Raw genomic sequence first — 56,705 nt, 5'->3', positions numbered from 1 at the left:
CGCTGGATCTGCCGGCCGTGGCCGTGCACCACATGGAAGGCCACCTGCTGGCCCCGCTGATGGAAGACGACCCGCTGGGCCGGCCCGAACCGCCGTTCGTTGCGCTGCTGGTCTCCGGCGGCCACACCCAGCTGATCCACGTGGAGGCCATCGGCCGCTACCGCCTGCTGGGCGAGACGCTGGACGACGCGGCCGGCGAGGCCTTCGACAAGACCGCCAAGCTGATGGGCCTGCCGTACCCGGGCGGGCCGCAACTGGCGGCGCTGGCCGAACAGGGCCGGCCGGGCGCGTTCAAGTTCGCGCGGCCGATGACCGACCGGCCGGGCCTGGATTTCAGCTTCAGCGGACTCAAGACCCAGGTGCTGCTGGCGTGGCAGGGCAGCGACCAGTTCGACTCCACCCGCGCCGACATCGCCCGCGGTTTCGAGGATGCGGTGGTGGACACGCTGGCGATCAAGTGCCAGCGCGCGCTGGACGAAGCGGGTTGCGACACGCTGGTGGTGGCCGGCGGCGTTGGCGCAAACAAGCGGCTGCGCGCCAGGCTGCAGGAAATGGCGGCACGCCGCGGTGGCCGCGTGAGCTTCCCGCGGCCGGCGTTCTGCACCGACAACGGCGCGATGATCGCCTACGCCGGTGCGCTGCGGCTGCAGGCCGGCCAGCACGTGGACGAGTCGGTGCGCGTCACCCCGCGCTGGGACATGGCGACGCTGGAAGCGGTCTGAGCGAGAATGGGCGCCAACGCGCGCACGGCGCGGCCGCACAGGAACACGACGTGGACAAGGTCTTCATCGAGGCGCTCGAGGTCGATGCGCTGATCGGCATCTACGACTGGGAGCGGCGGATCCGGCAGACGCTGGTGTTCGACATCGAGATGGCCTTCGACAACCGCGTGCCGGCGGCCAGCGACGCGATCGAGGACACGCTGAACTACAAGGACGTCAGCCGGCGCGTGGTGGACTACGTGTCGCAGTCGGGGTTCGGCCTGGTGGAGACACTGGCCGAGCGCGTGGCAGAGATCATCCTTGACGAATTCGGCGTCAGCCAGGTGCGGCTCAAGCTGAGCAAGCCGGGCGCGGTGCGCGGCGCGCGCGCGGTGGGCGTGATCATCGAGCGCAGCGCCGGCCGCGCGCCCGAAGGCATCAGCGGGCTGCTGTGATGCACAAGGCCTACCTCAGCCTGGGCAGCAACCGCGACGCCGAGGCCAACCTGCGCAGCGGCTTGGCCGCATTGCAGGCGCGCTTCGGCGCGGTGCTGCATTCGCCGGTGTACCGCACGGCGGCGGTGGGTTTCGAGGGCGATGACTTCCTCAACTCGGCGGCGATGATCGAGACCGACCTGGAGCCGCAGGCGCTCAACGACTGGCTGCACGCGCTGGAAGACGCCCACGGCCGCGACCGCAGCGGGCCGCGTTTTGGCGACCGCACGCTGGACATCGACATCGTGCTGTTCGACGACCGGGTGTGCGAGGGCGCAGGCAACCTGCGAATCCCGCGCCCGGAGCTGAAGCACGCCTTCGTGCTCAAGCCACTGGCCGACATCGCGCCCGACGTGCGCGTGCCCGGCGATGGCCGCACCTTGACCGAACTGTGGGCCGTGCATGCGGATCGCGAGCGCGCCTTCGACACCGTGGTGCTGTGAGATGTCGCCGCTGCTCGCCCAACTGCTGACCACGCCGATGGGCTGGCTGGCGATCGCGGTGACGGCGCTGTCGGTCGCACTCACCGTGGCGATCCATGTCTTCCTGAGGCGCAGGATTCGCGAGAGCGAGGCGATGGCGCGCAAGGATGAACCGCGCGATTCCTGAGGTGTCGCCGCACGCCGGCAAGCCGGCGGGTCTTCAATAAGGGCTACATCTACCGCGCCCACCTTTCAGGACGAACCGTGGTCACGCATCGCGCAAGCCTTGCCGGCGACGCGGTCCGCTTGCGTGAGTTGTGATGGAGGTCGCGGCATCCGGGTTTGCTGGGCGGCACCCGCGCACATTCCGCCGGGCGACCGCACGCCGATAATCGGTGGATCGCTGGACCCGGGAGGGCCTCATGAAGGAACGGTTGCTGCGCAGTTGGGAACTGGCCAAGGCCAGTGCGTCGGTGCTGCGCTCGGATCGCGAGCTGATGTTGTTTCCGTTGGTGTCGATGGCGGCCACGCTGCTGGTGATGCTGACGTTCGCGGTGCCGGTGTTCGGCTGGCGCGTGTTCGAGAACGGCTTCGGCTTCGCTGGGCTTGTGTGGATGTTCCTGTTCTATTTCTGCCAGTACACGGTGATCGTGTTCTGCAATTGCGCGCTTGTGGCTGCGGCCATGATCCGGCTGGAAGGCGGCGACCCCACGCTGAAGGACGGCTTCCGCGCCGCGCTGGAGCGCATCGGCGCAATCCTTGGTTACGCCGCGATCGCGGCCACCGTGGGCATGCTGCTGCGCGCGATGCGCGACAACGACCGCAACCCGCTGGTGCAACTGCTGGGCGGCGGGTTGGGCGTGGCCTGGACGATGGCGACGTTCCTGGTCGCACCGGTGCTGGTCAGCGAGCAGATCGGCCCGTTCGAGGCGCTGCGCAAGAGCGGGCGCATGCTGCAGCGCACGTGGGGCGAGACTGCGGCTGGCGCGATCGGTATCGGCTTGGCCTTCGGCGTGCTGATGTTCGGCGTGGGCCTGGCCGGACTGGTGCTGGCGTGGACCGCGGCCAAGCTGTCGATGGGGCTGGCGTTGGCAATCGTGGTACTGGTCGCGCTGGTCCTGGTGCTGCTGGGCCTGGTGCAGTCGGCGCTGAATGGCGTGTATGCCGCGGCGCTGTTCCGCTACATCAGCCACGGCGAGACGCCGCCGGCGTTCCAGGGCCTGCCGATGGCGCAGGCGCCGGGCACGGAGCCCGTCACGACGTAGCCGGCGCGCGCGGTGCCGGCATCAGCCGGCCAGCATCCGGCCGCCGTCCAGGTACAGCACTTGGCCGGTGCTGTAGCGCGCGTCCTGCAGCAGCCAGCGCACCGCTTCGGCGACTTCATGCGGGGTGCCGGTGCGGCCCAGCGGGGTGCGCGCCAGCATCGCCTCCTGTGCGGCGGTGTTGCTGCTGTCCTCCGGCCACAGCACGGCACCGGGCGAGACGGCGTTGACCCGCACGTCCGGCCCCAGTTCGACGGCCAGCGAGCGCGTCATCATCAGCAGCGCCGCCTTCGCCATGCAGTACACGGTGTGCTGGCGCAGCGGCCGTTCGCCGTAGATGTCGGTGAGGTTGACGATGGCACCGCCGCTGGCGCGCAGGTGCGGCGCGGCGGCCTGCGCCAGGAAGAACGGTGCGCGCGCGTTGCTGGTCATCAGCGCATCCCAGTCGTCGGGCGTGGTGAGGCCGATGGGCGTCGGATGGAACGACGACGCGTTGTTGACCAGCGCGTCCAGCCGGCCGAAGCGGCCGATGGCGTGTGCCACCAGCTCGGGAATACGGTCGAACTCGGCCAGGTCGGCCTGCAGGGTGTGGGCGCTGCCGGGGCGGGCATGGTCCAGCTCGGCGGCGAGGGCCTCGATGGCCTCGCGCGAGCTGCGGTAATGCATTGCAACGTCGTAACCGGCGGCATGCAGTTGGCGCGCGATTTCGGCACCGATGCGCTTGGCGCAGCCGGTGATCAGGGCGACGGGACGGGCGGCGGCGGTCATCGGTCAGGCTCCGGTTGCACGCTACAGGCTATCCTGCGCGCACGTGAACCCGGAAGCCATTGTGAACGCCCAGCTCCCCGAACCCGAAGCCGATGCGCTGGTGCACAGCGCCAAGCTGACCGCCGCCATCCACGGCGAGATCGCCGCCAGCGAAACCGGCACCATACCGTTCTCGCGCTTCATGGAGCTGGCGTTGTACGCGCCGGGACTGGGCTATTACAGCGCCGGCGCGACCAAGTTCGGCGACGCAGGCGATTTCGTCACCGCGCCCGAGCTGGGCCCGGTGTTTGCCGCGTGCGTGGCCGATGCGGTGTCGCCGGTGCTGCAACAGCTGGGCCCGGAGGCGCTGTTCCTGGAGCTGGGCGGCGGTACCGGCGCCTTCGCCGAGGTCGCGCTGAAGCGCCTGATGGAACTGGACGCGCTGCCCAGCCGCTACCTGATCCTCGAGCCCAGCGCGCAGCTGCGCGTGCGCCAGCGCGAACGCCTGCGCGAGCGGTTGGTGCCGCCGTTGTTCGAGCTGGTGGAATGGGTCGACGGGCCGGTGCCGGATGACTGGGTTGGCGTGTTGTTCGCCAACGAGGTGATCGACGCCTTGCCGACGCCGCGCTTCGCCATCGAGGCCGGCGAGGTGTACGAAGAACACGTGACGCTGGAAGGCGGGCGCCTGGTGCGCGTGCTGCGCCCGGCCGACAGTTTCCTCAGTGGCGCGGTGCGCCACCTGGAACGCCGCCTGCCGACGCCGCTGCCGGAGGGTTACCGCTCCGAGCTGCTGCCCCAACTGCCGTACTGGATCCAGGCGGTGTCGGGCGGGATGAAGGCGGGCGCGATGCTGTTCGTGGATTACGGTTACGTGCGCGGCGAGTACTACCTGCCGGAGCGCAGTGACGGCACCCTGCGCGCGTTCTACCGCCACCGCATGCACGGGGAGCCGCTGCTGTGGCCCGGGCTGCAGGACCTCACTGCGTCAGTGGACTTCACCGCGCTGGCCGAGGCCGGCGTGGCGGCGGGCTTCGACCTGGCGGGCTACTGCTCGCAGTCCAGTTTCCTGTTGGGCAACGGGCTGGCGGGCGTGCTGGAGCGCATCGAGGCGATCGACGACGAAGTCGAGCGCTTGCGCCGCAATCAGGAGGTCAAGCGCCTGACTCTGCCCACCGAGATGGGCGAGCGCTTCCAGGTGATGGGCTTTGAAAAGGACGTGGAGTTCGGCACCGCGTTCATGGCGGGCGACCTGAGTTTCCGGCTGTGAGCGCGGGCGGGGTCCTGCGGCCCTGGCGGCGGCCACGGTGGCTGCTGGCGGGCTGGTTCCTGCTGATCGCGGGCGTGGTGGTCGGCTCGCTGCTGCCGTCCTCGGCGCTGCCCGTGCCCTCGTTCACCGGTATCGACAAGGTCGAGCACCTGGGCGCCTATGCGCTGCTGTCCGCGTATGCGGTGCTGTTGTTCGCGCCGGCGCGCGTCCATGCCCTGGCCGCGTTTGGCCTGGTGGCCCTGGGGATCTCACTGGAAGGCGCACAGTCCGCCCTGACCGCCTCCCGGCTTGCCGATCCCGCGGACATGGTCGCAAACACGCTGGGCGTGGCAGTCGGGTGGGGGGCGGGGCGCGTGCTCGCCGCGCGCTGGCAGCCATGGCGCGCAGCCCGTTCGGCAGGAATGTGACCGGTTTCCCGCCAACCAGGGCAAACGTCTGGAACCGATTGCGCAAAGGTTAAAACTTGGTGAAAGTCGGCGGCAGGGCCCATCGGGGAGCCCTGTCCAACCACCAAGGAACCCATCATGTTTGCTGCAAAAAGGAATTCGCTGACATTGGCGATCGCCGCCACGTTGCTGGTCGGCGTTGCCGCGCCGGTCGCCGCACAGGAAACGGCGCCCACCGCCGATGCATCACAGGCCACCACGCTGGACCGCGTGCAGGTCACCGGCTCGCGCGTGCGCGGGCGCACCGCCGAGGACACCGCGGCACCGGTGGATGTGATCGGTCGCGAGGAGCTCAACGCCACCGGCGCGATGGAAGTAGGCCAGATCCTGCAGATGCTGGAGCCGTCGTTCAACTTCTCCCGCACCTTCGTTTCGGATGGCACCGACATCCTGCGACCGGCCACGCTGCGCTCGCTGGGCCCGGACCAGGTGCTGGTGCTGGTCAACGGCAAGCGCCGCCACCAGCAGGCGCTGGTCAACGTACAGCAGACCATCGGCCGTGGTTCGGCCGGTACCGACATCAACGCCATCCCGGTCAGTGCGATCGAACGCATCGAGGTGCTCCGCGACGGCGCCGCCGCGCAGTACGGTTCGGATGCGATCGCCGGCGTGATCAACATCATCCTCAAGCAGCAGACCGACCACACCGAGCTGTCGGTGGAGGGCTCGCAGTACTACGCCGGTGACGGCGAGATGCTGCACGGCTCGGTCAACACCGGCTTCAAGCTGGGCGAGGAAGGCTTCCTCAACCTGTCGGCCGAGGCGCGCAACCGCAACGAGACCAACCGCGCTGGTCCGGACAGCCTGCGCGTGGATCCGCCGCGGGTGACCCAGCGCCTGGGCGACGCCGATGCCAAGGACTATTACCTGTGGCTCAACGGCGGCCTGCCCGCAGGCGCCGGCGAGCTGTACTGGTTCGGCGGCGTGTCCCGCCGCGAGGGCAATTCCTCGGGCTTCTTCCGCAGCGCGGGCGACGGCCGCACCGTGCCGGAGCTGTATCCCGACGGCTTCCTGCCCAACATCCTGACCACGGTGGACGACGCCTCGCTGGCGGTTGGCTTCCGCGCCCCGCTGGGTGACAACTGGGACTGGGATCTGTCGATCAACCACGGCCGCAGCAAGTTCGGCTTCGAGGAAAGCAACTCGGTCAACGTCAGCTGGTGGTACGAGCCGATCGACCCGAACAACCCGGCCGCGGGCATCCATGCCGAGTCGCCGACCGAGGCCGACACCGGTACGCTGGAATTCCAGCAGACCACGGTCAACCTCGACTTCCGCGGCACCGTGGACGGGTTCAACGGCAACGCGCTGCACCTCGGCACGGGCGCGGAGTGGCGTCGCGACAGCTACGCCATCACCGCCGGCGATCCGGTCTCGTACACCTACGGCCGCACCAACGATCCGTCGATCCCGATCTACAACCAGAACGGCGGGTTTGCCGCGCCGGGCATCCAGGGCTTCCCGGGGTTCACTCCCGGTACCGAGGTGGACGAGGGCCGGCGCAGCGTCGCGGCGTACTTCGACGCCGAAACCAACCTTACCGAGCGCTTCCTGCTGGGCGCGGCGGTGCGCTTCGAGGACTACTCGGACTTCGGCAACACCACCATCGGCAAGTTGTCGGCGCGCTTTGACGTTACCGACAGCTTCGCGGTGCGCGGCACGGTGTCCACCGGCTTCCGCGCGCCGGGCGTGCAGCAGCAGTTCTACAGCCAGGTCTCGACCAACCTCAGCCCGTCCACCGGCGAGCTGACCGATACCCTGACTGCGCGCCAGGACAGTCCGGTCACGCGCGCCCTCGGCGTGCCGGCCTTGCAGGAAGAGACCTCGAACAGCGCCTCGCTGGGCATGGTGTTCAAGCCCAATGACCGCTTCTCGCTCACCGCCGACGTGTTCCGCATCGACATCGACGACCGCATCATCTTCTCCGGCAATATCGCGCCTGAGACGGTGGGCACCGACGGCCTGCCGTGTGATGCGACCAACAGCAATTGCCCGATCGCCGCGGCGCTCGCGCCCTTCAGCGTTGGCCAGGCGCAGTTCTTCACCAACGCGATCGACACGCGCACCACCGGCCTGGACATCGTTGCCCACCATCACACCGCGTTCGACAGTGGCGCGCGACTGAACCTTACCGCGCTGCTGCATTTCAACAAGACCGAAGTGCTGGATCGCCGTTCGCAGTCGCCGATCCTGTCGCCGGAGATGCTGTTCGACGACACCCAGGTGGTGCTGGTCGAGGAAGGCCAGCCGCGTCGCCACCACGTGTTGCAGTCGGTGTACGAGCAGGGCGCGTGGCAGTTGACCGCACGGGCCAACTACTACGGTCCGGTCAGCAGCGAAGGCTTCACCCCGGGCTTCAAGCAGACCTGGGGCGGCAAGACGCTGTTCGACCTGGGCGTGCGTTATGCATTCAACGACAACACCCACCTGAGCGTGGGCGGCAACAATATCTTCGACACCTACCCCGACAAGTGGGATGCCGACAATGCGGCCCCGTTCCCGCAGCTGGGCTTCAAGTACGGCTGGGAGACGCTGCCGTTCGGCATGAATGGTGGCAGCTACTACGTGCGACTCGACTACCGGTTCTGATGCGGCCGGGTTGAGTGACCAAGGCGCGGGGTCCGTTGGGCCCCGCGCTTTTCCTTGATTGGCGGCGAGATGGTGCTACCGACCTCGAGCGCGCGATGGGAGGGATGCCCTGCGGATCAGCGTTTTCCGGTGGCGTCGGCGATGGCGCGGATGCGCGCACGCTGCATCGCCTCGCCGATGGCGGGGCCGGTGAGCCCCGGCGCCAGGTCTGCCGCGCGCACCGCCAGGCCGGCGTCCAGCGCGCGGCACAGCGCGGCGGCCTGCGGGTAGGCGTCCTCCGCATGTCCGGTGCGGCCGCGCTTGTCGGCCTCGCACACCTGCGCCAGCTGGCGGATGCGCGCGGGATTGCGCCAGCCATCGCAGCGCGCGATCAGCTTGTACACGGTTTCCGCACGCAGCTCGTCGAAGCGGTGCACGTTGAGGTGCTCGCGGCAGGCGGCTTCGGCCAGCAGGCGGTGTTCGGTGGGGATGCGCAGGCGCTCGCACAGCGCACGCAATGGCGCCACGCCCGCGCCTTCGTGGCCGAGATGGCGCGGCAGCACGTGGGCAGGCGTCAGCGCCTTGCCCAGGTCGTGGGTCAGGGCGGCGAAACCGATCAGGTCATCGCCCGGTGCGATGCGCGCCGCCATGTCGCACACCAGTTCGATGTGCACCCCGGTGTCGACCTCCGGATGGAACTCCGCGCGTTGCGGCACGCCGTACAACGCGTCGACCTCGGGCAGTACCACGTCCAGCGCACCGCTGGCCCGCAGCGTGGCCAGAAAGGCCGAAGGGCGTGGGCTGGCAAGGCCGCGGCGCAGCTCCTGCCATACCCGCTCGGGCACCAGGTGCTCCAGCTCACCCGCGGCGACCATTTCGCGCATCAGCGCCAACGTCTCCGGCGCCAACTGGAAGCCCAACGGCGCGAACCGCGCCATGAACCGCGCCGCGCGCAGCACGCGCAGCGGGTCCTCGGCGAAGGCGGGGCCGACGTGGCGCAGCACCCCGGCCTCGATATCGCGCGCGCCGCCATGCGGATCCACCAGCGAGTCGTCATCCAGCGACCGGGCGATGGCGTTGATGGTGAAGTCGCGCCGGGCCAGGTCCTGTTCGAGCGTCACCGACGGGTCGGCATCGACCACGAAGCCGCGGTAGCCGCGCCCGGACTTGCGCTCGGTGCGCGCCAGTGCGTATTCCTCGCCGGTGTCCGGATGCAGGAATACCGGGAAGTCGCGGCCCACCGCGCGGAACCCCGCCGCTTCCATGGCGGCCTGGGTGCTGCCCACCACGACGTGGTCGCGGTCGCCCGCCGGCAAGCCGAGCAGGCGGTCGCGCACCGCGCCACCCACCAGGTAGACCCGCCCGGGCACGGGGCGGCTCATGCCGCGGGGGCGGACTCCAGCCCCAGGATTTCGGGCAGGCGATCGGTCACCCGCGTCGGTGTGATACCGAGCTTGGGCAGGCCGTTGTCGCGACTGGTCGAGTCCAGCGCCAGCGAACGCCAGTTGTCGCGGCTGATCGGCTTGCCCGGCAGCAGTTCGCCGATGTTGGCTTGCCAGCGCCCCAGCCCCTCGGACAATGAGACGACCATGCGCGAGCGCCCGCGGGCCTGCGCGGTCAGGCGCACGATCTGGGCCAGCGACAGCTCGTCGGGGCCGACCAGTTCGTACACCTGGCCGATGCTCGCGGGGTCGTTGAGGGCGCGCGCATAGGCTTCGGCCACGTCGCCCACCCATACCGGCTGGAAACGCGCATGGCCGCGCGCGATTGGCAGCACGGGCGCCATCCCCAGCAGCTGGTCGAAGCGGCAGAACAAACCGTCGCCCGGCCCGGCGATCACCGAGGGCCGGAAGATCGTCCACTGCAACCCGGAGCCACGCACCTTGGCCTCCGCGCGTCCGCGCGATTGCAGGTAGTGGCTCTCGCCGTGGCCAGCGTTGAGCGCGCTCATCTGCAACAGGCGCGGCGTGCCGCTCGCCTTCATCGCCGCGATCACCGATTCGGTGATGCCGACGAACACGCGCTCGAAGCCATCGCCGCGGTCACCCTTCTCGTTGAGGATGCCGGTGAGGTTGACCACCGCATCCGCGTCGGCGAACACGTTGGCGAGGAACGCACCGTCATGCACGTCGCCCTCGCGCACGCTGGCCTGGCGCGACAGCGCGGCGCGCGTGTCGGCCGTCAGCCCGCGGCTGACCACGGTGACGCGGTGGCCATCGCGCAGCACGCGCGGCACCAGGTGGCGCCCTACGAATCCGGTGCCGCCCAGGACCACGACGTGCTGTCTGCTCATCTTCGCGCTCTCGTTCTCTTTCCGGGTTGGGCGGCGGGCGTCGGCGCAGTGACCGGGTCGGGACAGGCGAAGCGCTTGCGCTTGCCATCGGTGATGCCCCGCAGGCGGTCGCTGACGGTGGCCGCGTCGCCATTTAGTCGCCAGTCGTAGATTACGCTGAATGCGAGCACGCGGGCCACGTACTCCCGCGTCTCTTTGTAGCTGATCGTCTCAATCCAGAAATCCGGATCCATGCCCGGGCGCTGCGTCTGCCAGCGCGCGAGCGGCGCGGGACCCGCGTTGTAGCCAGCGATGGTGAAGTAGGGCTGGCCACCGTACTGGTCCATGAGCTGGCGCAGGTACGCGGTGCCGATGGCGATGTTGGTGTCCGGGTCGTAGAGCATCTCGGGCCCCGTCCACGGCAGGCCGATGCGGCTGGCGACGGCGGCGCCCGTGGCCGGGATCACCTGCATCAGTCCCATCGCATTCGCCGACGAGCGCGCGGTCGGATTGAAGATGCTCTCGGCGCGGATCTCCGCGGCCACCCACGCCGGATCGATGTTCTGGCGCGTCGCCTCGCGGCGGATGGTCGCGTCATGGTGCAGCGGGAAGCGCAGGTGATACATGCGCAGTTCGTCACGCTGTTTACCGAGGTTGAAAACCGCGCGGTCGAACCAGCCGCTGGCCTGCGCCTCGGCGACCGCGATGCGCCGCTGGGTGTCGTTGAAGCGCGTGAGCGCATCGTCCCACTCGCGCTGTGCCCAGCCGGGGCGGTTCAACCGGTACAGCGCCAGCGCGCGGGTCAATGCGGGGTCGCGCGCCACCGTGGCCCGCACCGCGGGATCGTCGTCCGGCATCAGCGGGCACAGGGCGTACGGCTTCTTGATGCGGTCGGCGGCGAGGAAGCCATGGAACTCGGGCTTGCGTGCCGCCTCGGCGTACAGGCGGCGCGCGGTCTTGCGGTCGCCGGTCAGTTCGCTCAGACGCGCTTCGAAGTACTGCCAGCGCGAATCGCCACGCTGCGCCGGCGGCATCAGCCGCAGCGCCGCCAGCGCCGCCGGCCAGTCAGAGCGCGCCATCGCTTCGCGCACCCGCCATTCGTGCAGGCGGTCGTCGTAGGCCTCGACCGGCACGGCGGCGAGGCGGCGCGCCGAGTCCGGTGCGTACGATGCGACCGACCACAGTGCGATGGCATGCAGCACGCGCGCGCGATCGGCCGCATCGAACTCCAGCGCAGGCGCGAAGGCGGCCAACTGCGTCTCCGCGGCGGTCGGGTTGTCCTTGGCCAACCGCGCCAGGCCGTGCGACGCGACCAGGCGGCTGCGCGCGGTCTTCGGCCACGCCAGCGCGCGCTCGTGCGGGGCCTCCAGGAACGCGGCGTAGTCTTCGGCCAGGGCCTGCTCTTCCGTGGGCAGGCCGCGTGCGGCCGCGCGCACCACCGTGGGCTCGCCCTCGGCAATGGCGCGTTCGATGCGTTCCCAGCGCAATGCGGGCGACAGGCCGCCCTGCGCGGCGAGCACCGCCATCGGCGCATCGCAGGCTGCGGGCAGCGCGCTGCCAGCCTGGCGCCACAATGCCTGGCTGTCGGCGGTCCAAGTGGCGTCGGCGCGGCCCAAGGCCTGGCGTGCCTTGAGGTCGGCGCAGCGCAGTGACTCGGCCTTGAGCCCAGGCACCCACGCCGAAGTGAAGGCAAGCCAATCCTCGCGCCGCGCGGTGGCCGCCAGCCAGATCTCGCGGAAGGCGGCGGCGACGGGTTGGCCACCGTAGCGCTCCAGGAAGGCTTGCGCGCGCAAGGGGTCCACGGTGTCGATGTCGCGACGCAGAGCGGCGTACTCGATCCAGCCCCACAACGGGTCGCCGGCCAGGTCGGCAAAGGCGCTCGCGTCGAACCCGCCGCGCTCGGCGGCCTCCAGCGCGCTGCGCACGCGGGCCAGGCGCGTTTCCGCCGGCGAAATCGCCATGCCGGTGGCCGCGGGTGCTCCGGTCACGGGCACGCCCCCGCCACTGGAAGGGGTCGTTCCAGCCTGGGGCGCGGGGCCGGGACTGCCGGCCGGCGCGACGACCACCGGCGAGGGTTGTGCGCAACCGGTGGCAGTGAACGCCGCAAGCAGCGACGCGATTACGATGGGGGTCGTTTTTTGTCGCATGGCCCGGACTATAGCCGAGCCAGAATGAACGACTTGATGGCGCCGCAACCGATGTCGATTGCGCGTGTCACGCAGGATCCGGCAGGAGAAAACAGCGTGTCGATGGCGTGGTTGGCGTTTCTGGGCTTGGGTGCGGTAGCGGGCGTGCTGGCGGGCTTGTTGGGCGTGGGTGGCGGGCTGGTGTTGGTGGCTGCACTGGTCTGGTTGCTGCCGCTGCTGGGCGTGCCGCACGAGGCCGCGATGCATGCGGCGCTGGCCAGTTCGCTGGCCAGCATCGTGCTGACCGCGGCGGCGTCCGCCCGCGCGCATGCAAAGCGTGGCAGCGTGATGTGGCCCACCGTGCGTTGGATGGTGCCCGGGCTACTGATGGGGGGTTGGGTCGGGAGCGCGCTGGCAGTGCGTCTGCCTGGCGACTGGTTGCGATGGCTTGTTGCCGGTTACTGCTTCCTGGCGGCGGCACAATTGCTGCTGGGACGGCGCACGCCCGCGGATGGCCACACGCGTCCGGCGCCGCGTGGGCCGGGAATGAGTGCAGCCGGTGTCGGCATCGGTGCCGTGTCGGCGGTCGTGGGCATCGGCGGGGGCAGCATGACCGTGCCGCTGCTGGTGTGGCGCGGCGTGGCGCCGGTACGCGCCGTGGGGACTTCGTCGGCCTGCGGTGTCGCGATTGGCCTGGCCAGCGCGGCCGGCTACGCGCTGCAGGCGCCGGTGGGCGCCCTGCCGGCGCACGCCATCGGCTACGTGTACTTGCCGGCGGCCATTGGTGTGGCCATCGCCTCGGTATTCGCGGCCCCGTACGGGACACACCTTGCGCATCGGCTGTCGGGTGAGGCGCTGAAGCGCGTTTTCGCCGCCTTCCTGGTCCTTGTGGGAAGCAGCCTGCTGTTCGGCGGCTGAGGGTCGCCGCCACGACGGCGTCGCCCAAATCGATTCCCCCGCCCGCGTCGCGCTCCGCGGGCCTTCACGCGCCTGTTCAGGCACTGTGCGCGACCGGCGCATGCCGTTTGCCGCTTGTGGCGGGTTCACAAATTGTTTACAACCCGGTTACGCCACGGAACAGGGGCCGGGCGGCTTTGTGCTGTTACATCACTTATAGGGAGAGAGGTTGATGCAAGCGTTGCGCCGCAAGACATTGGCGAAAGCCATCCAGTTGTCCATGCTGATTGCCCTGCCCGGCGTTGTCGCCGCGCAGGAAGCCGAGTCGTCGCAGGCGACCACGCTCGATTCGGTCCGCGTGACCGGTACCCGCATCAAGAAGGCCGAGATCGAGAGCCAGGTGCCGGTGCAGACCCTGTCCCGCGAAGACATCGATCGCTCCGGCCTCACCTCGCTGGGCGACATCGTCCAGAGCCTGACGGGTGCCGGTTCGGCGCTGAACACCAAGTTCAACTCGTCCGGCAACTTCGGCTTCTCGCCCAACGGCGACGGCGTCGGTGCCGGTTCGGCACAGGTCGACCTGCGTCACCTCGGTCCCAAGCGCGTGCTGGTGCTGGTGGACGGCGTGCGTTGGATCAACGAGTCCTCCGCTTCCGGCGTGGGCGCAGCGACCGACCTCAACACCATCCCGTTGGCCCTGGTCGAGCGCATCGAGGTGCTGGAAGACGGTGCATCCTCGCTGTACGGCTCCGACGCGATTGCCGGCGTGGTCAACATCATCACCCGTCGCAACTTCGAAGGCGGCCAGGTCACCCTCAACGCCGGCCAGTACGGCGAGGGCGATGGCGACCTGGGCAGCATCGACCTGGCCTGGGGCACCAGCACCGAGCGCGCCAACTTCTTCGTCGGCGCCAGCTACGTCAACCAGGACCCGATCTTCTCCAAGGACCGCGAGCAGTCCAGCTACCCGATCCCGGGCACCGGCCTGACCTTCGCCAGCTCGGCCACGCCGAATGGCCGCTTCGTGTTCCTGCCGGGCGCGCCGAGCACGGCTTGTCCGCTGGCCGACCTGGATGACAACCCGGCGACGCCGCCGGTGGCGTTCTGCAACATCACCACGCCCAACGGGTCCAGCTTCTCGCCGACGCCGCAGTACCCGACCGACTTCATCGGCTTCCGCACCGCCAACCGCTTCAACTTCTCGCAGTACAACATGCTGCTGACGCCGTCGGAGCGCACCGGCGTGTTCGGGCAGTTCCGCTACTACTTCAACGACAACGTGCACGCCTACGCCAAGGCGCTGTTCAACCGTCGCGAGTCGACCAACCAGGCGGCGCCGGAACCGATCTTCCTCGGTGGCGATGCAGGCACCGGCAACCCGTATGCGGACGGCATCTTCATTCCTGCCACCCAGATGTACAACCCGTTCGGGATCGACCTGGACTCCAGCTCCAACCTGATCCTGATCGGCCGTCGCCCGGTCGAGGGCGGTCCGCGCCGCTTCGAACAGCAGGTCGACACCCAGTACTTCGCCGCGGGCGTGGAAGGCAGCTTCGACGCCAACGACAAGACCTGGTTCTGGGACGTCAACGTCGCGGCCAGCAAGAACGAGGCCGAGCAGACCAACTACGGCTCGTACAACATCCGCAACATCGCGCTGGCGCTGGGCGACACCGACACCTCGGGTGCGACCTGCGCGACGACGCCGGGCTGCGTGCCGCTGAACATCTTCGGTGGCCCGGGCACGATCACGCCGGCGATGCTGGCGTGGATCCAGCCGGTGGTGCGCGACCGCAGCGAGCAGACCCTGCAGCTGGCGACGGCCAACATCTCCGGCGACCTGTTCGAGATGTGGGCCGGTCCGCTGTCGTTCGCCGCGGGCCTGGAACACCGCCGCTACGAGGGCGAGTACACCCCCGACCCGATCAACTACGTCACCGTGACCCGCCCCGACGGCAGCACCGTGGTGGAGAGCCACTACAACGGCGTGCCGTCGTTGCCGACCTCGGGCGAATACGACGTCAACGAAGCCTATGTCGAATTCAACGTTCCGCTGATGCGCGACGGCCTGTTCGGCAAGAGCCTGGACCTGAGCCTGGCCGGCCGCTACTCGGACTACTCGACCTTCGGTGGCCAGTTCACGCCGAAGTTCGGCCTGCGCTGGCAGGTGGCCGATGAGCTGCTGCTGCGTGCCACCTATGCCGAAGGCTTCCGGGCCCCGTCGATCGGCGAGTTGTACGGCTCGGCCAGCCGCGCCGACCTGCAGTTGGACGACCCGTGCCTGATCGGCCTGGATGGCTCGGCGCCCACCGGCAACACCGCGAATTGCCGCGCGCTGGGCGTCCCCGCCGGCGCTTCCCAGTCCAACGGCCAGATTTCGGTGACCACCGGTGGCAACCCGGACCTGCAGCCGGAAACGGCACGCAGCTTCACCGCCGGCATGGTGTTCAGCCCGGCGTTCGCCAGTGACGCCGCATGGTCGGAGCGCCTCGACATCGAGCTGACCTTCTACCGCCACGCGCTGGAAGGCGCGGTGCAGGCCATCGATGCACAGACCCAGCTGGACCTGTGCGTGGAGACGCTGGACCCGCTGTACTGCAACGGCATCACCCGCGCGCCCAACGTCGGCAGCATCAACAGCTTCAACAACCGCCTGACCAACCTCGGTTCTATCAAGACCGACGGCTGGGACTTCGACGTGTTCTGGACCCTGCCGGAATCCTCGCTGGGCAACTTCAAGCTGGCTTGGCAGAACACCTTTGTCGGCCGCTACGAAGCCATCGGCGCCGCGGGCCAGGTGCAGCCGCGCACGGTGGGCGTGGAAGTCACCGACAGCGCGATTCCGGAATGGACCTCCAACACCTCGCTCGAGTGGGGCAAGAACGCCTGGACCGCCTCGTGGACCATGCGTTACATCTCCGAGCTGGAAGAGGAGTGCGGCGACGCGGTGTCGTTCCCGGTGTGCAGCAACCCCGCCGAGGGCACCAACACGCTTGACGCGATCACCTACCACGACGTGCAGGTGGGTTACCGCTTCGACTGGATGAAGGGCCTGCAGCTGGCCGTGGGCGCCAAGAACGTGTTCGACAAGGATCCGCCGATCTGCCTGTCGTGCTCGCTCAACGGCTACGACGCCTCCACCTACGACATCCCGGGTGGCCGTTACTTCTACGTGCGTGCCGACCTGCGCTTCTGATCGGTTGAAGGTGTGACAGTAGAACGGCCGGGGAGCGATCCCCGGCCGTTCGGTTTTGTGGTCGGCGGAATTCGCCGGACGAAGACGCGGTTCAGAGCCTCGGCGCCGCGCGCGGCGGAATCGCACGGTCAGCCCAGCGCGGCTTCCGGCACGTCCAGGTTGACCGACAGCGCCAGGTGGTCGGAGAACGCGGCGGCCAGCGCCTTCGGCTCGCTGCAGCGCAGGCCATCGCCGACCAGGATGTGGTCGATGGCGCGCTGCGGGCTCCAGCTGGGGAACGTAGGCGTGTCGTGGTCGGGCGGTTGCAGGCGCGTACGCTTGAACAACTGCTGCATCTCGGGCCGGTCGACGGGGCAGTTGAAGTCGCCCATCAGCACCGCGTTGGCATGGCCGTGCAGCAATTCCGCGATGAACGACAGTTGCGAGGCGCGCGAACTGGCCCCCAGCGACAGGTGCGCAACCGCCACCATGAGCGCGTCGGGCTCGTTGCCGAAGCGGGCGATCAGCACGCCGCGCCCGCCCAGTCGCCCGGGCAGGCTATGGTCGAGTACTTCGCGCGGCTCCAGCCGTGCCAGCAGGCCGTTGGCGCTGGAGGCCACGCCACCGACGCGGCGGTTGGGCTGGTGGCTCCAGTAATCGAAGCCACCGCGTTCGGCCAGGTAATGGGTCTGGTTGGTGAATCCCGAGCGCAGGCTGCCCGGGTCACTCTCGTTCAGTCCGACGATGTCGTACTGGCCGGCGAGCTGGGCGATGGCGTCCAGGCTGCCGCGTTTGTTGCCGGCGGGCAGCACGTGCGACCAGCTGCGGGCGACATAGTCGTGGTAGCCGCGCGTACTGGAGCCCGCCTGGATGTTGGCGCTGAGCAGCCGCAGCCGTCGCGTCTTCCTGCCAGGCGAGCCCATGTCGACGGATTCCCGCTTGGATCAGCCGCCGGTGGCGGGGGCCGGCGCCGGCGCGGCCGGAGCAGCGGCGGCCCGTTCCATGGCGATCAGGTGGTCGGCCACGCGCAGCACGTTCTCGAAGCCGCCGCCGGCGATGATCCGGTACTTGCCATTGACCACGACGCTGGGCGTGCCGTCCACGCCGCTGCGCACCAGGAACTGCTCGGCGCGCTTGAGCTTGCCGGCGACGGCGAAGCTGGACATGGTGCTGGCAAAGGCCTTCGCGTCGGCACCGTATTTGGCGTAGAACGCGGCGACCTGCTCGTCGGTCACGCCCTGCACCGGCAGGGTGCGCTCCAGGTGGATCGCGCGGAACATCGCTTCATGGGTCTTGCCCACCAGGCCCATGCCTTCGGCCGTGTAGTAGGCCTTGGCGTAGGGGATCCAGTAGCCACCGAACGGGGCGGCGACCGGCACGAAGTTCACGTCCGCCGGCAGCTTGGCCTTCCAGGCCGACACCACCGGTTCAAAGCTGGCGCAGTGCGGGCAGGTGTAGCCAAACGCTTCGGCCACCTCGATCTTGCCGGTGCCCGGCTGGAACGGCTGCCCACCCGGGATTTCCACGTAATCGGTGCCCGCGACCGGTGCCGGACCCTGCGGCGGCACGATCGGGTTGTTGTTCGGGGTTTCCGCGGCGGGGGCGGGCGTGCCGGCCTCGGTGCCCGCTGGTGCGGGGGTCGTGGCCGGGGCGGTCTCCGCCACCGGGGCAGCCGGCGCCGGCGCCTCCTGCTTGCCGCAGGCGGCCAGGGTCAGGGCAGTGAGCAGGATCAGGGTCAGGCGTGAAGTCATTGCGGCGATTCCACTGGAGAAAGAGGGAGCGGCGTTTATTCCGCATTATGCGGGCAGCGCGCGTCGGGTAGCGCGCGCCCGGTCACGACCGCGGCTCAGCGCTTGGCGCGCGCCGCGGGACGTCGCGCCGCGCGTTCCTGCGCGATGAGGCGGTCGACGATGTTCAGGCGGTCGGCATAGGTCTTGCCGCCGATGATCCGGTACTTGCCGTTGACCACCAGGGACGGCGTGCCATCCACGCCGCTGCGCTCGATGAACGCGTACGCGCGCTGCAGGTCGGCCGCGACTTCGGGGCCATTGAACGTGGCAAGGAAACGGGCGCTATCCACGCCCCGCCCGGCGTAGAACGTGGCGATCTCTTCGGCACTGGCATCGCCCAGGGGCAGGCTACCGTCCTCGTGCAGCGCGCGGAACATCGCGGCATGGGTCTGCGCGGCCACGCCCAGGCGCTGCGCGGCATAGTAGGCGCGCGCATACGGCATCCAGCGGCCACCAAACGGGGCGGCGACCATCACCACGCTCACGTCCTTGGCCTGGCGCGCCTTCCATGCCGAGAATGCCGGCTCGAAGTGCGCGCAATGCGGGCAGGTGTAGCCAAACACCTCGGCCACCTCGATCTTGCCGGCCACTGGCTGGTATGCCGCGCCGCCTTCGATCAGCTCATAGTCCACGCCGGCAACGGGGACATCCGTGGACTTGGCGGCGGGCGGGGCCGCCATCAGGCTCGCCAGCGGCAGCATTGCGAGCAGCGCGGACAGGGCCAGGGTGGGGAAGAGCGAAGGGCGACAGGTAGGCATCGTTCAGTCGGGACGGTTGGGCCCGTGCGGCGGCAGGGCGGGGGGATGGGCGACGTCCGGAAACAGAAACGCCGACCGCTAGGATAGCGGTCGGCGTCCTGAATGCAGCGTTGGCGGATGTGACCGCGGTCGCCGCGCGAAGTTCAGCCGCCCAGCGGGCGCGAGTTGCTCTGGGCGGACGAGGCCTCGTCCTTGGCCGGCTCCGCGGCGGGCGCCTTCGGGGCCGCCGGAGCCGCCGGCAAAGCGACGGGGGCGGGCGCTGCGCTGGCCACGTCGTCACGACGCGGGTGCAGGCCCTGCAGGTAGCTGGACAGCGAGGTGATTTCCTCGTCGGTCAGCTGCTTGGCCACGCCGGCCATCACGTTGAACAGGTGCGGATCACGCTGGGTGGTGGTGCCGGCGCGGTATTCCTCGAGGCGGCGCTTGCTGTAATCGGCCATCTGGCCAGCGACGCGCGGGTACGCCGGGCCGGGGTTGCCGGCACCGGTCGGACCATGGCACGCCATGCACGCGGGGATGCCGCGGGCCTTGTCGCCCGACAGGAACAGCTGCTGGCCCACTTCGTAGAACTTCTTGCCGGCATGGGGGCCGGTGGCGATGGCGGTATCGTCGGCGATGCCGGCGCCCGACTTCTGCGCCGCGAAGTGCGCGCCGACGTCGCGGGCATCCTGCGCGGTGAGCATGCTGGCGAACGGCATCATCACCGCGGACATGCCGCCGGTGCGCTCGCCGCTCTTGAACAGGGCCAGCTGCTGGGCGATGTAGCGCTCGCTCTGTCCGGCCAGGCGCGGGTACTGCGGGTCGGTCGGGTTGCCGTCGAGGCCGTGGCAGGCCGCGCAGGTGCCGGCCTTGGCGGCGCCGGCCTTGGCGTCGCCCCAAACCGTCTTCTCCGGCTTGGCGTCCAGCGGGGCGGTCTGCACCTGCGCGGTCGGTGCGACCGGGGTGACCGTGGTCTGGGCATAGGCGACGGCAGCAACCGCGAGGGCGGCGAGGCCGACAATGCCGAGGACGCGGGCTTGGCTCATTAGGCTGGGCTCCGGAAAATCTGGTGTGTAGACAGGCAAACGGGCAGCACCGCAAGCGGCGCCGGAACCGCGGAATTATCGTCGGCGGCCGCCATGGGGTCAACGCGCCGTGCGCCGAAGGCGGGGACCGCGCCACGTTTGCCTCCCGCCCGACCATACGCATAGCCATCCTTCCGACCGGAACCCCGTGGGCCGTGCGATCCTAGGCGGATGTCGAATCCCCTAGCCCGCGCCAAATACCTGTTGGCCGCCCACAACCCGCGCCAGTTGCCGCCCGACGGCGGCTTCGAGGTGGCCTTCGCGGGCCGCTCCAATGCGGGCAAATCCACCGCGCTCAATGCGATCTGCAACCAGAACGCGCTCGCCCGCGTGTCCAAGACCCCGGGACGCACCCAGCAACTGGTGTTCTTCGACATCCCGCCAACCACCGACCGCTACCTGGTCGACCTGCCCGGTTACGGCTACGCCAAGGTGCCCAGGGACCTTCAGGCGCACTGGCAGGCTTTCATCCAGCAGTACTTTGAAACGCGCCAGGCGCTGCGCGGGCTGGTGGTGGTGATGGACATCCGCCATCCGCTCAAGGACTACGACCTGCAGATGCTGGGCTACGCCGTGCGCCGCGGGCTGCCCGCGCATGCGTTGCTGACCAAGGCCGACAAGCTCAGCCGCAGCCAGCAGATGCAGTCGCTCGCCGCAGTGCGCAAGGAACTGTCGTCGCACTTTGCCGACAGTGTCAGCGTGCAGGTGTTCTCCGGCGAGTCCAAGCTGGGCGTGGACGATGTGCGTGGCGTGATCGGTTCGTGGCTGGAGATGACCCCGCCCGGCACTGCCTGAGGCGCACCGGCGGCGCCTCAAACTGTAGCTACCGGTTGCCTATAATCTGCGGCCCTGCGGCCTGCAGGCCAGGGCCATCCCCCGCCGGACCGTGGGGTCATCCATCTTCAAGGAGGAAGCATGTTGCGCATTGTTTTGCTTGTCCTGACCCTGGCGTGGGCCGCTGGTTGCTCGAAGTCGCCTGCGCCCGTCCCGGCCGCCTCGTCCGATGCCGCCACGGAACAGTTGCTCAGCGACATGGAGGGCGTGTGGCGTTCCTCTGAACCGGAACAGCTGCTCTATCTGGTTCGCGAGGGTCGCAACCTGCGCTTGTTGAGTGATGGCGTTTACGAAGCCGACGTGCAGTTGCGCTCGGTGGACGTGAAGGCGCAATCGGCCAACCTCTCGGTGGCGGCGGCAGGCGGGCGCGTCATCTGGACGATCCAGAAGGTGCCTCAGGAGGGCGGACCCGGCTTCCGACTGCTGGTGACGATGAATGGTGGCTCCCAGCTCGACATGGCGCTGGTGCGGCGGATCTCGTCCGAAGACCGCGAATTCATGGCCGGTGAGCTGGCCCGTGCAATGCGCGAGGACGGGACCGAGGTAGCGGCCGAGGCCGATCCGCAGATGGTCGAAGAAGGGCCGGATGCAGTCGATGCTGCCGAATCCGCCTCCAGCGACGATGACAAGCTCAGCAAGGGCGGCGTTGCCTTCGACGAAGCGGAGGCGGCAGCGGTGGTCCCCGACGGCTCGGCGCCCAGTTTCGACTGCGGGAAGCCACTCAACCGGGCGGAATCCCTGGTCTGCGGTGACCGGGAGGTGGGCGAACTCGATCGGCGGTTGTCCAAGGCGTACCGCCTGGCACTTTCGCGCTCCGATCAGCCCGAGGCCGAGCGCTCCACGCAGATGCGGTGGCTGGCGGAGAAGCGAAATGCCTGTGACGACGCGGCCTGCCTGCGCAGGGTGTATCGCCAGCGCCTGAAGTACTTCGAAGGCCCACCGCACTACGCCTATTCCGAGCACGCCGAATAGGTCGGCTGTGCAGGCGGGCCGGGGCAGTGGGCGCCGCGCGGATACCGATCAGCGCGATTCGCGCAGCCTCGGATCCATCCAGCCGCGCAACGCATCGACCAGCGCGTTGATCGCCACGATCAGCGCGCCGACCACCAGCACCACGCCCAGCACCAGGGTGTAGTCGCGGTTGAGTGCGCCCTGCACGAAGTAGCGCCCCATGCCGGGGATGCCGAACACCTGTTCGACCACGGCCGAGCCGGTGATGACGTTGATCAGCGCCGGCGACAGCCACGCCACGACCGGCAGCAGCCCAGGCTTGAGCGCGTGCGCGAACAGCAGCCGCGCCTCGGACAAGCCGCGCGCGCGCGCCGCCTGCAGGTATTCGGCCGACAGCGTCTCCAACATCGAGGCGCGGGTGAGGCGGGCGCAGTAGGCGATGTTGGGCAGGGCCAGTGCGATCACCGGCAGCACCGCGTGGCGCAGGCCGTCCCAGCCCTCGCCGCCCCAGCCGCCCGCGGGCAGCCAGTGCAGGGTGACCGCGAACAGCAGCACCAGTAGCGGCGCGGCGACGAACTTCGGCACCGCCAGGCCGAGACCGGCGCCGAACATCAGCAGACGATCGCTCCATCGCCCGCGCCGCCGCGCGGCCCAGACCCCCAGCGGAATGCCGAGGCCCAGCGCCAGCAACAGGGCGCAGCCGCCGTTGAACGCCGATACCGGCAGCGCGTTGGCGACGAGCTGGTTGACGCTGTAGTCGGGGTACTGGAAGGACGGGCCGAGGTCGCCGCGCGCCACGTCGCCCAGCCACGCCAGGTATTGCGCGGGCAATGGGCGGTCGAGGCGGTATTGCGCGTCGAGAGCGGCCTGCACTTCAGGGGGGGCGGCCTTCTCGGCATCGAACGGGCCACCGGGCGCGGCACGCAGCAGCACGAAGCACAGCGTCGCGAGCAGCCACAGGGTGAGCAGGGCTTCCAGTACAAGTCCGGCGGACCGCTTCATGCCGGTGCTCCGGCGTTGGGGCGGGGGCGACTCATGGCTGGCGCGATTCCAATCGCAACCAGCGGCTCGCATGCCGGTCGAGCGGATTGGCCTCGAAGCCCCGCACGCGCGTACTGACCAGGTGCTTGGACGTGTAGAAGTACAGCGGAATGGCCGCGTGCGCGTTGAGCAGCCGCGTCTCGGCGGCGCGCAGCCACGCATTGCGTGCTGCCTCGCTGCGCGCGGCGTCGGCCCTGGTCAGTCGCTCGCGGAAGCCGGCGTCGTCGTAGCCGGTCCAGTTGAGCGGGCCCTCGCTGCCAAACGCGGCCAGGAAATTGCGCGCATCGGGCACATCGCCGATCCAGCCGCCGCGGAACACCTGGGTGATCACGCGTTGCTTGCGGTTGCCGACGAACACCTTCCACTCCTCGTTGCGCAGGCGCACCTGCACGCCCAGCACCTCGCGCCACATCGCCGCCACTGCCAGCGCCAGGCGCCGGTGCGGGGTGGAGGTGTTGTAGCGCAGTTCCACGACCAGCGGCCTTGCGCGCGAGTAGCCGGCTGCGCGGTAAAGCGCCCGGGCCCGCGCCTCGCGTTGCGCCTGGCTGAGGCGCGCGGCCGGCATCGCGGCCGGGTTGTAGCCGGCGATGCCGGGTGGCACCAGGCCGAAGGCCGGGGTTTCGCCGAGCCCGGTGACGTGGCGGGTGAGGATGTCGCGGTCGACCGCCAGCGACAGCGCTTCGCGCAGGGCGGCGCCGGGGCAGGGCGCGGTACGTGGGCAGGTGGTGTCTGCGCCTGCCGCCACCGGGCTGCCGGGGCCGCCCGCAAACGGTGGCCTGGTCAGGTTGAACCCCAGCCAGAAGGCGCCGAGGTAGGGCGAGATGCGCAACTGGGCGCCAAACCGTTGCCGCAAGGCGGCCAGCGGCTGCGGCGGGACCACCTCGGTGATGTCCAGGTCGCCTGCGGCGAAGCGCTGCAGTTCCGCGGCGGCGTCCTCGGTGACATGGAAGCGCACGCGGGCGATGGCCACCTCGCGCACGGCATGGAAGTGCGGATTGCGAGCCACCACGAGGTTGGCCTGCGGGGTCCACGCGTGCAGCCGGTAGGCGCCGTTGCCGACCAGCCGTCCGGGCCGTGTGTGCTGCGCGCCGTGTGCCTGCACCGCGGGCAGGTACACCGGGAAGGCGATCGGCAGCGTCAGCAGGGCCGGCAGCGGCGCGCTGCGATCCAGGCGGAACAACACGGTGCGCGCATCGGGGGCGTGCACGCCCAGCGCGGTGGGCGGCAGCGTGCCGGCCTGCACGGTGCGGGCGTTGTGCAGGGCGTCGAACAGTTCGGCAAAGGGCGCCGCGGTCATCGGCGCGAAGGCGCGGCGGAAGCTGGCGACCACCTGCGGCGCGTCCAGTGGCTGGCCATTGCTCCACCGCAGGGCGGGGCGCAGGGTGAATGTCCAGGTGCGGCCGTCCGGCGACACCGACCAGCGCTCGGCGATGCCGGGGACGAGGCGGCCGCGCGCGTCTTCGGTGACCAGGCCTTCGTAGAGGTCGCGCAGGATGTTGCCGCAGGCCACCTCCTGGCAGCGGTGCGCGTCCAGGGTGGAGGGCTCGGGGCCGTTGCCGCGCTCCAGCTGTGCCGGTGCGGGACCTGCGTGCGCGGGTGCAACCGTGGCAAGCAGCGCGGCGACCACCCATGGGCGCCCCCTCGCGACTGCGCGCGGCAGCAGACCAGAGCGTTTCATGGCGACGGTTGTTCGGGGCAAGCGCGCGGCTACACTGCCAAGGTCTTGCGATTGTAGGCGAAGGCCGCATATCGCTTGCCCATTCCCCCAGCGAGGTGCCTGTGTCCGGTCCGAGTCAGGTCAAGGATGTCCCCATCGGCACCGGCGCCGAGGGTCGTGCCCAACTCATCGACTACCTCGCCAGCGGCGTGCGCCCGCGCGAGGACTGGAAAATCGGCACCGAGCACGAGAAGTTCGGCTTCCGCACGGACGACCTGCGTCCGCCCACCTTCGACGGCGAGCGCGGCATCGAGGCGCTGCTCAAGGGCCTGACCCGGTTCGGCTGGGCGCCGGTGGAGGAGCACGGCCGGGTCATCGCCCTGACGCGCGACGGTGCGTCGGTGTCATTGGAGCCCGCGGGGCAGCTGGAGCTCTCCGGCGCGCCGCTGGCCAACCTGCACGAGACCTGCTGCGAGACCACCGGTCACCTGCAGGAAGTGCGCGCGGTGGCCGAGCCGATGGGGCTGGGGTTCCTCGGCATGGGCTTCCAGCCCAAGTGGCGCCGCGACGAGATGCCGTGGATGCCCAAGGGCCGTTACAAGATCATGCGCGAGTACATGCCCAAGGTTGGTTCGCTGGGCCTGGACATGATGACCCGCACCAGTACGGTACAGGTCAACCTCGACGTCGGCAGCGAAGCCGACATGGTGAAGAAGTTCCGCGTGTCGCTGGCGTTGCAGCCCATCGCCACCGCGCTGTTCGCCGATTCGCCATTCACCGAGGGCCAGCCCAACGGCTACCTGAGCTACCGCTCGCACATCTGGACAGACACCGACGGCGACCGTACCGGCCTGCTCGACTTCGTGTTCGAGGATGGCTTCGGTTACGAGCGCTACACCGACTACCTGCTCGACGTGCCGATGTACTTCGTCTACCGCGACGGCAGCTACATCGATGCCTCGGGCCAGTCGTTCCGCGATTACATGGACGGCCGCCTGCCGGCGTACCCGGGCCATCGGCCCACGATGCAGGACTGGGCCGACCACAGCACGACCGCCTTCCCCGAGGTGCGCCTCAAGAAGTACCTGGAAATGCGCGGCGCCGACTCCGGCCCGTGGAACCGCATCTGCGCCCTGCCGGCATTCTGGGTGGGACTGCTCTATGACGATGCCGCGCTGGATGCGGCCTGGGACCTGGTCAAGGACTTCAGCCTGGCCGAGCGCCACGCCCTGCGCGATGGCGTGCCGCGGCAAGCAATGAAGTTGCCGTTCCGCGGCGGCACCGTGCTGGACCTGGCGCGGCGCGCGCTGGAGATCGCCGCGCACGGGCTGGCCCGGCGCGCGCGCTTGAACCGCAATGGCGCCGACGAGTCGATCTACCTCGAGCCGCTGATGGAGTTCGTGGAAGCCGGCATCACCCCGGCCGAGCGCAAGCTGGCGCTCTTCCACGGTGAGTGGCAGGGCGACATCGACCGCGTGTTCCCGCAGTTCGCCTACTGAGCCGCGCCGCCGGGAATCCCGCTATCCTGCGCCCGTCGGCCGCCTCGCGGCCATGGGGAGCAGGAAGATGTTCAAGCGTCTCGGGGTGATGCTGTTGCTGGTGCTGGTGGTTTCGGCTTCGTCGGTGGCGCAGACCGTGGGCACGGTCCGGCCGATGGTCGCGCCGAAGCTCGACACGATCGTGGTCGACTACCGCCAGCAGTACGAAAAGGAACGCGCCAAGAACCAGGCGCTGCGCGATGAGAACGCACGACTGGGCCAGCAACTGGCGGCATGGACGCAGCGCGGCGGCAGTCAGGTGCACGCCTACTGCGAGACCCCGAGCCTGAGCCGCAACAGCGCCGGCGCCAGCAATGACTGCGCCGTGTCCGGGTTCGGCTGCGAGCCGGTCAGCGGTCTGTGCCGCACGGTGGCCAACAGTTCGGCCGATTGCGCGGCCGGCTACATCTATTGCGCCACCAACCGGCAATGCGTGCGCGACGCGAACGCTTGCCCCTGACCCCGCACTTCCCCCCGGGTCCGCGGCGCGATCCCGCCGCGGGTCCTAGGCCGGCGCCTCGTCTGCGCCGGCCGGAAGTTGCAGGCGATACCGTTGCGCCACGTCGCCGCGGGTGGGGCCACAATGCGGGCAACCCCCTGAAGCACTGGCCCGCCCGTGTCCCTGCCGCCCGACCCCACCCTCACCGATGAGCCGCTGCGAACCGTCGCGTTCGCGTCCACCGACGCCCTGCTGCGGGAGGACGTGAAAGCCCTGGGCGGCCTGGTCGGCGAGATCCTGGCCGAGCAGTGCGGGCAGGGCTTCCTGGACGAGGTCGAGGCGCTGCGACGCAGCGCCATCCACCGACGCGAAATGGAGGCGCCGGTGGCGGAACTGGCCGATGCGCTGGCCGGAATCGAGACTGCGCGCGCCGCCGACCTGGTGCGTGCGTTTGCCACCTACTTCCAGGCGGTCAACTTGGCCGAGCGCGTGCACCGCATCCGCCGTCGCCGCGACCACGAACGCAGTGGCGATGGCGCCCAGCCGGGCGGGCTGCTGGCGGTGCTGGGCGAGCTCGCGCGCGAAGGCGTTGGCGTCGAGGAAGTCGCGTCCTTGCTGCCACGCCTGCGCATCGAGCCGGTGTTCACCGCACACCCGACCGAGGCGGTGCGCCGCGCGCTGCTGGAGAAGGAGCGCCAGATCGTGCGCTGCCTGATTGACGACATCGACCGTGGCCGCACGCCGGTGGAACGGCGCATCGACCGCGAGCGGATCCGCATGGCCCTGACCGCGAGTTGGCAGACCGCCGAATCGCCGCCGGTGAAGCCCAGCGTCACCGACGAATTCGAGCACGTCAGCTATTACCTGTCGGAAGTGCTGTACCGCGTGGTGCCGGTGTATTGCGAGGTGTTCGAGGAGGCGCTCCGCGCGCATTATCCGGATGCCCCCGCGCTGCCGCCGGTGCTGGGGTTCGGCACCTGGGTAGGCGGTGACATGGATGGCAACCCCAATGTCGGCGCCGGGACGATCGCCGCAACGCTGGCCGGCCAGCGCGCGCTGGTGCTGGCCGCCTATCGCCGGGACCTGGCGGCGCTGGCAGAGACGTTGAGCCAGTCGCGGTCGCGCGTGGCGGTGTCCGACGCGGTGCTGCGGCAGGTAGACGACTACCGCGCGCTGATGCCCATTGCCGCGGCAAAGTTGCACCCGCGGCACGCCGACATGCCCTACCGCAATCTGCTCACGCTGATGATCGAGCGGCTGTGGGCCAACAGCCACGAAGACCGCGAAGGCTATCCGGATGCCACCGCGTTCCTCGCCGATATCGACCTCATCGCCGACAGCCTGCGCGCGCACGGCGGCAACCACGCTGGCGCGCATGCCGTGCAGCGCCTGCGTCGGCGCGTGGAGTGCTTCGGCTTCCACCTGGCGACGCTGGACCTGCGGCAGGACTCCGGCACGCACGATGCGGCACTGGCGGCGTTGCTGGACGACGCCGAGTGGGATGCGCGCCCGGCCGCGGAGCGCGCCGCGCGCCTGCACGCACTGTTGGAGCAGCGGCGCCCGTCCGTGCCCCGGCCCGAGGCCGCGCCCGCGGCGAACACGCTGGCCGTGTTTCGCACGGTGGCGGCCCTGCGGCCGCGCTACGGCGCGCGCGCGTTCGGGCCGTACATCATCAGCATGAGTCGCACCGCCGCCGATGCGCTGGCGGTGCTGGCCCTGGCCCGCGTGGCGGGATGCGCGGACGCCGAGGGCAACGTGCCCCTGGATGTCGCGCCCCTGTTCGAAACCGTTGACGACCTTGACGCCTCGGCCGCCACGTTGAGTGCGCTGTTCGCGGACCCGGTGTACCGGGCGCACCTGGCGGCGCGCGGCAACCGGCAGCTGGTCATGCTTGGCTATTCCGACAGCGCCAAGGACGGCGGTGCAGTGGCCTCGCGCTGGGCGTTGCAGCAGACGCAGATCGCGCTGACCCAACTGGCGCGCGACAGCGGCGTGCACATTGCCTTCTTCCACGGGCGTGGCGGTTCGGTCAGTCGCGGCGGCGGCAAGACCGAGCGCGCGGTGATCGCAGCGCCGCGTGGCTCGGTCGACGGCTTCCTTCGCCTGACCGAGCAGGGCGAGGTGATCCACCGCAAGTACGGCATCCGCGCGCTGGCCCTGCGCAACCTGGAGCAGGCCACCGGCGGCGTGCTGCGCGCGACGCTCCGGCCGCGCCCGCCGGAACCGCGCGAGGGCGCGTGGCGCGCTATCGCGGCCGAGCTGGCCCGCGACTCGCGCGCGCAGTACCGCGCACTGGTGCACGAGGACGCGTTGTTCCCGGCGTATTTCCGCGCCGCCACGCCGATCGACGTGATCGAGCGCCTGCGCATCGGCTCCCGGCCCAGCAAGCGCGCCGGTCGCGGCGACATCGGTTCGTTGCGGGCGATTCCGTGGGTGTTTGCCTGGTCGCAGAACCGGGCGGGACTGACCGCTTGGTACGGCGTGGGCACCGCGCTCGAGCGCGCGCTGGCGGCACATGGCCGCGACGCGCTGGCCGAAATGGCCCGCGACTGGCCGTTCTTCGGCACCCTGGTCGACGACATGGAGATGGTGTTGGCCAAGTCCGACCCGGGCATTTTCGAGCGCTACTCGATGCTGGCGCGGTCATTGCCCGACGGCGACCTGCACGCGCGGTTCCATCCCGGCATCGCGGCCGAGTTCGAGCGCGCGCGCGCCGCCGTGCTGGCCATCAAGGACGAAACCGAGCTGCTCAACGGCGACCAGCGGCTGCAGCAGTCGATCCGTCTGCGCAACCCGTACGTCGACCCCATCAGCCTGCTGCAGGTGGAACTGCTGGCGCGGTGGCGCGACGCCGGCCGGCCGGACGACGATCTGCTCAATGCGCTGGTGGCCACGGTCAACGGCATCGCGGCGGGCGTGCAGAACACCGGCTAGCGCAGGTGCTGGTTGGATCGCCGATGCGCGACGCCGGCGGGAGCAATCACCGCTTGGTGCAATGGACCGCACGTGCCAGCGGCGCGACAATCCTGATTGATGGCGCGCACGCGCGCCGCTGCCCACATCCGTGCCTGGAGTTGCCATGAAAAGCCGTGCCGCCGTCGCCTTCGCTGCTGGCCAGCCGTTGCAGATCGTCGAAATCGACGTGGAGCCTCCGCGCAAGGGTGAGGTGCTGGTCAGGATCACCCACACCGGGGTATGCCACACCGACGCGTTCACTCTCAGCGGCGACGATCCGGAAGGCCTGTTTCCCTGCGTGCTGGGCCACGAGGGCGCGGGCGTGGTGGTGGAAGTGGGCGAGGGCGTCACCAGCGTCACGCCGGGCGACCACGTGATCCCGCTGTACACCGCCGAGTGTGGCGAATGCCTGTTCTGCCGGAGCGGGAAGACCAACCTGTGCGTGGCGGTGCGTGCGACGCAGGGCAAGGGCGTGATGCCCGATGGCACCACGCGTTTCTCCTACAACGGCCAGCCGGTGTACCACTACATGGGCTGTTCCACTTTCAGCGAGTACACCGTGGTCGCCGAGGTCTCGCTGGCCAAGATCAACCCGGAGGCCAACCACGAACAGGTGTGCCTGCTGGGCTGCGGCGTGACCACCGGCATCGGCGCGGTGCACAACACGGCGAAGGTGCAGCCTGGCGACTCGGTCGCGGTGTTCGGCCTGGGCGGCATTGGCCTGGCGGTCATCCAGGGCGCGCGGCAGGCCAAGGCCGGACGCATCATCGCCGTCGACACCAATCCCGCCAAGTTCGATCTGGCGACGCAGATGGGCGCCACCGACTGCGTCAACCCGAAGGATCACGACAAGCCGATCCAGCAGGTGATCGTGGAGATGACCGGATGGGGCGTGGACCACAGCTTCGAGTGCATCGGCAACGTCAACGTCATGCGCGCGGCGCTGGAGTGCGCGCACCGCGGCTGGGGGCAGTCCGTGATCATCGGCGTGGCCGGCGCGGGACAGGAGATCAGCACGCGCCCGTTCCAGCTGGTCACTGGACGCAAGTGGATGGGCACGGCCTTCGGCGGGGTGAAAGGCCGCAGCCAGCTGCCGGGGATGGTGGAGGATGCGATGCAGGGCGAGATCCAGCTCGCGCCGTTCGTCACACACACCATGGGGCTGGAGGAGATCAACCAGGCATTCGAGCTGATGCACGACGGCAAGTCGATCCGCTCGGTGATCCACTACTGAGCCGGCACTGCCGGACGCGCTGACGTATCCATCCCGGGAGGCCTGACCATGCAACGAATCGAGCGCCACGCCTGCTTTGGCGGCTGGCAGGAAGTGTGGCGGCACGAGTCGGACACACTGGGTTGTGCGATGAATCTCGGCGTGTACCTGCCTCCGCAGGCCGCGGAGACAGCGTGTCCAGTGTTGTACTGGCTCTCCGGCCTGACCTGCACCGAGCAGAACTTCGTCACCAAGGCCGGCGCGCAGCGCTATGCGGCCGAGCACGGGCTGATCCTGGTCGCGCCCGACACCAGTCCGCGCGGCGATGGTGTGCCCGATGGCGAAGGCTATGACCTGGGCCTCGGTGCGGGCTTCTACGTCAACGCCACGCAGGCCCCATGGGCGACGCACTACCGCATGCACGACTATGTGGTGCACGAGTTGCCGGCGCTGGTGCAGGCGCACTTCCCCGCCAACGCCGCGCGCGCGATCAGTGGCCATTCGATGGGGGGGCACGGGGCGCTGGTGCTGGCCCTGCGAAATCCCGGACGCTATCGCAGCGTATCGGCGTTCGCCCCGATCGTCGCGCCGTCACAGGTGCCGTGGGGGCGCAAGGCGTTCACTGCTTACCTGGGGGCCGACGAGTCCGCTTGGCAGGAATGGGACGCCTGTGCACTGGTGGCCAACGCCGCCGAACGCCTGCCGCTACGCGTGGACCAGGGTGAGGCGGACGATTTCCTGCAGGAGCAATTGCAGCCGTGGCGTTTGCAGGAGGCGTGCAGCGCAGTGGGGCATCCGTTGCAGTTGGCGCTGCATGCGGGCTGCGACCACAGCTATTACTTCATCGCAAGCTTAATTGGCGCGCATATCGCGTGGCACGCGGAGGCGCTTCGCGATTGACCGAAAGGTCGCGGCGACGTAGCGCCGGGCGCTGCCGAGCCGTGTTTTAGCCAACGCCGTCACGTTTCTCAAAGCGCGACGGTGCGCGCGCGCAAAGCGTGCGGTTAATCGCGGTTTAACAATAGGTGGGTGGGGACAATCCAAAGCGTCCCACCCGGGTTGACCGGGCGGGACTCTCCGCATAGACGCGGGTGACGGGCTCTCCGGCCCGGCGGGTCCTCCCGGGGAGGGAGTGGCTTCAAACGACCGGATGGTCGTCCTCCTACCACTTACCGAGTCTTGCCATGTCCACTGCACGCATTTCGAAGCGCGCAGGTCGGGTTGTTGCGCCCGCCCTCCTGCTGACTGCACTTTTCGCCACCTCGGCCCTCGCCCAGCCGCGCGCCTGGGAAGCCAATCCCGTGCGGGGCCTGGCACAAGGCAAGTCGGTTGCGCTCGACGGTCGCCTGCAGGTGCTGATCGAGGATCACCCCGGGGGGCGTGCCCAGACGCGCCACTATCTGCAGACCGCGCGCGGCCGCGTGGAATTGCTGACGGAAGGTGCGCCGTTGAAGGCGGAAGCGGGCAGCCGCGTGCGACTGCGTGGCCGCGTGACCGGTGAAGCACTCACGCTGGATGGCACCACCAGCAGCGTCCAGGTCACCTCCGCGGCGGCGCTGCCGGCCGCCATGGGCGAACAGCGCGTGGCGGTCATCCTGGTCAACTTCCAGGATGACACCTCGCAGCCGATGACCCGCGAGGCGGCGAATACGCTGGTGTTCGAGACCACCAACAATTTCTATCGCCAGAGTTCGTTTGGTCAGACCTGGTTGAGCGGCCGCACGTTTGACTGGGTCACCGTGCCCTACAACAAGAGCACCTGCGTCGACGGCATGTTGATTGCCGCCGAGGCCGACAAGGCGGTGGCTGCGGCCGGTGGTGACCTGTCGGGCTACAACCGCAAGGTGTACATGTTCCCGCGCAACGCCTGCTCATGGTCGGGGCTGGCGCTGGTCAACGAGAACCCGTCGATGGCCTGGATCAACGGCTCGTTCAACCTGAAGGCCGTGGGCCACGAACTGGGCCACAATCTCGGTCTGCGCCATGCGCACGCCCTGGATTGCGATGTTTCCGCGACGGGGGACACCTGCACCCGCCTGCCCTATGGCGACGCCGCGGACCTGATGGGCAACGTGCGCACCGGTGACTTCAGTTCGTACGCCAAGGAACGGATGGGCTGGTTGAACGATGGCGTCTCCCCGCCGATCCTGACGGCTGACCGCAGCGGGCGCTACACCATCGAACCCTATGCGTCCGGCAGCGTCGGCGCGAAGGCGATCAAGGTGCCGCGCGGCACCGATGCCAACGGTACGCCGCTGTGGTTCTATCTCGATTACCGCTTGCCGTTGGGCGTCGATGCCGTGCTGGATGGCGTCGGCAACCTGGCGCAGGGCGTGATGGTGCGGACCGTCACCCAAGGTGACGGCGACTCGATCCACCAGATCGACATGACGCCCAACAGCGCGATTGGCGGCACGGCCGACCTGTCCGACGGCGCGCTGACCGTCGGCCGCAGCTATGTGGATCCGCTGACCGGCTCCACGATTTCGGTGGCCTCGGTTTCCGCCACCGGGGCCGTCGTCGACGTAAGCCTGTCAGGCTCGGCGGTGGTGACGCAGCCGGAGCCAGCACCCGCGCCCGCGCCAGTCTGCACCCGCGCCACGCCGGTGATGAGCCTGTCGGCGACCACGGCCTCGGCCGCGGCGGGAACGACCCTGCGCTACGCGGTGACGCTCGCCAACGGCGACAGCAGCGCGTGTGCGCCCACCGCATTCAACCTGGCGGCCAGTGTGCCCGCGGGTTGGGCGGGCGTGCTGGGCACCACGACTGTGACCCTGAGTCCCGGCACCAGCGCCAACACCACGCTTGATGTCACCTCGACCACCAGCACCGCCGCCGGCAGTTACGGCGTGGGGGTGGGCGCCGGGAGCGTGGCTGGCAGCGTACATACGGTCAATGCCGGTAACACCTACACCGTACTGGCACCGAGCCTGAGCGGCAGCATCGGCACCGACAAGGCGCTGTACCTGCGCGGCCAGACGGTCTACATGAGCTCGCGAGTGATGCTCGGCTCGACCCCCGTGTCGGGTGCCGCGGTCACCTTCGTGGTGACCCTGCCCAGCGGGCGCACGACCTCCATCAAGGCCAAGAGCGGCCGGGACGGTTACGCACGGGCGTCGTATCGCACTGGCAAGACCAGTGCCTACGTGGGGCAGTACGGGTTGCGTGCCACGGCTGTCGCGAGCGGCAAGAGCACGAGCAGCGCCACGACCGGGTTCTCGGTGAAGTAGAGGCCCAAGGCGGGTCGCGTCAGCAGGAGTTGGGCCCCGGGATGCTGTCGGCCTGGCGGGGGAAAGCGCGCAATCGCACTGGCAGGTGACACCGGTGGTGGCCGTCCCCCGGGGGCTCCTGCGTTACAAGCTTTGCCGGCGTTGCAGGGGCGCCCGTGCCAACCTGATGGGTGGAGCACATGACAAGCTTGCCGGTGATGGCTATTGGCAGTGATCGCCTCTGGTGCGCGCGGCTCGAGCGGATCCTCGCAACCCGCGGGGATCTGTCGTGGCTGGGCACCCGAAGCCCTGGTGAGCGGGGTGCTCGCGGGGAGCAGCCATCCCTTCTACTGGTGGACGGCGACGACCCCCGGGTCGAAAATGAGATCCGCTCCTGGCGGGTGGCACTGCCCCAGCGGTTGTATTTCTACCGCTCTCCGACCGTCACCGCCCTTCAGGACTGCGTGCGCAGTGGCGCCAGTGGCTGCCTGGAAAAGGATGCGTCACCGGAAACCGTGCTGCGGGCCTTGCGCGCGGTCGGCGCGGGCCTGTTCGCGGTGGAGCCGGCATTGATGCTGCGCGCCGTGCTGTCGTCCTGGAACGACCTGCCGCCGGTCGACGCAACCGCCTTCACCCACGAGGCGTCGCACCCCAGCCTGGCGCAGCTCACCCAGCGCCAGCGCGAGATCGTGCAATGGGCCGCCCAGGGCCTGAGCAACAAGCAGATCGCGCGCAACCTGGGCATCAGCCCGGAAACCGTCAAGACCCACCTGCACCATGCCTTTGAGCGGGCCGGAGTGAGCGGGCGGGTTGCGCTCTCGGCCGCGCAGTGGGCCAACAACGGAGCGCCGGAACGGGCGTCGGAAGATCTGCCGGTGCGCTGAGCCGGCAGCCACTCGGCCCCGTTGGTTGCAGGGCGTTTCCATCCGCCCGCCCGGGGCAATCAGGCGGCCGTGACGTCGCGCAGTTCCCAGTGGCCGCCGGCGAGCAGGCGAAGGCGGTGCTTGAGCACGGTGCCCGGGATCGCAGATGTCACCACCAGGTTGACGTGAAGATCCTGCTGCTGGCCATGTACGGTCGCGCCCGGGTCGGTCGCACCGAGCGCGGGATCGACCCCGTCGGGGTCGTCCTGGGTCGCGCGCCAGCGCTCGAACAGGCGGTCGCTGCGCAGGGCGTCCTGCAGTTGTTCCGCGAAGCCCTCCGCGCCAACGGCGCTGAAGGCGAAGCGGGCATCGGTGCCGCGGGCGCGGCTGGCATCGGGCAGGGTGATGTAGTACCTGGCGGCCATCGGGTGCGTTCCTTGTCGTCGTGCCGTCAGGCTAGCGGTTCGATCATTGCCGCCTCGTGAACAAACCCTGCGCACGGCGCGTGCCACGGGCAGGGAACCGGACACGGGCTGTGTCCGACCCCCGTCCCGGCTGGCCTCAGTCCAGATGCACGTGCGCGCCGTGGCCCTTGGGGCAGTGGCACACGGCCGTCGGCCCGTACTCCAGGCCGAAGGTCTGGCCATCACGATGGCGCTGCCAGTAGAAGTTGGGGGCCTTCTCGCCATGGTTGCCGACTTCGGCCATGTCCGCGTCGACGTCGAACAGGCGGCCGTCCACCATCACGTAGCGGGTGTCGATGGTGGCGCGGATGTTCTCCAGCGGGTTGCTGTTGAGGACCACCAGATCGGCCTGCTTGCCCACTTCCAGCGACCCGATCTGCTTGCCCAGGCCGAGGTAATCGGCGCCGTCAAACGTGGCCGCGCGCAGCGCCTCGAAATTGCTGAAGCCGCCCTGGGTCAGCATCCACGTTTCCCAGTTGGGACTCAGGCCCTGCAGCTGGCCGTGGCCACCGACCTGGATCTTGACTCCGGCATCGCGCAGCTTCTTGACGGCCTTGGCCACCTCGACGTGCCAGTAATCCCAGTCCGGCGCGGTCTCGCGGCGGATGCTGCGTGCGTCCAGCGTCTCGCGCGGGAAGAAGCGGTTGAGCTTCTTGTCCTCCCACACGTTGTCGCGCGCGTACCACCAGTACTCGCCCGAGAGTCCGCCGTAGCTCACCACCAGTGTCGGCGTGTTGCGCACGTCGGTCTGCGACCACAGGCCGACCACGTCCTTGTACAGCGGCGCCACCGGGATGTTGTGCTCGATGCCGGTCACGCCATCCAGCACCATGGTCATGTTGTGGTGGAAGGTACTGCCGCCTTCCTCCACCACCAGCATGCCTAGTTCGCGCGCGGCGGTGTTGATCTGCTGGCGCTGGTCCCGGCGCGGCTGGTTGTAGCTCTTTACCGAGAATGCGCCATTGGCCTTCATCCGGCGCAGGTGGCTGCGCGCGTCGTCCAGCGAATTGACCACCGCCTTGAAGTCGCCGTCGGCGCCGTACAGGATCGTGCCGGTGGAGAACACGCGCGGGCCGACCATCCTGCCGGCCTTCTGCAGCTCGCTTTCGGAGAACACGAACTCGGTGGTGGCCGACGGGTCGTGCATGGTGGTCACGCCGAAGGCAAGGTTGGTGTAGTACGCCCAGTTCTGCTGCGGCACCACGCCCTGGCCGAAGTGCGCCGCGTGCGCGTGCGCGTCCACGTAGCCCGGCACGATGGTCTTGCCGCGCGCGTCGATCACGCGCGCGCCGGCGGGTACGGCCACGCCGGCGCCCACCGCTTCGATCACATCACCGCGCACCACCACCGTGCCGTTCTCGATCACTTCCTGCGTGCGCTCGGCATCGCGCATGGTGACGATGCGCGCGTTGGTGAACGCCACCACGTCACGCGGCTGGTCCACCGGCAGGGTCAAGCCGACGGCGATGCCACCGTCGGTGGTGGGCTTGGGCAGTTCCTTGGGCGCGCCCGGCAGGAATGCGAACGCCTGGTTGAGCGGGCGCGAATAGTAGCGGTCGCCGACCATCCAGTTCAGCGACTTCGAGTCTGCCGACCAGTGCAGGTAGCTGCCCACGTCGGCGCTGACCGCGGTGACCGGCACCGCCTTGCTGTCCTTGCCCAACTCCACCGCCTTGCCGGTGGTCACCAGCGGCGCCACGTAGGCGTTGAACAATTCAGTGAAGGCGACCCACTTGCCGTCGGGGCTGATGCTGACGCTGTCGACGTACTTCAGGTCGTACACCTCGCGCGGCTCTTCGCCGTTGAGGCCAACCGACATCAACTTCTTCTTCAGTCCGCCGCCAGTAAGGAAATACACGCGCTTGCCATCGGCGCTGAACTGCGGCGATTCGCCGTCGTCGGCCACGCGGGCCGCCTTGCCACCCCCGGCTGGCATCACGTAGATGCCCTTGTCGCCCGACCACATGGAGCCGGTCAGGCCGCCGCCGCCGGTCTTGGCGTACACGATGCGCGAACCGTCGGGCGAGAAGCGCGGGCCGTAGTAGAAGCCCTTCTCCTGGGTGAGGCGCTTGCCCAGGCCGCTGCCGCCGGCATCACGCACGTAGATTGCGCCCATGCCCGCATCCGACCAGGTGGTGTACAGCAGCTTGCGCCCGTCGGCGCTGAAGCTGGGCTGGTACTCGTACACGCCGTCGTTGGCGGTCAGGCGCTCGGGCTTGCCATCGGGCAGGCGCTTGCGCCACAGCTGGCCCACGGCGTGGAAGATCAGCGTCTTGCCGTCGGCGCTGGTGGCCACATCGCGGATCATCTTTGGCGCGAAGGTGCCTTCGTCGATCTTCTGCTCGAAGCGCAGCGGCGCGGTGACGGTCTGCTCCACCTGCGCGGTGAACGGAATGTTGGCCGCCTTGCCGCTGGCCATGTCCACGCGCCACAGTTTGCCCTGCGCCCACACCACCACGCCCTTGGAATCGGGCGTCCAGTCGAAGTTGCTGTAGGGGCCGAAGATCGCCCAGGCTTCCTGCTGGTCGTGCGACAGGCCGTCCCACACCGGGCGCGTTTCGCCGCTGGTGAGGTCGAGCACGTGCAGCACCGATTTGTCGCGGATGCGCTTCACGAACGCCAGCAACTTGCCGTCCGGCGAGGGCTGCGGACGCACCGCACCGCCGGGCGTGGCGACCAGCGTGTCGATCTTGCCGGTCTCGCGGTCCAGTCGCTTGAGCGCGTAGATCACCGCATGCGGGTTCTTGTTGTACTGGAAGGTGGGGCCGGGGCTGACGTCCTCGGAGAAGTACACATAGCGACCGTCCGGTGATACCGCCGGCTCGCCCAGGTCCTGCTGGTCGTTCTTCTGCTTGGTCAGCTGCACGCCGCCGCCGCCACTGACGTGGTACAGCCACAGCTCGCCGGCGCCCAGCGAGCGCTCGCCGGTGAAGTGCTTGCGGCCAATCAGGAACTGCCCGTCGGGGGTCCAAGCCGGGTTGTTGAGCAGGCGGAAGTCTTCCTTGGTCACCTGGGTGGCATTGCTGCCGTCGGCGGCCATGCCCGCGACCGGCACGCGCCACAGGTTGTTGCCGCCGCCGCGGTCGGAAGTGAACGCCAGCTCCTTGCCGTCGGGCGAGAACCGCGGCTGCACGTCCCACGCCGGGCCGCCGGTCACGCGCGTGGCCGCGCCGCCGGTGATGGGCATGCGGTACAGGTCACCCAGCAGCGAGAACGCGATCTGTCGGCCGTCGGGCGAGACGTCCACATCCATCCACGTGCCTTCATCGGTCTCGAAGCGCACCGCCTTGGTCTGCCCGTGCGCGGCGGTGACATCCCACTTCTTCTTGTCGGCTTCCTCGCCGGGCTTGGCGCGACCCTTGGCGCTCTGCGCGGGGGCCTTGGCCGGGTCATTGCCGGCGGGGTCGAGCGCGTCCTGCTCGAGCTGGACCTTGTCCTTGTCCTTGTCGGCCTGCTCCTTGGCCTCGGGTTGTGGCTGCTGCGCGCGGACGGGCGCAGCCACGTGGAGAGAGATCGCGCTGGCGAGCGCGACGGCGAGCAGGCAACGGTTGGAGGTCATCGAAGAACCACGCAGGCGGGCAAAGCCCCCAGCCTACCGGGCGCGGCTCCGCGTGGCTGTAGGTAGAAAGTCCCGGTAGCGCGAGCGCTGGCATCCCCGCACGCGCGCGACCCGAGCGAGGCGATGGCCGGCGTGCGCAGCGCCGCGCCGTCGTCGTGGGTTCAGCCGCTGAACTTCTGCCCTTCGGCGGCGAATCCCACCACCACCGCGCCCTTGCCCACGTTGACCATGCCGGTCAGGCTCATGACGCTCTCGAAGAACTCGACGTTGTTGGCCCGGCATGCCGCGCGCAGGTTCTCGTAGCCCGGCAGGCGGTGTAGTCCTTCCAGTTCACCGCCGTAACTCATGCACACCGTTGGCGTCAGCAGGTCGCCCGCCTCCACGCGCCGTGCCACGTGCTCCAGCGTCTTCTGCACCGCCGGCTCGAAGCCCTTGATCTTGGCCGCCGGGCCGGTTTCGCCCCGGTTGCAGTGCAGTACCGGCTTGATGTCCAGCGCCGTGCCCAGCGCGGCGCTGAGCAGGCCGACGCTGCGGTCGCCCTTGGTACGCGCGCGATTCCGCAGGTAGTACAGGTCCGGCGGAATCAGGTAGCCGTGCGTGTGCAGCGCCAGGTTTTCCAGCCGCGCGCGGATCTTCGGTGCACCTTCGCCGGCAGCGACCAGGCGCGCCGCCTCCACCGCCAGCACGCCCTGCGCGGCGAACAGGTTCTGCGTGTCGATCACGCGCAACGCGAACGGCGTGTCGTGCCCGGCGGCCGAACGGATCGGACGGTAATCGTTGAGGATGGAGAAGCTGGCCTGGCTGGCGTTGTCGAAGATCGGACTGCGCGTCTTCGTGATCGTCATGCAGAACACATAGTCGTAGTCGATCACCAACCGGTTCAGGAACAGATCATGGATCTGCTGCACCGTGAATGGCATCGTCTCGGCTTCGTGGCCGCGCGCGGCCACGTGCGAGTGCAGGAACTCCAGCGTCGCCTGCTCATCCCGGTGATCGGCCAGCACCGCCTCGCCGATGCGCACCGTGATTGGCAGGATGGTGAAGTTGTGTTGATCCAGGAACGCCTTCGGCAGATCGCAGGCCGAATCGACCACAAGTCCAATACGCATCGCACCCTCCCTACTTGCCTGATACCGCTCTGACGGCGGGTTTTGAACGAAGCATAGCGGGAAAACCGGACGCGCATCACATGGTCGCGCCCGCCCTTGGGAGGGGGTGTCCGTTTGAACGGGGGCTCAGCCCCAGGCGCCGAGAATCACCCCGAACAGGATGAACTGCACGATGTGGTAGCCGCCGTCGATCATCCACAGTTTCAGGCTGCGCTGGGCGAAGGCGTAATTGATGCCAAAGCTCATTGCCACGAAGAACAGGCCGACCACGAAGCCGACCCCGAAGCCGTCCACCGCCGTGGCCGTGACCGGCAGCAGGGTGGAGAACACCGTGGCCGAAAGCAGGGCGCAGACGATCGCCGTGGCAAAGATCCGCCCCTGGTGCCGCGGTGCAGCATCGGGATCGATGCCCGCTTCCCGGCACCAGGCCTTCTTGAACAGGGGCCCGTACCACAGCCCGCCGAGCACGAACGACGAGGCGGTCGCGGCCAGGATGGGAAGCCAGGGGAGGTCGGTGGGGACAGGGGGCATGGCAGAGACTCAGGAAGGAGGAGGGCGCGTGCGGCTCAACAGCCTACGGACTGGTACTGCGCGGCTACGCCGACCAGCTCGCCATCGCGGGCGGTCGAGGACAGGAACAGGGTCGGGCGCGACACGTTGTAATGATCGGTGGTGTCGAACACGAGGTCGAGTCGGCCGTCACGATCCAGGTCGCCAGCGAACAGCAGCGCAGGCGCGGCGTCGTCGCCGGGTCGCAGGATCGACGCGGAATCGCGATAGCCACCCATGCGCGCCAGCGCCTGCCGACGGCCGTCGGCATGGTGCAGCGTCACCTCGCACTGGATCGCGTCGTTGGCGGCGCTGTCCGCGTCGCGGCCAGCCCCGGCGGCCCGGCAGCCGGTGGCAATGCGGTACGCGTGCCCGCCAAGGCGGACATGCCACGCGGGGGCGTCTCCAGCCGCAGGGACCATCTCTTCCACTTCGGCCGCCAGCACCCGGCCGCTGCGCAGGCCGGGTCCGCGGAGGAACGCAATGATCTGCTCGTCGCCCGCATCGGACGCCACCGCGCGGCCACTCGCGCCGCCCGGGGAGTCCAGCACCGCGTCGAAAACCGGGGTCACCGTCAGCCGTGCACCCACCAGCGCAGCTTCCCGGCCGTCGCGGCGCAGCGCCAGCCATTGCTCGCCATGGCGGGCCACCGGCTCGTCGCCGTGGAACTCGCCCGGCGGCTGCAGCGCGAATGCAGTGCCGAGCAGGAGGGTTGGAAGCAGCGCCACGGACATGGGAGCCTCAGCGGACGCCGCCCGCTGGCGGGTAGGCGCGCGGCAACCCACCCTGTTCGGCCGAAGGCACGGCGCGCAGGTAGCGGTCGCGCAATTCGGTCTGGCGACTGCGCATCGGGATCGCCGCGCCGTCCATCCACACCTGCAACGCGACGCTGTTGACCTCCAGCGGGTCGCCACTCCACAGCACCAGGTCGGCGCGCTGGCCCGGGGCGATGCGACCGAGCTCGCCGGCCACGCCGAAGGCTTCGGCGGGCACCCGGGTCAGGCCGGCCAGGCCGTCTTCCCACGGCAACCCCGCGGCCACCGCATTGCCGGCCAGCTGGCGCACCTTGCGCGCGTGGTGCGAGGCGTCGCCCGCCTGGGTGAAGCCGACGGCCACCCCCGCCGCGCGCAACCGCGCGGCGTTTTCCAGGCTGGCGCCGATGCTGTCGAAGTCCGACGGCAGGTTCGCCAGCGGGTCGACGAACACCGGCACCTTGGCAGCGGCCAGCTGCGGGGCCAGCTTCCAGGCCTCCGCACCGCCGGCGACGGCGACGCGCACCTTGTGCCGTCCGGCCCAGCGCAGCAGCTGGCGGATGTCGGCGGCGCGGTGCACCTGCACCACCACACGGCCGCCGCCGTCGAGGTAGCGCGCCAGCGCAGCGCGGCCGGCCGGCGTCAGCAGCGCCGCGTGCGAGCCGGGGGCGATGCGTCCGCGGACCTCGTCGATCAGTTGGTCGAGGATCATCCACTGGCCGGCGCGAGAATTTCCGGTCAGCCCGGACGCCTCGCTGCCCAGCTTCACGAACAGTACCTTCGGCCCGACCGGGTCCGGGCCGCCATCCAGGCGCACCACGGCGCCCTGGCCGCCGACCAGCGAACCCCCCTGGGTCGCGTTGGCGCCCAGCAGGGTCCAGCCGATGCCTTCGATGCGGCTGACCGGGATCACCACCGATTCGGGGTTGAAAGCCAGCGTCACGTCGAACTCGGGGCGCACCGACATCTCGCCGCCCTTGCCCAGCGCCAGCGCCTGGTCGACGGTGGCGCGCTCGCCGGAGACCTCCTCCAAGCCGATCTCGGTGATGCCGCCGAACAGGGTCGGGGTCAGCGGGCGGCCCTGCGCGTCGATCACCTCGGCGCCGGCTGGCGCGGTGAGGCCGGTGCCCACGGCGCGGACCTCGCCGCCGACGACCAGCACGTCGGCGTTCTGCAGGGTCCCCTGCGTGCCGGCGGTGTGGACGGTGGCGTTGCGGATCAGCAGGTCCTGCGCCGATGCGCCGAACGCGGCCAGCAACAGGCCCGCGGCAAGCAGCGAGCGGTTCAACAGGCGGCGGTTCATCGGGCACCTCCGTCGGTCGCGCCCTGGCCCATCAGGAAGTCCGAGCGCGGCTGGCGCGCCGGGTCGTTGCGGTCGTACACGCGCGCCCCGTCGATGTACACCTGCTCGGCCTTGGCATACACGCTGAAGGGGTTGCCGTTCCACAGCACCACGTCGGCCATCTTGCCCGGCTCCAGCGTGCCGGTCTGGTCGAGGATGCCCAGCGACTTGGCCGCGTTCTGCGTCAGCCAGCGGATCGCATGCTCGGGTGCGATCTGCATCCCCGCCCGCTGCGCCTGCGCCATCACCTTGGCCGCTTCCTGGTTGAGGCGCTGGATGCCTTCGCTGGAGTCGGAATGGACGATGGCGCAGCTGCCCGCCGGCCTGTCGACCAGCGCGATGTTTTCCTGGATGCCGTCGAAGGCCTCCATCTTGAAGCCCCACCAGTCGGCCCACAGCGCGCCGCACACGCCTTCCGCGGCGAGGCGGTCGGCGATCTTGTACGCCTCCACGCCGTGATGGAAGGCGGCTACCTTGAAGCCGAATTCCTTGGCCAGGTCGAGCATGGTGGTCATCTCGTCGGCGCGGTAGCAGTGGATGTGCACCATGATGTCGCCGTTGATGGCGCCGGCCAGCGTGTCCAACTTGAGGTCGCGCTTGCCACCGGTGTCCTTGTCGCTGTCGGCCTTGTCGCCGTTGGGCGATTCCCACCAGTGTTTCTTCTTCGCCGGCTTGGGAGTGTTCTTGCGTAGGTACTCGCTGGCATCGATGAACGCCGCGCGGTAGCCGGCCACGTTGCCCATGCGCGTGGCGGGGCCGGCCTTGCCCCCATATACGCGCTTGGGGTTCTCGCCGCAGGCCATCTTCAGGCCCCACGGCGCGCCGGGGAATTTCATCGCCTGGTAGCTGGTCGCGGGCACGTTCTTCAACGTCACGCCGCGGCCGCCGATCAGGTTGGCCGAACCCGGCAGGATCTGCAGCGACGTCACGCCGCCGGCCAGCGCCGTGCTGAAGCCCGGATCCTGCGGCCATACCGAATGCTCGGCCCACACCGCGGCGGTGACGGGGGCGGTCATCTCGTTGCCGTCGCTGTGCGCGCTGACACCGGGGCTGGGATACACGCCCAGGTGCGAGTGCACGTCGATGATGCCCGGGGTCACCCACTTGCCGCTGGCGTCCACGCGCACGGCGTTGGCGGGGACCGCCAGGCCCGTGCCCACCGCCACGACCTTGCCCTCCTGCAGCAGCACGTCGGCGCCCTCCAGCCGCGTGCCGGTGCCGGTGAGCACGGTGGCGTTGCTGATCAGCACCGGCGGCGCGGCGATCACGCGGTAGGTGCTGGGGTAGGGGTCGGCGACGAAGCGCGACTGGGGCGCGGAGGCGGCCAGTGCGTTGCCGCAGGCCAAGGTGGCGGCAAGCGCCGCGGCAAGCACGGCGGTGCTGGGTGTGGACATGGTGCGGAATTCCCCTGGTCTGGCGCGGGCCACGCGAACCGTGGACCCGTTCCGCACCCTAGCGGGCAGGGCGCGCGCTGCCAACCATGACGATCGTCATGGCCGATGCCAGAATGCGCAAAACGCGACGACGCAACCACGCGAGGTGCGAATGAAGAGCAAGAACGAGATCGTCGACAACTGGCTGCCGCGTTACACCGGGGTGCCGCTCGACGGCTTTGGCGAGCACATCCTGCTCACCAACTTCGGCGGTTACCTGCACCACTTCGCCCGGCTGACGGGGGCGCAGGTGGTGGGCCTGGACCGGCCGATGCCCAGCGCCACCGCCGACGGCATCACCATGATCAACTTCGGCATGGGTAGCCCCAACGCCGCCACGATGATGGACCTGCTGTCTGCGATCAAACCCCAGGCGGTGCTGTTCCTGGGCAAGTGCGGCGGGCTCAAGCGCAAGAACCAGCTCGGCGACCTGGTGCTGCCGATCGCCGCCATCCGCGGCGAAGGCACCAGCGATGATTACCTGCCGGCGCAGGTGCCCGCGCTGCCCGCGTTCGCGTTGCAGCGCGCGGTGTCGACGATGATCCGCGACCTCGGGCACGACTACTGGACCGGCACCGTCTACACCACCAACCGCCGCGTGTGGGAGCACGACGAGGCGTTCAAGGAGCGGTTGCGCACGATGCGCTGCATGGCCATCGACATGGAAACCGCGACCATTTTCGCCGCCGGCTTCGCCAACCGCATTCCCAGCGGCGCGCTGCTGCTGGTGTCCGACCAGCCGATGATCCCGGAAGGGGTGAAGACCGAGGCCAGCGATGCCAAGGTCAGCGCCGAGTACGTGGAAAACCACATCCAGGTCGGGATCGAGGCGCTGAAGCTGATCCGCCGCAACGGCAAGTCGGTGCGGCACCTGCGCTTCGACGAGTAGCGGCCGCCATCGCAGTGCCTGCGACGCTTTGGCGGCACACTGGGTGCCGTTGAAGGGGGAGGAGGAGACCATGGACAAGGCCATCTACCTGCTGCTGGGCGCGGCGCTGACCTGGATGTTCTATTTCGTGCAGCGGCGCGTGGAGCGGCGCGGCACGGCCGAGGCCATCGACCGCCACCAGCGGCTGCTGGCGCTCAAGCAGGGGCTGGAAGGGGCCAACCTCAACCTCGATGACCTGCGCCGCTTCGAGCACCGCCTGCTGGGCAAGGCCGAAAGCGCCGCGCGCATCGCCGACAGCTACTTCAGTAAGGCCGAGGAAGTCGCGCGCCACGGCAGCGACGACGCCGATCCGGCCGACATCGTCCGCCACGCCCGCCAGGCGTACACCGAGGCCGACACCCGGCTGGTCGCCCTGATCGCGCACCTGCGTGCGCAGCTGGACGCCGAGGGCCTGGCGATCTTCGACGAGGCGCAGCGCGCCTGGCTCGCCTTCCGCGAACGATATGCCCGCTTCATCGCGCAGTCGTATGCCGGTGGCCCCATCCGGCCACTGATCCATGCCGTCACGCTGGAGAGCATCACCACCGCGTGGGCGGCGGAGCTGGAAACGCAACTGGGCAGCGAGGAGGATGCGGAATGAACCTGGATGGGCAAGGGCCGGACGGACAGCGCAGCGGGCCGCAGGTCACGGCGCAGGAGGTGGTCGAATTCTGGCGTGAGGCCGGCCCGCAGCGCTGGTTCTCCCGCAGCGACGCGTTCGACCGCGAGTGCGCGACCCGCTTCCTCGCCGCCCACCATTGCGCCGCGCGCCGCGAACTGGAGTCGTGGATGAGCCACGCCAGCGGTGCGCTGGGGCTGCTGATCCTGCTCGACCAGATCCCGCGCAACATCTTTCGCGACAGTGCCCACGCCTACGCCACCGACGCGCTGGCCCGGCATTACGCCGGGCGGGCGGTCGAAGCCGGGTTCGATCGCGAGGTGGACCCGCTGCTGCAGGTGTTCTTCTACCTGCCGTTCGAGCATTCCGAGGACCTGGGTGACCAGCAGCGCTCGGTAGAGTTGCATCGCGGCCTGGCCGGCGAGGATGCCGACCATTGGGCCAAGCTGCACCTGGACATCATCGAGCGGTTTGGCCGCTTCCCGCATCGCAATGCGGCCCTTGGGCGTACCACCACCGTCGAGGAACAGGTCTTCCTGGACGAAGGCGGTTTCAGCGGCTGAGCCACGACGCGCGTCGTGGCTCAGCCGCTCCTCATCAATAGCGGCCGATGCTGGAATCCACCTCGGTGGCCCAGGCGTCGATGCCGCCGGTGACGTTGAACAGCTTGCTGAAGCCCAGCCCGCGGAAATGCTCCGCCGCCTGCTGGCTGCGGCCACCGTGGTGGCACAGGAACGCCAGCGGGGTGTCCTTCGGCAGCGCTTCCAGCGCGCCCCGGCCTTCATCGTCGAAGGTGGAGAACGGCAACCGCACCGAGGCCATCATCCGCTCGTCGAACGGGCGCACGTCCACCAGGGTCAGCGTGCCTGCCTCCACCTGCGCGGCGGTGTCGGCCGGCGACAGTTCGCGCACCTTGGCCGGTGCGTTGGGGTTCTCGATCACCAGGCCGCGGCCGCGCGCGTCGTCCACCCAGTCGATGGTCAGGCCTTCGGCGCGGCGCGCGCTGGCCAGGTCGAACTGCGCGCGGATGCCATCCTGCTCCACCGCGATGGCGTTGGCGTCCACCGGACCCAGTTGCAGGCGCGCATTGAAGCGCGGGTCGACTTCCACCTGCAGGGCATAGCCTTCGCCGGCGTTGGCCACCGCCTCGCGCAGCATCTGCACGGCGGCGGGGGTGATGGTGATGCTCGGCGGGGTGCGGTCGGGCTGGGCCAGGCCGAGCACGCTGTACAGCTCGCCTGAATTGACCATCTGCTCGATGATGTCGCTGCCGCCGACCAGCTCGCCGCCGATGTACAGCTGCGGGATCGTCGGCCACTCACCGTAGACCTTGATGCCCTCGCGGATCTCCGCGTCGGCCAGCACGTTGACATGCGCGTAGTCCACGCCCACCGCCGACAGCGCGCCGACGGCCTTGGCCGAGAAGCCGCACTGTGGGGCACGCGGTTCGCCCTTCATGAACAGGACGACGTTGTTGGCGGCCAGCAGCGATTCGATGCGGGCGCGCAGGGCAGGGTCGAGTGACATGGCGGGGTCCATCAAGCGGGGGAATGCGCCATTTTACGCCGTGGGTCGCTGCAGGGGCGGTGAACCGACGTGCGATCATTTGACCCATGTCAGCCACGTCCGTACACCGTCCGCCCGTCTTCCCGCACCTGTGGCTGCTGTGGTTCGCCGGCGCGCACGTGCTGCTGGCCGCGCTGTGGTGGGCGTGGGGCTGGCAGGCGGCCATCCCGGTCTGGCTGGGCAGCCATGGCCTGTTGCTGTGGGGCACCTTCCGCCCCGGCTCGCCGGTGCTGGCCCCCGTGCTGACCCGCCTGCCCACGCAGCGGCGCGAGGTCTGGCTGACCATCGATGACGGCCCCTCCGCCGACACCCCGGCGATCCTCGACTTGCTGGATGCGCACGGCGCCAAGGCCACGTTCTTCCTCGTCGGCGTGCGCGCGGTGGCGCAACCGGCGCTGGTGCGCGACATCGTCCGTCGCGGCCATGGCATCGGCAACCACAGCATGAGCCACCCGGCGGCCTGGTTCTGGGCGCTGGGGCCCCTGCGCATGCGCCACCAAGTGGAGCGTTGCCAGCGTGCGCTCACCGACCTCACCGGGCGACCGCCGCGCTGGTTCCGCGCCGTGGTGGGCATGTCCAACCCGTTTGTCGCCGCGGCGTTGAAGCCGCACGCACTGACGCGCGTGGCGTGGAGCGCGCGCGGCTTCGACGGCGTGGCCGCCGACCCGGAGCAGGTGGTGGCGCGGATCGAGCGCGACCTGGCCCCCGGCGCCATCGTGCTGATGCACGAAGGCGCGCCGCATGGGCGCAACGTGGCCATGCTGGAGCTGCTGTTGCAGCGGCTTGCCGCCAAGGGCTATCGCACGGTGGTGCCGGACTGATCCCGGCGCGCTGTCGGCTTCGCTCAGGCGTTGGCCAGCAGCTTGCGCGCGACGGGCAGCGCCTGCGCCGCCCATTCGGCGTACATCGCCGCCGACGGATGCAGGCCGTCGGCGGCCAGCATGCCCGCTTCGGCGCCGCGCTGGCGGTTGATGTCGGTGATGTCGACGAAAGCCACGCCGTGCGCTTCGCAGGCGCCGCGAGCGCAGGCGTTGTACTCGTCCAGCTCGCTTGCCACGCGCGCGCAATCGCGGCCCTGGTCTGCGGCGAACGGGGTCACCCCCCAGTCCGGGATCGACAGCACCAGCACCCGGTCCGCGCGCCCGCGCGCATGACGCACCGCGCGCTCCAGCACCTCGCCGAACTCGCCGGCGTAGTCGGCACAGCTGCGGTCGCGGTACTGGTTGTTCACGCCGATCAGCAGGCTGACGAAGTCGTATTCGCCCAGCGGCGGCTGCGCCAGGTCCATCGCGGTCATCAGCTCGTCGGTGGTCCAGCCGGTGGCGGCGATGGTGCGCGGGAACTCCAGCGGCACGCCTTCCTCGCGCAATGCCAGGGTCAGGCGAACCGGCCAGGTGTCACCGGGGGCCACGCCCTCGCCGATGGTGTAGCTGTCGCCCAGGGCGAGGTAGGTCAGGGCATTCGGGTCGGTGGCCATGGCGGGCTCGGGCGTGGGCAATGGGCTGATGTTAGCCCGCTGCGTGTGGGCGTGCCGTGCCGACGGGCCGGAGTGCCCGGCATCAGGCGATGGCGCGCAACTCCCCGGCCTGCGCCCGCTCGGCGTGGCGGTCGAGGACGCGCTCGATGCGGGTGAACACCTCGCGCACGTCGGCCGGTTCCGGCAGCAAGGTCACGCGGAAATGGTTGCGGTAGGGCACGTTGAAGCTGGAGCCCGGTACCACCAGCACGTCCTCGGTTTCCAGCAGCTCCAGCGCGAAGCGGTGGTCGTCGAAATCCTTCGCCGCCGGGCCCACGACGCCCGGGAACGCGTACAGCGCGCCAGCCGGTTCGACCAGGGTCAGGTGCCTGCTGGCGGCCACCGCTTCGACCACCGCGCGACGCGCCTCGTACAGTCGGCCGCCCGGCTCGCACAGCGGGGTGATGGTGTCCTCGCCGTGCAGCGCCGCCTCGATGGCGAACTGGCCGGGCACGTTGGCGCACAGGCGCAGGGCGCCCAGCAGGTCCATCGCGTGGTGGTAGTCGCCGCTGGCCAGCGGGTCGCCGGACAGCACCGCCCAGCCCACGCGCCAGCCGCAGGCACGGTGCACCTTCGACAGGCCGCCAAACGACAGGCACGGGATCTCGCCCGCCAGCGGCGCGATCGGCTCGAACTTCGCCCCGTCGTAGGTGATGGAGTCGTAGATCTCGTCGGCCATGATCAGCAGGCCGTGCCGGGCCGCGATGTCGACGATCTTCAGCAGCAGCTCGCGCGGGTACACCGCGCCGGTCGGGTTGTTGGGGTTGATCAGCACGATCGCGCGGGTGCGCGAGGACACCAGCGACTCGATCTCCTCCGGGTCGGGCAGGAAGCCGTTCTCCGGCAGGCAGCTGTAGTACACCGGGCGACCGTCGTTGAGGATGGTCGCGGCGCTCCACAGCGGGTAGTCGGGCGAAGGCAGCAGCACCTCGTCGCCGGGGTTGAGCAGCGCGCGCAGCGACAGGTCGATCAGCTCGCTGACGCCGTTGCCGATGAACACGCGCTCGGGCGAGGCGTTGGGCGTGCCGCGCTCCCTGTAGAAGCGGGCCACGGCCTCGCGCGCGGCCGGCAGGCCCTGCTGGTGGGTGTACGGGTCGGTGCGGGCGATCTGGTCGGCGATGGCCCGCTGCAGGTGTTCCGGCGCGCGGAACCCGAATGCGCCCGGGTTGCCGATGTTGAGCTTGATCTGCTTGCGTCCCTGGCCTTCCAGCTCACGGGCTCGCCGGGCCAGCTCTCCGCGGATTTCGTAGCGGACTTCGGACAGGCGGTCGCGGGTTTTCAGGCTCGGGGGAGACATTGGCAGGGCGGGAACGTGAGGAGGGATTAGCAGGTTAGCCGAAAATTCTCCGAAATCGGTGCCCCATACGGCAGATTTTTCCGCCAAAGTGCCCAATTCCGTGACGGTTACGGACGTCCCGACCCCTCGCCGGGTCCCGAAAAGTCCCCACCACGCCCGGCGGAGGCAGCGCCTACGACCCCGCCATGCCCCCGTGGCTGGTCTAGAATCGCGCCATGACCACCCACGCCCGCACCGCTTGAGCCCTGATACCACCGCCCTGCAGGCGATCGGCTGGCCCCTGGCCGCCGACGGCCAGCCGGAACCCGTGGCCTGGCGCGAGGCGATGGCGCAGCATCCCCAGGCCCGCCCGGTGCGGGTGGTGGAGCAGCACCGCAGCGGCTACGTGGTGGCCGACGGGCCGGACAGCACCTTCGGCGTGGAATCCCTGCCCGAATGGCAGCGCCCGCGCTTTCCGCCCGAGCAGCGGGCCGGTGTCGGCGACTGGGTGCTGATCCAGGACCTGGCCAACCACAAGCCGCAGATCGTGGCCCTGCTGCCGCGCCGGACCAGCATCAAGCGCGGCGCCGCGGGCGAGCATTACCGCCAGCAGCTGATCGCGGCCAACGTCGACACCGTGTTCGTGGTCTGCGGGCTCGACCTGGACTTCAACCCGAGGCGCATCGAGCGCTACCTGCTGCTGGTGCGCGGCGGCGCTGAGCCGGTGGTGGTGCTGACCAAGGCCGACCTGGCCGCGGCGGATCCCGCCACCGCGCCGGAGGCCGACGCGACCCGCGCCATGCTGGCCGAGCAGGGCGTGGCGGTGTGCACGGTCAACGCCAAGGACCCGGCCAGCGTCGCGCAGCTCGTCCCGTGGCTGCAGCCCGGGCGTACCGCGGTGCTGGTGGGGTCCTCCGGGGCAGGCAAATCCACCCTGACCAACACCCTGTTGGGCGAGGAGCGGATGAAGACCAACGCGGTCCGCGAGCACGACTCGCGCGGCCGCCACACCACCACCTACCGTGCGCTGCTGCCGCTGCCCCATGGCGGCTGCCTGATCGACACCCCGGGCATGCGCGAACTCAAGCCCACCGGCGAGGAGGACGTGGCCGAGAACTTCGGCGATGTCGAGGCGCTGGCGGCACAGTGCAAGTTCCGCGATTGCCAACATGGCAAGGAGCCCGGCTGCGCGGTGCAGGCCGCCATCGCCGCGGGCACGCTGGACCCCCAGCGCTTCGGCCACTACCTCAAGCTCAGCGGCGAGGTGGCCGGCGCGGCCAACCGCCTGGCCAACCGTCGCGCGCAGAAGGCCGAGGAGAAGGTGCTGGGCAAGGCACTCAACAAACGCCTGGACGACAAGTACGGGCGTCACTGAGTACTTGACGCTGGCGCGGCAAAGGTCGACAACCACACCGTGGATACCACGCACTTTTCGCCCGAGGTGCACCACCATGCCGCCCTCGACGCGCGGCTGGTCAAGGCCGCCAAAGGCATCCGCATCCTCGCCATGGCCAGTTGGCCCGCCGGCGAGGAATTCCGCTTCCTCGCGGCGCACGCCCGCGGCCAGCATTACCTGCCGCAGATCGAGTACCCGCGCCTGGACTTCAGCCAGACCCGCCACGAGCTGGACCTGATCGCCGAAGAGGCCGACGAAACCCACCCGCTGGGCCAGTACGTCGCCGACTCGGCGCGCAGCTGGTGCACCGCCGCGGCCATGCTCGGGGCGCTAGGCACCACCGAGGTCACCGGCCACTCGCTTGAGCTGTATGGCGGCCCGGCCGAGGCCCTGCCCGGCAATGGCCCCACCACCCGTGAGGCCGCCCACCACTTCATCGAGATCGCCAACGAACTCGACCGCGAGCTGATGGCGCCGAGCGAGCACGTCGAAATCTCCGCCACCGCCCTGCAATTGCAGCTGCAGCGTGACCTGGACGAGTTCTTCGACGGCCGCATGATCGAGGTGGTGCTGGACCCCGACCTGATCGCCAAGGCCGCCGCCGGCGCCACCCGCATCCGCCTGCGCCACGGTGCCGCCTTCCGCGACTACGACCGCTACCAGCTGCTGCACCACGAGGCCTTCGTGCACTCGCTGACCGCGCTCAACGGCCGCCACCAGACCATGCTGCCCAGCCTGTCGCTGCCGTCGCCGCGCGTCACCGCCACGCAGGAGGGGCTGGCGACCTTTGCCGAGCAGATCACCGGCCACATCGACATCGGCCGCATGAAGCGCATCAGCCTGCGCATCGAGGCGGTGGCGATGGCGCTGGACGGCGCCGACTTCATCCAGGTGTTCCACTACTTCCTCGATGCCGGCCAGTCGCCGGAGGACAGCTTCGCCTCGGCGCAGCGCGTGTTCCGCGGCGTGCCCACCAGCGGCGGCCACGCCTTCACCAAGGACACCGTCTACCTGCGAGGGCTGGTGGACGTGCACACCTTCTTCCGCTGGGCGCTGCGCCAGCAGCAGCTGCACCTGTGCCGCTGGCTGTTCGCCGGCAAGATGACGCTGGTGGATGTGCAACGCTTCGCGCCGCTGTTCCAGGCCGGCGTGCTGGTACCGGCGCGCTGGCTGCCGCGCTGGGTGGAGCGCGCCAATGGCCTCGCGGGCATGCTGGCGTTCTCGCTGTTCGCCAACCGGATCCGCCTGGAAAGCGTGCCCGAAGAGGCGGCTTTCCACGATCCATGACCGTATTGTGGATGCGTGGGGGGATAGCCGCCATCGGCTGGGGCTAGAATCGACCGTCCACCCGTCCCCATCCGGAACCATGTCCAACAACGACGATCTCAAGCAGGCGGCGCTCGAATACCACCGCCTGTCTCCCCCCGGCAAGATCAAGGTCACCGCGACCAAGCCGATGGTGACCCAGCGCGACCTCGCGCTGGCCTACTCGCCCGGGGTGGCCTACGCCTGCGAGGCCATCGTCGCCGACCCCACCACCGCCAGCGACTACACCGCGCGCGGCAACCTGGTGGCGGTGATCAGCAACGGCACCGCCGTGCTTGGCCTGGGCGACATCGGCCCGCTGGCCGGCAAGCCGGTCATGGAAGGCAAGGGCGTGCTGTTCCAGAAGTTCGCGGGCATCGACGTGTTCGACATCGAAGTCGACGAGAAGGACCCGGACAAGCTGGTCGACATCATCGCCAGCCTCGAGCCGACGTTCGGCGGCATCAACCTCGAGGACATCAAGGCGCCGGAGTGCTTCATCGTCGAGCGCAAGCTGCGCGAGCGGATGAAGATCCCGGTGTTCCACGATGACCAGCATGGCACCGCGATCATCGTAGGCTCGGCGGTGCTCAACGCGCTGGCCGTGGTCGGCAAGGACATCGGCAGCATCAAGGTCGCCACCACCGGCGCCGGCGCGGCGGGCATCGCCTGCCTCGACATGCTGGTCGCGCTGGGCGTTAAGAAGGACAACATCACCGCGTTCGATCGCGAGGGCGTGATCTACAGCGGCCGCGCCAACCTCGACCCGGACAAGGCGCGCTACGCCCGCGACACCGCCGCGCGCACGCTGGCCGAAATAGTAGAAGGCGCCGACGTGTTCCTCGGCCTGTCGGCCGGCGGCATCCTCAAGCCGGAGATGGTCGCGTCGATGGCCGACCGGCCGATCATCCTGGCGCTGGCGAACCCGCACCCGGAGATCCTGCCGGAAGACGCCAAGCGCGTGCGCCCGGACTGCATCATCGCCACCGGCCGTTCGGACTACCCGAACCAGGTCAACAACGCGCTGTGCTTCCCGTACATCTTCCGCGGCGCGCTGGATGTGGGCGCCACCGGCATCAACGAAGCGATGAAGCTGGCCTGCGTGCGCGCCATCGCCCAGCTGGCGCGGGTGGAAGCCACTGACCTCGGGGGTGCCTACGGCGATGAAGTGCCGAAGTTCGGCCCCGACTACCTGATTCCGCGCCCGTTCGACCCGCGCCTGCTGGTGGTGCTGGCCCCGGCCGTGGCGAAGGCGGCGATGGAGTCGGGCGTGGCTACGCGTCCGATCACCGACATGGCCGCGTATGAGGAGAAGCTCGCCCAGTTCATCCACCGCACCGGCCTGATCATGAAGCCGGTGTACGACCGCGCGCGCGCCCACAAGCAGCGCGTGGTCTATGCCGAGGGCGAGGAAGAAACCGTGCTGCGCGCGGTGCAGTCGGTGATCGATGAAGGCCTGGCGCACCCGATCCTGATCGGCCGCCCGGAGGTGATCGAGAGCCGCATCCAGCGCCTGGGCCTGCGCATGCGCGTGGGCGTGGATCTGGAGCTGACCAACATCAACGATGATCCGCGCTTCAACGACTACTGGCAGTCGTACCACGCGCTGACCGAGCGCCGTGGCGTGACCCCGGCGGCGGCGAAGAACCTGCTGCGCTCGCGACCCACGCTGATTGCCGCGCTGATGGTGGAGCGGGGCGAAGCCGACGCGATGATCTGCGGCCTGGTCGGCCGCTTCCACAAGAAGCTGGGCTACCTGCGCAGCGTCTTCGACTTCGACCGCGGCGTGCAGGGCACGGCGGCGATGACCGGCGTGATCAACGACAAGGGCGTGTGGTTCTTCCTCGACACCCACGTGCAGGTCGACCCCAGCGCCGAGCAGATCGCCGAGGCCACGCTGCAGGCCTCGTACCGGCTGAAGCTGTTCGGCATCGAGCCGAAGGTGGCGCTGCTGTCGCACAGCAACTTCGGCAGCCACGACAACGCCTCGGCGGCGAAGATGCGCCGCGCCTACCAGATCATCAAGGCGCGCGTGCCCAAGCTGGAGGTGGATGGCGAGATGATGGCGGACACCGCGTGGGACGAGGAGCTGCGCCACCGCATCTTCCCCAACACCACGCTCAAGGGCCGTCCCAACCTGTTCGTGATGCCCAACCTGGATGCGGCCAACATCACCTACAACATGACCCGGGTGATGACCGACGGCGTGGCCATCGGCCCGATCCTGATGGGCCTGGACAAGCCGGCGCACATCCTGACGCCGGCCTCGTCGGCACGGCGCGTGGTCAACATGACCGCCATTGCGGCGGTGGATGCGCAGCTCCGCCACGCGCGCGGCTGAGCCCAGGCATCCGCGTCCGACACGACACGCCGCCTTCGGGCGGCGTGTTCGTCTCAGGCCAGGAGGCGGCCCAGCAGGTCGGGCAGGGTGTCGAGTTGGTCTTTCAGCACCAGCGCGTCGGCAGGGCCCGGCGCCGGGTGTTCACCCATCCAGCCGGTGACGAAAACGAACGGCAGGTTCGGCGCGGCCTCGCGCACCAACTCCAGCGCGCGTTCCCCGGAGAAGCCGGGGATGTTCAGGTCCGACAGCACCACGCAGGCGGCAAACTCATCCAGCGCCTGGCGTAGACCGAGCTCGGTGAACACGCGCAGGCATTCCACCACCAGCCCGCCCTCCTCCAGCGCGAAGCGCATCAGCTCCGCATCATCGGCCGAATCGTCCACCACCAGCACCCGCAGGGGCGGCAGTTCACGCATCGTCAACTTTCGCCGGGGATTTCATTTAGCACGGCCCAGAACGTGCCGAGCGTCTTCACCGCATTGAAAAACTGGTCCGAGTCCACGGGCTTGACCACGTAGGCGTTCACGCCGAGGTCCCAGCTGCGGGCCAGGTCGCTCTCCTCCCGGGAGGAGGTGAGCATCACCACCGGCAGGCGGCGCAGGCGCTCGTGGGCGCGCAGCTCCTGCAGTACCTCCAGCCCGTCCACGCGCGGCATCTTGATGTCCAGCAGCAGCACCGCGGGATCACCGCCCTGGCGGCCCGCGTACTTGCCCCGCGCCATCAGGAAGTCCAGCGCTTCCACGCCGTCGTGCACGTGAACGATGGGGTTGGCCAGGTTGGCATCCCGCAGCGCATCGATGGCCATCTCTGCGTCGGCCGGGCTGTCTTCGGCCAGCAGGATGGATCGGATGGTGGTCATTGGCGCGGCTCCGTGATGGTGATGTCGTTACTGGACGGAAGTGTAAAGTAGAAGACTGAACCCTGGCCGGGGGTCGATTCAGCCCAGACGCGCCCGCCGTGGCGGCTCAGCACCCGGCGCACGCTGGCCAGGCCGATACCAGTGCCTTGGAAGTCGGTATCCGCGTGAAGACGCTGGAACACGCCGAACAGCTTGCTGGCGTAGGCCATGTCGAAGCCCACGCCATTGTCGCGGACCTCGAAACGGTGGGTGCCGTCGTCTTCACGCGCGTAGTGCACCTCGATCCGGGCCGGCTCTGAACGCATGCTGTACTTGACGGCGTTGCCCAGCAGGTTGAGCCACACCTGCCGCAGCATGTTGTCGTCGCCGACCACGATCGGCAGCGGGGCGACGCGCCATTCCACCCGGTGCTCCGGCGTGTCCTGGTGGACGTTGGCGTCCAGCATGGCGCGCACGTCGGCCACCATCGACTGCAGGTCCACCGGCTGCATCCGCAGCGCGCTGCGGCCCAGGCGGGAGTACACCAACAGGTCGTCGATCAACTGCGACATGCGCTTGGCCGAACCCGAGATGACGCTGATGTAGTGCCGCGACTTGTCGTCGTTGCGCTCGCCCAGGTGGCGCTCCAGCTTGTCGGCGAAGCCGCTGATGTGGCGCAGCGGCGCGCGCAGGTCGTGCGACACCGAATAGCTGAACGCCTCCAGTTCGCGGTTCACGTCCGAGACCTGCTCGATCTTGCCTTCCAGCTGGCGGTTCAGCTCGCGGACGTGGCTCTCGGCCACCTTCTGCGCGGTGATGTCGCTGGCGATGATCAGCGCCACCTGCTCGGCGGAGTCCGGCAGCGGCATCTTGCGCGCGTTGATCAGCATGGTGCGCTCCACGCCGTCGGCGGTGGTCTGTGTCTGCTCGTGGTCCCACAGTTCGCGGCCCCGCGCCAGCACGTCGCCCAGCCGCTGCAGCGTGCCGGGGTGCTGCCACGCGCCGCCACCCAACTCCACCAGC

General features: G+C 69.3%; 49 protein-coding genes (2 of these 49 only partly in view). 26 read left to right on the top strand and 23 right to left on the bottom strand.

Annotated features, from left to right (window positions below; genetic code table 11):
* The 5 genes from tsaD to AC3ARF_RS13610 all read left to right on the top strand — a co-directional run.
* Window positions 1–722: the 3' portion of a tRNA (adenosine(37)-N6)-threonylcarbamoyltransferase complex transferase subunit TsaD gene (tsaD, locus tag AC3ARF_RS13630; protein WP_498928795.1), read on the top strand. It extends 301 nt beyond the left edge of the window; the window shows 722 of its 1,023 coding nt (coding positions 302–1,023); its start codon lies off the left edge, out of view; its stop codon occupies window positions 720–722.
* Window positions 723–772: 50 nt separating this feature from the next.
* On the top strand, window positions 773–1,156 hold the full coding sequence (folB, locus tag AC3ARF_RS13625; protein WP_036137202.1) for a dihydroneopterin aldolase: 384 nt from the start codon (window positions 773–775) through the stop codon (window positions 1,154–1,156).
* The gene (gene folK, locus AC3ARF_RS13620; protein ID WP_498928793.1) at window positions 1,156–1,638 is read left to right on the top strand and encodes a 2-amino-4-hydroxy-6-hydroxymethyldihydropteridine diphosphokinase; all 483 of its coding nucleotides are present in this window, start codon (window positions 1,156–1,158) and stop codon (window positions 1,636–1,638) included. Before folB ends, folK begins: the two co-directional genes overlap by 1 nt.
* Before the next feature lies 1 nt (window position 1,639).
* Entirely contained in the window at window positions 1,640–1,804 is a 165-nt protein-coding gene (locus AC3ARF_RS13615; RefSeq protein WP_498928791.1) for a hypothetical protein, read from the top strand.
* A gap of 235 nt (window positions 1,805–2,039) precedes the next feature.
* Entirely contained in the window at window positions 2,040–2,882 is an 843-nt protein-coding gene (locus AC3ARF_RS13610) for a DUF6159 family protein (protein ID WP_498928790.1), read from the top strand.
* A 21-nt stretch (window positions 2,883–2,903) separates the two neighbouring features.
* On the opposite strand, the gene AC3ARF_RS13605 is transcribed toward AC3ARF_RS13610, so the two are convergent.
* Window positions 2,904–3,647: a pteridine reductase gene (locus AC3ARF_RS13605; protein WP_498928788.1), complete on the bottom strand. Its 744-nt coding sequence runs from the start codon at window positions 3,645–3,647 to the stop codon at window positions 2,904–2,906.
* A gap of 43 nt (window positions 3,648–3,690) precedes the next feature.
* Between AC3ARF_RS13605 and AC3ARF_RS13600 the strand changes: the two genes are divergently transcribed.
* The 3 genes from AC3ARF_RS13600 to AC3ARF_RS13590 all read left to right on the top strand — a co-directional run bounded on the left by AC3ARF_RS13600 (window position 3,691) and on the right by AC3ARF_RS13590 (window position 7,928).
* Window positions 3,691–4,893, top strand: coding sequence for a class I SAM-dependent methyltransferase (locus tag AC3ARF_RS13600; RefSeq protein ID WP_498928786.1), 1,203 nt, complete (start codon window positions 3,691–3,693; stop codon window positions 4,891–4,893).
* Window positions 4,890–5,300, top strand: a complete 411-nt coding sequence (locus AC3ARF_RS13595) for a VanZ family protein (protein WP_498928784.1) — start codon at window positions 4,890–4,892, stop codon at window positions 5,298–5,300. The genes AC3ARF_RS13600 and AC3ARF_RS13595 overlap by 4 nt, the downstream gene beginning before the upstream one ends.
* 117 nt (window positions 5,301–5,417) lie before the next feature.
* Entirely contained in the window at window positions 5,418–7,928 is a 2,511-nt protein-coding gene (locus AC3ARF_RS13590; RefSeq protein ID WP_498928782.1) for a TonB-dependent receptor plug domain-containing protein, read from the top strand.
* Window positions 7,929–8,044: 116 nt separating this feature from the next.
* Here AC3ARF_RS13590 and AC3ARF_RS13585 read toward each other — a convergent pair whose 3' ends face one another.
* Genes AC3ARF_RS13585 through AC3ARF_RS13575 form a run of 3 tightly spaced genes read right to left on the bottom strand, consistent with a single transcriptional unit; the run spans window position 8,045 to window position 12,140 of the window.
* Window positions 8,045–9,289 carry a multifunctional CCA addition/repair protein gene (locus tag AC3ARF_RS13585; protein ID WP_498928780.1) on the bottom strand — a complete coding sequence of 415 codons (1,245 nt, stop codon included), beginning with the start codon at window positions 9,287–9,289 and terminating at the stop codon, window positions 8,045–8,047.
* The gene (locus tag AC3ARF_RS13580; RefSeq protein ID WP_498928778.1) at window positions 9,286–10,200 is read right to left on the bottom strand and encodes a complex I NDUFA9 subunit family protein; all 915 of its coding nucleotides are present in this window, start codon (window positions 10,198–10,200) and stop codon (window positions 9,286–9,288) included. The genes AC3ARF_RS13585 and AC3ARF_RS13580 overlap by 4 nt, the downstream gene beginning before the upstream one ends.
* A complete protein-coding gene (locus AC3ARF_RS13575; RefSeq protein ID WP_498931887.1) occupies window positions 10,197–12,140 on the bottom strand; it encodes a lytic transglycosylase domain-containing protein in 1,944 nt (647 codons plus the stop codon). Before AC3ARF_RS13575 ends, AC3ARF_RS13580 begins: the two co-directional genes overlap by 4 nt.
* A 210-nt stretch (window positions 12,141–12,350) precedes the next feature.
* Between AC3ARF_RS13575 and AC3ARF_RS13570 the strand changes: the two genes are divergently transcribed.
* Window positions 12,351–13,223 (top strand): sulfite exporter TauE/SafE family protein, encoded by an 873-nt coding sequence (locus tag AC3ARF_RS13570; protein ID WP_498928776.1) that lies wholly within the window; start codon window positions 12,351–12,353, stop codon window positions 13,221–13,223.
* Window positions 13,224–13,434: 211 nt separating this feature from the next.
* Window positions 13,435–16,398 carry a TonB-dependent receptor gene (locus AC3ARF_RS13565; protein ID WP_498928775.1) on the top strand — a complete coding sequence of 988 codons (2,964 nt, stop codon included), beginning with the start codon at window positions 13,435–13,437 and terminating at the stop codon, window positions 16,396–16,398.
* Window positions 16,399–16,526: 128 nt separating this feature from the next.
* On the opposite strand, the gene AC3ARF_RS13560 is transcribed toward AC3ARF_RS13565, so the two are convergent.
* From AC3ARF_RS13560 to AC3ARF_RS13545, 4 genes are all read right to left on the bottom strand, one after another.
* Window positions 16,527–17,300 carry an endonuclease/exonuclease/phosphatase family protein gene (locus AC3ARF_RS13560; protein WP_498928773.1) on the bottom strand — a complete coding sequence of 258 codons (774 nt, stop codon included), beginning with the start codon at window positions 17,298–17,300 and terminating at the stop codon, window positions 16,527–16,529.
* A 21-nt stretch (window positions 17,301–17,321) separates the two neighbouring features.
* Window positions 17,322–18,128, bottom strand: a complete 807-nt coding sequence (locus AC3ARF_RS13555) for a thiol:disulfide interchange protein DsbA/DsbL (protein WP_498928771.1) — start codon at window positions 18,126–18,128, stop codon at window positions 17,322–17,324.
* Window positions 18,129–18,223: 95 nt separating this feature from the next.
* A complete protein-coding gene (locus tag AC3ARF_RS13550; RefSeq protein ID WP_498928769.1) occupies window positions 18,224–18,925 on the bottom strand; it encodes a thiol:disulfide interchange protein DsbA/DsbL in 702 nt (233 codons plus the stop codon).
* Window positions 18,926–19,068: 143 nt separating this feature from the next.
* Complete coding sequence (locus AC3ARF_RS13545; protein WP_498928768.1) at window positions 19,069–19,950, bottom strand: c-type cytochrome; 882 nt, start codon at window positions 19,948–19,950, stop codon at window positions 19,069–19,071.
* Between the two features lie 210 nt (window positions 19,951–20,160).
* Between AC3ARF_RS13545 and yihA the strand changes: the two genes are divergently transcribed.
* Window positions 20,161–20,784, top strand: a complete 624-nt coding sequence (yihA, locus tag AC3ARF_RS13540; protein ID WP_498928767.1) for a ribosome biogenesis GTP-binding protein YihA/YsxC — start codon at window positions 20,161–20,163, stop codon at window positions 20,782–20,784.
* A 120-nt stretch (window positions 20,785–20,904) separates the two neighbouring features.
* Entirely contained in the window at window positions 20,905–21,795 is an 891-nt protein-coding gene (locus AC3ARF_RS13535) for a lysozyme inhibitor LprI family protein (protein WP_498928765.1), read from the top strand.
* A gap of 48 nt (window positions 21,796–21,843) precedes the next feature.
* Here the strand turns inward: AC3ARF_RS13535 and AC3ARF_RS13530 are convergent, their stop codons facing one another.
* Both AC3ARF_RS13530 and AC3ARF_RS13525 read right to left on the bottom strand, forming a co-directional pair.
* Window positions 21,844–22,776 (bottom strand): ABC transporter permease, encoded by a 933-nt coding sequence (locus tag AC3ARF_RS13530; RefSeq protein WP_498928763.1) that lies wholly within the window; start codon window positions 22,774–22,776, stop codon window positions 21,844–21,846.
* Between the two features lie 31 nt (window positions 22,777–22,807).
* Window positions 22,808–24,493 carry a peptide ABC transporter substrate-binding protein gene (locus tag AC3ARF_RS13525; RefSeq protein WP_498928761.1) on the bottom strand — a complete coding sequence of 562 codons (1,686 nt, stop codon included), beginning with the start codon at window positions 24,491–24,493 and terminating at the stop codon, window positions 22,808–22,810.
* Between the two features lie 101 nt (window positions 24,494–24,594).
* On the opposite strand from AC3ARF_RS13525, the gene AC3ARF_RS13520 reads away from it, so the two are divergent.
* From AC3ARF_RS13520 to AC3ARF_RS13490, 7 genes are all read left to right on the top strand, one after another.
* The gene (locus AC3ARF_RS13520) at window positions 24,595–25,971 is read left to right on the top strand and encodes a glutamate--cysteine ligase (protein WP_498928759.1); all 1,377 of its coding nucleotides are present in this window, start codon (window positions 24,595–24,597) and stop codon (window positions 25,969–25,971) included.
* A gap of 67 nt (window positions 25,972–26,038) precedes the next feature.
* Window positions 26,039–26,470, top strand: coding sequence for a hypothetical protein (locus AC3ARF_RS13515; protein ID WP_498928757.1), 432 nt, complete (start codon window positions 26,039–26,041; stop codon window positions 26,468–26,470).
* A gap of 156 nt (window positions 26,471–26,626) precedes the next feature.
* Window positions 26,627–29,383 (top strand): phosphoenolpyruvate carboxylase, encoded by a 2,757-nt coding sequence (ppc, locus tag AC3ARF_RS13510; protein WP_498928755.1) that lies wholly within the window; start codon window positions 26,627–26,629, stop codon window positions 29,381–29,383.
* 145 nt (window positions 29,384–29,528) lie between these two features.
* Window positions 29,529–30,638 (top strand): S-(hydroxymethyl)glutathione dehydrogenase/class III alcohol dehydrogenase, encoded by a 1,110-nt coding sequence (locus AC3ARF_RS13505; protein WP_498928753.1) that lies wholly within the window; start codon window positions 29,529–29,531, stop codon window positions 30,636–30,638.
* 48 nt (window positions 30,639–30,686) lie between these two features.
* Window positions 30,687–31,517, top strand: a complete 831-nt coding sequence (gene fghA / locus AC3ARF_RS13500; protein ID WP_498928751.1) for an S-formylglutathione hydrolase — start codon at window positions 30,687–30,689, stop codon at window positions 31,515–31,517.
* Window positions 31,518–31,801: 284 nt separating this feature from the next.
* A complete protein-coding gene (locus AC3ARF_RS13495; RefSeq protein WP_498928749.1) occupies window positions 31,802–33,847 on the top strand; it encodes an NEW3 domain-containing protein in 2,046 nt (681 codons plus the stop codon).
* A gap of 332 nt (window positions 33,848–34,179) precedes the next feature.
* Window positions 34,180–34,710, top strand: coding sequence for a LuxR C-terminal-related transcriptional regulator (locus AC3ARF_RS13490; protein ID WP_498928747.1), 531 nt, complete (start codon window positions 34,180–34,182; stop codon window positions 34,708–34,710).
* Window positions 34,711–34,769: 59 nt separating this feature from the next.
* Here AC3ARF_RS13490 and AC3ARF_RS13485 read toward each other — a convergent pair whose 3' ends face one another.
* The 7 genes from AC3ARF_RS13485 to AC3ARF_RS13455 form a co-directional block, all read right to left on the bottom strand.
* Window positions 34,770–35,114 (bottom strand): hypothetical protein, encoded by a 345-nt coding sequence (locus AC3ARF_RS13485; protein ID WP_498928745.1) that lies wholly within the window; start codon window positions 35,112–35,114, stop codon window positions 34,770–34,772.
* A 136-nt stretch (window positions 35,115–35,250) separates the two neighbouring features.
* Window positions 35,251–38,712, bottom strand: a complete 3,462-nt coding sequence (locus AC3ARF_RS13480) for an amidohydrolase family protein (RefSeq protein ID WP_498928743.1) — start codon at window positions 38,710–38,712, stop codon at window positions 35,251–35,253.
* 161 nt (window positions 38,713–38,873) lie between these two features.
* Window positions 38,874–39,821, bottom strand: coding sequence for a DegV family protein (locus AC3ARF_RS13475; protein ID WP_498928741.1), 948 nt, complete (start codon window positions 39,819–39,821; stop codon window positions 38,874–38,876).
* Window positions 39,822–39,947: 126 nt separating this feature from the next.
* On the bottom strand, window positions 39,948–40,352 hold the full coding sequence (locus AC3ARF_RS13470) for a DUF1761 domain-containing protein (protein ID WP_498928739.1): 405 nt from the start codon (window positions 40,350–40,352) through the stop codon (window positions 39,948–39,950).
* A gap of 35 nt (window positions 40,353–40,387) precedes the next feature.
* The gene (locus AC3ARF_RS13465; RefSeq protein WP_498928738.1) at window positions 40,388–41,104 is read right to left on the bottom strand and encodes a hypothetical protein; all 717 of its coding nucleotides are present in this window, start codon (window positions 41,102–41,104) and stop codon (window positions 40,388–40,390) included.
* Window positions 41,105–41,111: 7 nt separating this feature from the next.
* The gene (locus tag AC3ARF_RS13460) at window positions 41,112–42,425 is read right to left on the bottom strand and encodes an amidohydrolase family protein (RefSeq protein WP_498928736.1); all 1,314 of its coding nucleotides are present in this window, start codon (window positions 42,423–42,425) and stop codon (window positions 41,112–41,114) included.
* Entirely contained in the window at window positions 42,422–43,858 is a 1,437-nt protein-coding gene (locus tag AC3ARF_RS13455; RefSeq protein ID WP_498928734.1) for an amidohydrolase, read from the bottom strand. Before AC3ARF_RS13455 ends, AC3ARF_RS13460 begins: the two co-directional genes overlap by 4 nt.
* Window positions 43,859–44,009: 151 nt before the next feature.
* Between AC3ARF_RS13455 and AC3ARF_RS13450 the strand changes: the two genes are divergently transcribed.
* The 3 genes from AC3ARF_RS13450 (at window position 44,010) to AC3ARF_RS13440 (ending at window position 46,007) form a co-directional block, all read left to right on the top strand.
* Window positions 44,010–44,786 (top strand): AMP nucleosidase, encoded by a 777-nt coding sequence (locus tag AC3ARF_RS13450; protein ID WP_498928732.1) that lies wholly within the window; start codon window positions 44,010–44,012, stop codon window positions 44,784–44,786.
* 70 nt (window positions 44,787–44,856) lie between these two features.
* Window positions 44,857–45,426, top strand: coding sequence for a lysozyme inhibitor LprI family protein (locus AC3ARF_RS13445; RefSeq protein WP_498928730.1), 570 nt, complete (start codon window positions 44,857–44,859; stop codon window positions 45,424–45,426).
* Window positions 45,423–46,007 (top strand): DUF924 family protein, encoded by a 585-nt coding sequence (locus AC3ARF_RS13440; RefSeq protein WP_498928728.1) that lies wholly within the window; start codon window positions 45,423–45,425, stop codon window positions 46,005–46,007. Before AC3ARF_RS13445 ends, AC3ARF_RS13440 begins: the two co-directional genes overlap by 4 nt.
* Before the next feature lie 34 nt (window positions 46,008–46,041).
* Here the strand turns inward: AC3ARF_RS13440 and grxD are convergent, their stop codons facing one another.
* Window positions 46,042–46,971, bottom strand: coding sequence for a Grx4 family monothiol glutaredoxin (gene grxD, locus AC3ARF_RS13435; RefSeq protein ID WP_498928726.1), 930 nt, complete (start codon window positions 46,969–46,971; stop codon window positions 46,042–46,044).
* Between the two features lie 86 nt (window positions 46,972–47,057).
* Here grxD and AC3ARF_RS13430 point away from each other — a divergent pair, with 86 nt between their 5' ends.
* Window positions 47,058–47,831: a polysaccharide deacetylase family protein gene (locus AC3ARF_RS13430; protein ID WP_498928724.1), complete on the top strand. Its 774-nt coding sequence runs from the start codon at window positions 47,058–47,060 to the stop codon at window positions 47,829–47,831.
* A 23-nt stretch (window positions 47,832–47,854) separates the two neighbouring features.
* On the opposite strand, the gene AC3ARF_RS13425 is transcribed toward AC3ARF_RS13430, so the two are convergent.
* Together AC3ARF_RS13425 and AC3ARF_RS13420 are read right to left on the bottom strand one after the other, a co-directional pair.
* Window positions 47,855–48,487: an SGNH/GDSL hydrolase family protein gene (locus AC3ARF_RS13425; protein WP_498928722.1), complete on the bottom strand. Its 633-nt coding sequence runs from the start codon at window positions 48,485–48,487 to the stop codon at window positions 47,855–47,857.
* An 82-nt stretch (window positions 48,488–48,569) separates the two neighbouring features.
* Window positions 48,570–49,823, bottom strand: coding sequence for an aminotransferase class I/II-fold pyridoxal phosphate-dependent enzyme (locus AC3ARF_RS13420; RefSeq protein ID WP_498928721.1), 1,254 nt, complete (start codon window positions 49,821–49,823; stop codon window positions 48,570–48,572).
* A gap of 238 nt (window positions 49,824–50,061) precedes the next feature.
* On the opposite strand from AC3ARF_RS13420, the gene rsgA reads away from it, so the two are divergent.
* The 3 genes from rsgA (at window position 50,062) to AC3ARF_RS13405 (ending at window position 54,844) form a co-directional block, all read left to right on the top strand.
* Complete coding sequence (rsgA, locus tag AC3ARF_RS13415; RefSeq protein ID WP_498928719.1) at window positions 50,062–51,177, top strand: ribosome small subunit-dependent GTPase A; 1,116 nt, start codon at window positions 50,062–50,064, stop codon at window positions 51,175–51,177.
* A 39-nt stretch (window positions 51,178–51,216) separates the two neighbouring features.
* Entirely contained in the window at window positions 51,217–52,485 is a 1,269-nt protein-coding gene (locus tag AC3ARF_RS13410) for a flavohemoglobin expression-modulating QEGLA motif protein (protein WP_498928717.1), read from the top strand.
* Between the two features lie 79 nt (window positions 52,486–52,564).
* Window positions 52,565–54,844 (top strand): NADP-dependent malic enzyme, encoded by a 2,280-nt coding sequence (locus tag AC3ARF_RS13405; protein ID WP_498928715.1) that lies wholly within the window; start codon window positions 52,565–52,567, stop codon window positions 54,842–54,844.
* Between the two features lie 53 nt (window positions 54,845–54,897).
* On the opposite strand, the gene AC3ARF_RS13400 is transcribed toward AC3ARF_RS13405, so the two are convergent.
* The 3 genes in view from AC3ARF_RS13400 to AC3ARF_RS13390 are tightly spaced (at most 2 nt apart) and all read right to left on the bottom strand, a layout consistent with a single transcriptional unit that may run on beyond the window.
* Entirely contained in the window at window positions 54,898–55,260 is a 363-nt protein-coding gene (locus AC3ARF_RS13400; protein WP_498928713.1) for a response regulator, read from the bottom strand.
* A 2-nt stretch (window positions 55,261–55,262) separates the two neighbouring features.
* Window positions 55,263–55,703 carry a response regulator gene (locus AC3ARF_RS13395; protein ID WP_498928711.1) on the bottom strand — a complete coding sequence of 147 codons (441 nt, stop codon included), beginning with the start codon at window positions 55,701–55,703 and terminating at the stop codon, window positions 55,263–55,265.
* Window positions 55,700–56,705 carry the 3' portion of a sensor histidine kinase gene (locus tag AC3ARF_RS13390; protein ID WP_498928709.1) on the bottom strand. The gene runs 803 nt beyond the window's last position, so only the last 1,006 of its 1,809 coding nucleotides appear in the window; its start codon lies off the right edge, out of view — the gene reads right to left on this strand; its stop codon occupies window positions 55,700–55,702. Before AC3ARF_RS13390 ends, AC3ARF_RS13395 begins: the two co-directional genes overlap by 4 nt.

The sequence above is a fragment of the Lysobacter sp. KACC 24251 genome (genome assembly GCF_057747755.1).
Note: the sequence above shows the minus strand (reverse complement) of the source record. Positions and strands in the feature narration are given on the sequence as shown.

Bases quoted from the DNA above. Each gene is read 5' to 3' on its own strand.
- AC3ARF_RS13570 (WP_498928776.1), top strand. From the start codon at position 12,351: ATGAACGACTTGATGGCGCCGCAACCGATGTCGATTGCGCGTGTCACG.
- AC3ARF_RS13530 (WP_498928763.1), bottom strand. From the start codon at position 22,776: ATGAAGCGGTCCGCCGGACTTGTACTGGAAGCCCTGCTCACCCTGTGG.
- AC3ARF_RS13475 (WP_498928741.1), bottom strand. From the start codon at position 39,821: ATGCGTATTGGACTTGTGGTCGATTCGGCCTGCGATCTGCCGAAGGCG.
- AC3ARF_RS13550 (WP_498928769.1), bottom strand. From the start codon at position 18,925: ATGCCTACCTGTCGCCCTTCGCTCTTCCCCACCCTGGCCCTGTCCGCG.
- AC3ARF_RS13470 (WP_498928739.1), bottom strand. From the start codon at position 40,352: ATGCCCCCTGTCCCCACCGACCTCCCCTGGCTTCCCATCCTGGCCGCG.
- AC3ARF_RS13565 (WP_498928775.1), top strand. From the start codon at position 13,435: ATGCAAGCGTTGCGCCGCAAGACATTGGCGAAAGCCATCCAGTTGTCC.
- AC3ARF_RS13430 (WP_498928724.1), top strand. From the start codon at position 47,058: ATGTCAGCCACGTCCGTACACCGTCCGCCCGTCTTCCCGCACCTGTGG.
- AC3ARF_RS13580 (WP_498928778.1), bottom strand. From the start codon at position 10,200: ATGAGCAGACAGCACGTCGTGGTCCTGGGCGGCACCGGATTCGTAGGG.
- AC3ARF_RS13610 (WP_498928790.1), top strand. From the start codon at position 2,040: ATGAAGGAACGGTTGCTGCGCAGTTGGGAACTGGCCAAGGCCAGTGCG.
- AC3ARF_RS13495 (WP_498928749.1), top strand. From the start codon at position 31,802: ATGTCCACTGCACGCATTTCGAAGCGCGCAGGTCGGGTTGTTGCGCCC.
- AC3ARF_RS13465 (WP_498928738.1), bottom strand. From the start codon at position 41,104: ATGTCCGTGGCGCTGCTTCCAACCCTCCTGCTCGGCACTGCATTCGCG.
- AC3ARF_RS13445 (WP_498928730.1), top strand. From the start codon at position 44,857: ATGGACAAGGCCATCTACCTGCTGCTGGGCGCGGCGCTGACCTGGATG.
- AC3ARF_RS13460 (WP_498928736.1), bottom strand. From the start codon at position 42,425: ATGAACCGCCGCCTGTTGAACCGCTCGCTGCTTGCCGCGGGCCTGTTG.
- AC3ARF_RS13455 (WP_498928734.1), bottom strand. From the start codon at position 43,858: ATGTCCACACCCAGCACCGCCGTGCTTGCCGCGGCGCTTGCCGCCACC.
- AC3ARF_RS13575 (WP_498931887.1), bottom strand. From the start codon at position 12,140: ATGGCGATTTCGCCGGCGGAAACGCGCCTGGCCCGCGTGCGCAGCGCG.
- fghA (WP_498928751.1), top strand. From the start codon at position 30,687: ATGCAACGAATCGAGCGCCACGCCTGCTTTGGCGGCTGGCAGGAAGTG.
- AC3ARF_RS13480 (WP_498928743.1), bottom strand. From the start codon at position 38,712: ATGACCTCCAACCGTTGCCTGCTCGCCGTCGCGCTCGCCAGCGCGATC.
- AC3ARF_RS13440 (WP_498928728.1), top strand. From the start codon at position 45,423: ATGAACCTGGATGGGCAAGGGCCGGACGGACAGCGCAGCGGGCCGCAG.
- folK (WP_498928793.1), top strand. From the start codon at position 1,156: ATGCACAAGGCCTACCTCAGCCTGGGCAGCAACCGCGACGCCGAGGCC.
- AC3ARF_RS13450 (WP_498928732.1), top strand. From the start codon at position 44,010: ATGAAGAGCAAGAACGAGATCGTCGACAACTGGCTGCCGCGTTACACC.
- AC3ARF_RS13525 (WP_498928761.1), bottom strand. From the start codon at position 24,493: ATGAAACGCTCTGGTCTGCTGCCGCGCGCAGTCGCGAGGGGGCGCCCA.
- AC3ARF_RS13560 (WP_498928773.1), bottom strand. From the start codon at position 17,300: ATGGGCTCGCCTGGCAGGAAGACGCGACGGCTGCGGCTGCTCAGCGCC.
- AC3ARF_RS13485 (WP_498928745.1), bottom strand. From the start codon at position 35,114: ATGGCCGCCAGGTACTACATCACCCTGCCCGATGCCAGCCGCGCCCGC.
- AC3ARF_RS13425 (WP_498928722.1), bottom strand. From the start codon at position 48,487: ATGGCCACCGACCCGAATGCCCTGACCTACCTCGCCCTGGGCGACAGC.
- AC3ARF_RS13535 (WP_498928765.1), top strand. From the start codon at position 20,905: ATGTTGCGCATTGTTTTGCTTGTCCTGACCCTGGCGTGGGCCGCTGGT.
- AC3ARF_RS13405 (WP_498928715.1), top strand. From the start codon at position 52,565: ATGTCCAACAACGACGATCTCAAGCAGGCGGCGCTCGAATACCACCGC.
- AC3ARF_RS13590 (WP_498928782.1), top strand. From the start codon at position 5,418: ATGTTTGCTGCAAAAAGGAATTCGCTGACATTGGCGATCGCCGCCACG.
- AC3ARF_RS13585 (WP_498928780.1), bottom strand. From the start codon at position 9,289: ATGAGCCGCCCCGTGCCCGGGCGGGTCTACCTGGTGGGTGGCGCGGTG.
- AC3ARF_RS13400 (WP_498928713.1), bottom strand. From the start codon at position 55,260: ATGCGTGAACTGCCGCCCCTGCGGGTGCTGGTGGTGGACGATTCGGCC.
- AC3ARF_RS13545 (WP_498928768.1), bottom strand. From the start codon at position 19,950: ATGAGCCAAGCCCGCGTCCTCGGCATTGTCGGCCTCGCCGCCCTCGCG.
- grxD (WP_498928726.1), bottom strand. From the start codon at position 46,971: ATGTCACTCGACCCTGCCCTGCGCGCCCGCATCGAATCGCTGCTGGCC.
- AC3ARF_RS13420 (WP_498928721.1), bottom strand. From the start codon at position 49,823: ATGTCTCCCCCGAGCCTGAAAACCCGCGACCGCCTGTCCGAAGTCCGC.
- AC3ARF_RS13515 (WP_498928757.1), top strand. From the start codon at position 26,039: ATGTTCAAGCGTCTCGGGGTGATGCTGTTGCTGGTGCTGGTGGTTTCG.
- AC3ARF_RS13555 (WP_498928771.1), bottom strand. From the start codon at position 18,128: ATGACTTCACGCCTGACCCTGATCCTGCTCACTGCCCTGACCCTGGCC.
- AC3ARF_RS13605 (WP_498928788.1), bottom strand. From the start codon at position 3,647: ATGACCGCCGCCGCCCGTCCCGTCGCCCTGATCACCGGCTGCGCCAAG.
- AC3ARF_RS13505 (WP_498928753.1), top strand. From the start codon at position 29,529: ATGAAAAGCCGTGCCGCCGTCGCCTTCGCTGCTGGCCAGCCGTTGCAG.
- AC3ARF_RS13615 (WP_498928791.1), top strand. From the start codon at position 1,640: ATGTCGCCGCTGCTCGCCCAACTGCTGACCACGCCGATGGGCTGGCTG.
- yihA (WP_498928767.1), top strand. From the start codon at position 20,161: ATGTCGAATCCCCTAGCCCGCGCCAAATACCTGTTGGCCGCCCACAAC.
- AC3ARF_RS13395 (WP_498928711.1), bottom strand. From the start codon at position 55,703: ATGACCACCATCCGATCCATCCTGCTGGCCGAAGACAGCCCGGCCGAC.